Source organism: Cecembia lonarensis LW9 (assembly GCF_000298295.1).
GTDB classification, from domain to species: Bacteria; Bacteroidota; Bacteroidia; order Cytophagales; family Cyclobacteriaceae; genus Cecembia; species Cecembia lonarensis.
The window spans coordinates 57672-115342 of the sequence record NZ_AMGM01000005.1; the positions used below are offsets into that span (position 1 = coordinate 57672).

Below are 57671 nucleotides of genomic sequence, written 5' to 3' on the forward strand. Positions count from 1 at the left end.
TTTCAAATTATTCTTAAGATTGCCAATCTCCGGATACTTTCATTCATTTATGCGTCACTTTAAAGCCTTGCTGGCTTCCTCAGACCATCCTGATTCTTTTGGTTATGCCATGAGAAACAGACGGTTTAAAGTTTTTGAAGCCCTCATTCAGAAAAATTTTCCCAATGGAAAAGTAATCAAGGTATTGGATGTGGGTGGAACTGACTATTTTTGGAAAGATAGGGAATTGGTACAATCCGGGAAACTTCAAATTACGCTTCTCAACCTTCAGGAAGAAAAAAACCTGAGTAATGGCATTAAAAGCATTGCGGGAGATGCGACCGATCTTTCCATGTTTGAAGAAAATCACTTTGACCTGGTATTTTCCAACTCTGTTATTGAACACCTGTATACCTGGGAAAACCAACAAAAAATGGCCAGGGAATGCATGCGCATCTGTAACAAATATTTTATCCAGACACCCAATAAGCATTTCTTTGTGGAAGCGCACTATGCTATTCCATTTATCCAATATTTTCCAAAATCCCTAACCTACAGCATCCTGACAAAAACCCGACTTAGTAGACTCAGAAAATGGGACCCCAGAGACGCCAAACAGTACCTTGATGAAATCAGGCTGATCAATAAAGCTGAAATGCAACAACTGTTTCCAGATGCACAAATCTACAAGGAAAAAATGATGGGTATGACCAAGTCATTTACCGCGCATAACATGGGCTGATCTTTGATTTTTGTCCACGCCTGCCTGCTTTTGGAAGGAGTTAATAACCATTTTCCAGTTAAAAACTTTTGTCCACGCCCGCTTGCCCATGGCAGGAATTATTAGGATGACACGAATGTGACGGCAATGCAATAAGTATTTATCATTTCCCGTGAGTTAAATGATGTGGATAAAAAAATTACAACAAATGAAAGACTGCGCTAAATTCAACTTCTCCCGGAGTTGGGCGGACCGAGGATTTTATCACCATTTCCCCGAGTTGCCACTCGGGTTCAGCGTTACAACCCTGTGAGCACCGCAAACAATCCGTATTCTATCCGGTGAGCTTGCGAACCATCTGAGATTATCAGCCTAATCAGCGTCATCCCTGCCTGCTGACCGCAGGAAGGCAGGCGCGTTCTATTTTGTTGTGAGATTGCGAACAATCAGCGTTCTATTATATGATTTTTCAAAACCTTCGAGGTTTCAAAAACCTCAAAGGTTGGTACCCCCAGCGCCAGCTGCTTGGCGTTCTTCCTTCGTCTGACACTAATCATAACGATCAAATTGCAGCCGAAGACCTTTGGACCTTATGAATTTATTTTAATTTCTTGGTGTCCTTTGCGCACTTTGTGGTTTAAATAGCTTTTAGATTTCTCTCTCCGTTCGATATGACAAGGTGAAGCCTTTAACACTAGCTATCTTACTTAACTTTTTAAACGCCCCTCCTTAATGAAACCCTTAAAAGTCTTAACTCCTTCATGGTTCCAATCCGCCTTCCGAAATCCCACTTTTCCTTTAATCTTTTGCCTTGGTTCTTATTCCCGTACTGGTCCTCCTCCCATCACCTTATAGAATCGGGCATAAGCAGAAAGCAGGGATTGCTTGAGGTGTACCAACTCCAATTCTGCATCAAAAGCCTGTCTTTGTGACTCGAGAAATTCCAAATAAGAGGTGACCCCCTGAGTATACCTTGCCCCACTCAAAAACTGCGCACTTAAAGCAGATTGCTTCCTGTCCCTGGCTATTTCAATTTCCTCCTCCAAAGTCCTGATCTCGACCTTGACATCCTGAACCTCCCTCCAGGCATTCAATACGACATTTTCGTAATTAAACAAAGCCTGAAACTCCTTGCTTTGCTCCATATCCACCATCCTTCTGATCTGACCCCAGAAAAAGATAGGACCCATCAGTTGCCCTCCAATATTCCACAAAGGATTCTGCAAATTGAGTGTACTGAAGTCGTCAGAAATGATGCCCAAAGTGGCGTCCAAACTGATACTGGGAAGCATCCTGGCTTTGGCCGCCCCAACTTGGGAATTTTGTGCCATCAACTGGTATTCTGCAGCAATAACATCAGGGCGGTTCATCAGTAAATCCACCGCCTGATAGCGCTCTATATTCGCATGAGGTTTGATCTGTTCCAGGGAAAACTGCTTATTGAAGCGCATAGGACTCATTCCGATAAGGAAACTCAAGGCATTTTCAAGTTGAACCGATTTCCTTTGAAACTTAGGAACCGCACCCGCAGCAATCGCCCTTAAGATATTGGACTGTTCCACATCTGTTTGCTGGATGATGCCCTTTTCAAAGCGCTCAATGATAATCTGATGCATGCTGTCTCTTAAGGCCAGGTTGCTTTTTGCAATCTCCAATTCCTCCAAAGCCTGTACCCAGTTGAAATAAGTCGTAGCTACATCGGATACCAATGTGATCTGAAGGCTTTGCAGGCCAAACTCACTGCTTAACAATTGGTAGCGGGCCGCATCAGATAGGTTTCTCAACTTACCCCAAAAATCCAACTCCCAATTCAATCCTGAGCCCACAATATACAGTTCATTAACCTGCCCGATCTGGTTAAAAAGGAAATTTCCCCTTTCCGCAGAAGCCTGTGCACCCAATCTGGGCAAAAGCTCGGCGTTCTGAATTTTCAAAGCCATGCGGGCCTGTACAATCCGCTCCGCGGCCATCAAGACATTTCTGTTGTATTGTAAACCTGTTCTGATCAGGGTGTCCAGCAAAGGATCATTGAAATACTCCCACCAGATCAGGTTGGCATTGCCCGTCTTGGACAAATCCAAGGTATTGATCTCCTCCATGGCTGCATCCTCCCCAAACGCCGGTTTCTCAGCAATAGGAATATTAAAATCTACCCCTTGGTAAGGCTTACCGGCCTTACATGCTGCCAAAAGGCCCAATAGGCCTATAAACCATAAAGCTCTTTTCATCCTTCCAATGATTTATCTCCTTGAACCAAATCCCTTTTCTGCTCATATTTGAAAAGCTTGCCCACCAAAATAAACAGCAAAGGATACATAAAAACCCCTAAAAAGGTCGCAATTCCTATTCCCCCCAAAAGGGCCATTCCCATTACCTTTCTGGCTTCAGCTCCTGAGCCGGAAGCCAAAATCAAGGGCAGAATGCCCAAGACAAAGGAAAATACAGTCATCAGGATGGGCCTGAACCTAAGCTTGGCCGCATCCACGGCCGCATCATACAAAGAAAGGCCCTCATCAAATTTCATTTTGGCAAACTCCACAATCAAAATGGCATTCTTGGCCGCCATAGCAATCAACAGAATCAAGGAAATTTGGGCAAAAATATTCACCTCAAAACTCAGCGAGAAAATCCTGGCGAAAGACAAGAAAAGGAATGCTCCAAATATGGCAAATGGCGTTCCCAATAATATGCTGAAAGGCAAGGACCAACTTTCATACTGGGCAGCCAGGATAAGAAATACCAGAAAGAAGGAGAACGCAAAAATCACCCCTGCCGAACCGGAGGATTTCTTTTCCTGAAAACTCATGCCATTCCAGCTGTAATCCATGTTATCGGGCAAGACTTCTTTCGCCACCTCTTCCAAGGCATTCAAAGCCTGAATAGAACTGTATCCCTGAGCAGGAACCCCCGTCACTTCCGCAGAACGGAATAGATTGAAGCGGTTGGTATATTCCGGGCCACTCACTTCCTTCACTTCTAAAAAGGTACTGATGGGAACAGATTCTCCTTGGTTATTCTTCACAAAGAAAAGTTCCAAACCTTTTTCATTTTGCCGATATTCTGACTCTGCCTGAATATAAGCCCGGTAAATCCTACCAAACTTGGTGAAGTCATTGACATAAGCCCCACCCAAAAAGGCTCCAAAAGTCTGGTAAACCTCTTGAAGATTAACCCCTGTTTTTAATATTTTTTCTATATCCAAATCAATGTAACGCTGAGGCACAGAGGCTTGGTACTGGGTGGAAGCCCTGGCAATTTCAGGCCTTTCGTTAGCTGCCTGGATAAAGGCCATGGTATTTTGGAAAAGATACAACGGGTCTGCCCCTGTTTTATCCTGTATCATGATACTGAACCCCGCCCCGGAACCTAGACCCGGTATGGCTGGTGGCCCGAAGGCAAAAGCTACCGCATCTTTGATTTCGCGCCGCAACAGCACATTGATTTTGTCAACTACATCCTTTGCAGTAGTTCCTGGGCGTTCAGCCCAGTCAATCAAAGAAATAAAGACAAAGGCCGAATTGGTACTTAGGGCATCAGCTAATAAATTGTAGCCCACTGCTGTGGCATAATCCTCTACTTCCGGAATATCTTTCAATATCTCTTCTATTTTTCTTGCCACTTCATCCGAGCGCTGCAAACTTGCAGCACTAGATAGCTGAACGCCAAGAAAAATATAGCCTTGGTCCTCTTCAGGAATAAAACCACCAGGAAGTTTGGCTCCCAAAATACCCGCAGCAATAACTGTTAAAAGGACTAAAACCGCCCCCCTTTTTAGTTTACCTGAAACAACTTTGGTAAAGGAAGTATAGGATTCAGTGGCTTTATCAAAACTCCTGTCAAATCCATCAAAGAATCGCCCCAATATTCCTTTTCTTTCACCCTGCTGTTTTGGTTTCAGAATCAACGCACAAAGGGCAGGAGACAGGGTAAGTGCATTGATGCTGGAAATGATTACTGAAACCGCTATGGTAATTGCGAACTGTTGGTAAAGCTTCCCGGTAATCCCAGGTATTCCCACTACAGGAACAAAAACTGCAACCAAAACCAAACTCGTAGCAATCACAGGGGCGGTCACTTCCTTCATGGCTTCGGTAGTTGCTTTTTTAACCCCCATCCCCTGATCCATCTTTACCTGCACTGCCTCTACGACTACAATGGCATCATCTACTACAATTCCTATGGCCAAAACCAATCCCAGCAAGGACAAGACATTGATACTGAAGCCCAGTAAAGGAAATAGCATAAAAGCACCCACCAAAGAGATGGGAATGGCCAAAGTAGGGATAAGGGTAGCCCTCCAGTCCTGGATAAACAAAAAGACCACCAAAATCACCAGAACCAGGGCGATGATCAAGGTTTCCACAATTTCACTGATACCGGCAACGATGGGTTTGGTAGCATCCAAAGATACCACGTAATCAACCCCCTCGGGAAAGCCTTCTGCCAATAGGGCCAATTCCTTTTTGACATCCTCAGCCACCTGCACCGCGTTGGATCCGGGAGATTGATAAATGGAAATCAGAGCACCATCCTGCCCATTGGTACGGGTAAAGGCAGAGTAACTTTCAGTTCCCAGTTCTATTCTGGCAATGTCCTTTAATCTAACCTGGGATCCATCAGCATGCGTACGGACAATGATTTCCCTGAAGGCTTCCTCAGTCTGCAAGCGTTCTGGCAAACGTACCACATAGGTAAACTCGGTTCCCGGAGGGGCTGGCTCTGCTCCCAATTTTCCTCCCGGAACAATGGCATTCTGACTTCTAATGGCCTGGGTAATTTCTCCAATGGTAATCCCCATTTTGGCCAAAATATCGGGTTGTACCCATATCCTCATGGAATAATCAGAAGCCCCAATGATACTTACCCTTCCCACACCGGGAATTCTGGCCAACCTGTCCTGAATGTTGATGATGGCATAATTACCCAAAAACTGCTGGTCATAGCGACCATTCGGGGAAATCAAAGACAACAAAAGCAAAGTATTGGACATGGATTTTTGGGTGGTCACCCCCAACCTGGTCACTTCCTCAGGGAGCTTGGCCATGGCTGAGGAAACTCTGTTTTGGGTAAAAACGGTATTCATATCAGGATCTGTGCCGATATCAAAAGTCACCTGAACACTGACCGTGCCGTCGTTGGAATTGGTGGACTTCATGTAAATCATGTTCTCCACCCCGTTGATCTGTTGTTCCAGTGCAGAGGCCACTGACTGTTCCACCGATATGGCATTGGCACCTGTATACTTGGCGCTGACCCTTACGACAGGGGGCGTAATGTCCGGATATTGTTCAATCGGCAGTGTGCTGAGGGAAATCACCCCTATTACTACAGTGATGATGGCAATGACAATAGCAACTATAGGCCTCCTGACAAAAAACTGATACTCTTCTTTGATTGGATTCTCCATAATCAATTGGTTTGTACCATTTCTACATTGACCTTTTGCCCGGACCTAACCGCCATTAACCCTTCTAAGAGTACAATTTCCCCTTTAGCCAATCCTGATTCCACCACAAACTGGTCTCCATAAGTTTCCATAATCTGAATACTTCTCTGGCTTACCGTCCCTTCTTGGTCTACTACATACACATTGTAAAAACCCTGCAGTTCAAAAACAGCCCGTTGTGGCACCAATAAAGCATCGGGGATTAAGTTGACCACTGCCCTTACCTTGGCAAATTGGCCGGGTCTGATCAATTTTTCAGGATTAGGAAAAATGCTTTGAATCAATATGGCTCCAGTACTGGGGTCTACGTTTCGGTCCACAAAAGTCAGCTTACCCCTATGCGGAAAAACTTGCCCATCAGCAAGGTATAGTTCCAATGCATAATCCGTCTGGCTTACCCGCTTGGATTCATCCGCCATGATCTCTCTGGCAAAGGAGATATAATCCCTTTCTGTCAAAAAAAACTCCACCAAAACACTATCTATCTGAGAAATGGTATTCAATATCACTGTGTTGGGTGCTCTTCCCACATATTCTCCAACCTTCGCCCCTGATTTTCCTATGATACCGGAAATTGGTGCAAGAATCCTGGCATATCCCTGATTGATCCTGGCAAGATTGACATTGGCTTCTGCAGCCCTTACCCCCTCTTGGGCAGCGTCTCTTCTGGCAATGGCCGCATCCAAATCCCGCTTACTGATGGCATTGATCTCTGCTAAAGGGCTGATGCGACTAAGCTCATTTTCTGCATTGACCAGATTGATCCTTGCCTCTGAAAGTCTGCTTTCTTCCCTGCTAAGACCTTCCCTCAGTGGACTGTCATCAATGGTATAAAGCAACTGTCCTTTTTTAACCTCCAAGCCTTCATTGAAGTGAATGCCTTCCAGAAATCCATCTACCCTGGCCCGGATGGGAATATCCGCCCTGCCATAAACCTGTCCCACAAAGTCCTTAGAAATGGGGACTTCTTGGGTTTTTAACTCCACCGCTTTTAGGGATAGCGGGATATCTGAAACAGCCTCTTTTTTGGAACAAGCGAATAAACTCAAGCCCAAAAACAGTACTGCCACTGGAAAAGAATGCTTCATATAAAAGAAGGTTACTACAAGGAACAAAACAAATTCTAATATAAAAATAACAGAATTTATGTGAAACTTTTTATTGCAAAAAATATCATTATCAATATTTCATTTTACATTTTGGGCATTTTAAAAAATAGTTAAATTCTCCTCCCGGAGTTGGGCGGACCGAGGATTTGATCACCATTTCCCCGAGTTGCCACTCCTAACCTTCGGTATTGAACGCTCATCGCGTTCTGATTCGCATACAGAACTAACCTCCCAAACTTTCCAAGCTCCAACCCTTTTGCCTTGGCTCTGTATTATCCTCTTAATGAAATCCTTAAAAGCCTTAACTTCTTAATGTTTCAAAAATCTCCGATTTGTCCCGTCCTGAAATTACTTGATTCTTGTCTCTTGTCTCTTGTTTCTTGTTTCTAATCTCTCGCTTCTCGCTCCTGCTTGCATCAGTCAAGTCTAATCTCTCCTTTTTAATTCCGATTCACCTTCCCCAATCCACTCACATTCTCCGTCACCTGCTTGGGATTGCCGGTATAGCTGACCGAACCAATACCCGAAACATTCATCAGCAGTTCCTCTTCGGCATGCACTGCAATCTTGCCTATGCCCGAACTCGCCAATTCCACCCTTTGGGAAATCAACTTAGAGGCGTCAATATTGCCCACCCCCTCATTTTCCAAGCGGAATTCCCGGGCAAAACCCTTCAACTCCATATTGCCAACAAAATTCAACTCCGCTTCCACCGTCTCTGCTTCCAATTCCAATACAATATTGCCCACCCCTTTGCCGGAAATAAAGAGTTCATCCAAATCCAGCATAGAAGAAGTTTTGATCTGTCCTGCCCCTTCAAATGCCAATTCCTTCAGCTCCTTCAATTGCAGGAAAACTTCCATTTTTTCATTTTTACCCCAGGATTTTTGTCCCTCTTTCAGACTAATGCTTAACAAATCTCCCCGCTGCTCAACTTTCAGTTGTTCCACCCATTTCGAATCTCCTTCTACCCGCATCCATTCCGAATCTCCCTGGGAAAGATTGAGGTTGATGATACCGGAAACCTTAATTCTGGAAAAGGGCTGCAAAGTTTTTTCCTCTTCCACTTGCTCCCCACTGGAGCGGGAATCTTTGACTTCGCAGGAAAATAAAAAGCCTCCCAAAAAGGCTACCATCAAAAGGATAGGATATTTTTTCATAAGCTGTGGGTTTTTTAGGGTACAAAATCTTATTTTGTTCTAAATCGGACAATTATTTGTTAAAATATGATTTGAGATACCTAATATACTGAATTTTAGAGAAGAAGTGTTTTTTTGTTCAAGATTGATTTTGCCACAAAGGCAGGAAGGCACAAAGATTTTTAATTTAATTTTTCGACTTTTATAACGAGACAAAACAAAACTAACTTGGTCAAAAAGCCCAAACCCTATAGCGAGCCAAAGATTTCAGTTCCCCGCTTTTCGGAGGCAGAGGGCTTTTATACCACGCCGCAGCGGTCCTTTAATATGTCAAGGATCAAGGGCAAGAATACCCAACCGGAAAAACTGCTCCGAAAGGCACTTTGGCATGCGGGAGTCAGGTACAGAAGCAACAAACAAAAACTTCCCGGCAAGCCTGACATCAGCCTGATCAAATACAAGTTGGTGATTTTTGTGGACGGTTCCTTCTGGCATGGATATGATTGGGAAAACAGGAAGGAGACCATCAAATCCAACCGTGACTTTTGGATTCCCAAAATCGAAAGGAATATGCAGCGCGACCGCGAGATCAATCAATACTACCAGTCCGAAGGCTGGACTGTCCTAAGATTCTGGGATTTTGAGGTCAAAAAGGAATTGGGGAGTTGTGTGAAAAAGGTGATGGATAACATAAATTAAAGAAAGAGACCTACTGAATAACTCCAGTAGACCTCTTTATTCATCAGCAATGCGCATATTTTCCAACCTTCATATATTGATGAATTGTGGACCCTGTGACTTTTTCCTCCTCCCAATCCGTTTTGGGAACCCACACAACCATTTCTCGATCCCACCAAATTGTTGGAGGCCAACCACTATTAGGGCCAAGAAGGCTCATGATTTTATTGTCTTTGATTAAGAGTGTAATTACTACTTCTTCCATGATCTTAAAATTTAGAGTTAAACATTATTGAATCAATTTTTTATGGAAAACTGACAAACCAATTATGTAAATATCCTCTCCTCGAGCTTCACAAATCTCAAAGCATTGTTTTAAAAGGTATTCCCTTAAGTCGGCTTCTTGGTATATGTAACTCGGAAGCCTTGTTTCCAAATTGATATAATTTTCAAACCTTTCATCAGGATGAAAATTCAGGCTTTCATTCTCAAGCAAATGCCTGAAAAATGCCTCCTCATCACTAATGGATTTTATCTTTGTAATCATAAATCAAATTGCAGTATTTAAAGCGTTGCCTCCGCTTCTAGTGATGATAAATGAATTCATTCAAGGGATTGCCATGAAAATCCAGCCGTCCTAAGTACTGTGCTTTTTCATTGCAAAGGATTCCTCCGATAAAATCTGGTTCGGTTACCTGAAATGCCGTAGAGTAGGACTTAATGATCTTTGATGCAGTTACCATTAAATCATGTTCCTGGGGCATAAATAGCACTTGTTTGAAAACCAATTCTTGTCCGAAGGCATCGGAAACCATCAAGACTCCCCCTAAAGATCTTTGGATTTGTTCTAGCTGAGAGGAAGGTCCCAGTCCAACATATATTTCATGGCTGATGGGAAAAAACTTTGGGTAAAACTCCCTCACAATCGCCATTAGTTCAATAGCTGCAGTGACAGCAGCTTTGGGGGAGGCATACCATGTTTTCATTCCAAAACTGGTATAATCATACCTTAGAAATGAACCTTTCATCTGCTGAAAATTGAGGAAATAGGGATTTTCTTCATTTTCATCCACTTCATAGCTAATAGAAATCAAATACTCACCGTTAAATCCTAAAAGTTCTATATACTTATTATCCGGATCATTATCTGAGATGATCCAGTTTGCACAAATTGCTTGGGGAAAGAATGCTTTATACATAGACATTTTGTTTATTAGGTTAACAAAACCGACTATCTTAATATAATCAAAAAATTCAAATTGTTTACTATCGTAAACAAAAATATTTTATGGACATTAAAGAAAAGTTTGGCATCAGATTGAGAACCCTAAGAAAAGAAAAAGGCCTGTCCCAAGAGGAACTGGCCCTAAAATCCGGTCTGAACCGACCTTATATTTCTGCTATTGAAAAGGGAAAGCGAAATGTTTCTTTGGAGGTGATGGAGAAGTTGGCGGGGGCATTTGGTATACAAATTGGACAGCTTTTATAAGTTTATGTTTTAATATCTACATAACTCTTTTCAAATCATCTTCTGTTATGATTTGATTACTTTCTATAACCGATACTTTGGGAGACAAAGAAAAACTAAGTGACTTTAATTCATCAATAAACTGATCAAACTTCTCAGATGTTGCAACTATAACATCATCTAATCCAAATGTATCACCTTTTATTATTTTTTTTGAAACTTGATCAGCATCTGAATCTGATAAAGTTATAAGAAAACTTTTTGAAATTCTATGGACATTTTTCAAGGCCATTGCCTCTAAGTCAGCCTGTTTATATCTTTCTCTAAATGATGTTTTTGCACTTAAACAGATAGGGCCATTTTGTTCGGAATATAAAAGAATATCATAATTTATATTTGGAACAAATGCTACTTTCGCGCTCTTGAATATTGGCAAAATATTTTCTCTTATTAAAATAGTGCAAATAATGTATTCAAACATGCTCCCATTAATACCTCTTCTAGTTTGTTCGTTTGGAATTTTTGTTGTTCTTACTTTCAAATATTGATTCCAATATATTTTTACATAATCAGATGGTGATTTATACTTAATTTCCAAAAATGAAGGAAACAATTCTTCAAAAATTGTTGAAGCCTGTCCATCCTCGCCAATCACTATATTTAAATCCCTTAGAATCCCCATATTATTTCAATATTTTATTACAAATTTGTTCTGCAGTTGCTCTAATTGCTGGCACTGCCACAGAATTACCTAATTGTTTGTATTTTGAAGCATCTGCCACTGGAAAAACAAAATCATCAGGAAAACCTTGAAGCCTGGCCCATTCCCTTGGAGTCATTTTCCTAATTCCTTCCGTATTAACTTCTCCTCTTATATGCGTAATTGGGGTAAAATCTTCAAGTCTATAATCCCTGACCAAATTCCGTTCCCTACCCATACCTCCACAAACTACAGCATTTGCAATACCATCATCGGGAATAATCTCGTAACCGAAACCATTTCCCTTACTTTCATGTCTTTTTTTATGCTCTTTTAATGTTTTTAGGTACTGAGTAGATAAATAATATTTTACAGAAACAGATTCACGTTCCTTTACATCTTCAAATGCAATTACCTCCTCTAAAGGTTCTGGATATGAAAAATCTGTAATTCCGAGATCTTTTCTGAAACCCACAATAAATATTCTTTCACGATTTTGAGGTACACCGAAATCCTTGGCATTAATAACTTTAGGCTCTGGCACAAAATAGCCCAAATCTTCTCTCAACACATTAAGAATAGTTGCCAAAGTTCTACCTCTATCATGATTAACCAATCCTTTTACATTTTCTAAGAAAAAGGCTTTTGGTTTTTTCCTTCTAATAATCTCAGCAACATCAAAAAACAATGTGCCTCTGGTATCTTCAAACCCACCTCTTCTTCCTGCAATAGAAAAAGCCTGACAAGGGAACCCTGCACACAAGACGTCAAATCCGTCAGGAATAAATTGCTTTGTTTCCTCTTTTGTAATATCTCCAAAAGGCACCTCTCCAAAATTTGCAAAATAGGTTTTCTTGGCCTGTTCATCCCACTCACTTGAGAAGACGCATTTCCCCCCAAGAGATTGCATTGCCAATCTAAATCCTCCAATGCCAGCAAAAAGATCAATAAATTTAAAGCTGGGTTTACCTATTGGCTCGGCAAATGGAGCTTGATTTTGAAATAATGAATACTGAATTGCATCCTCAGAAACTTCTATAGAGCTAGAATCTTCACAGTCGCTAAACTCTTTATAAAACTTAATTGCCGCATTTTTAAAAAATGGCTTTTCTGAACTTTCGGATTGCATGTAATGCGTAATTGCTGCTCTGCCAAACTCCACAGATTCAGAATTTAATTGCTTCACTTTTTTACCAAAAACTTCATCAATTGAACTCAAGTTCTTCTCCTTCAATTCCATAGCAATTATTAATTATTTGATAGATATAAAATTAATACCACAACTTTTAAAGATTTGTAATTTACATCAAAATTCATGTTGACTATAACCTACAAAAACAAAAATCAAAAGTTATTTTCAGTTATTCAAACTTGAGACAGTAATTGTCTGAAAGATGTTTTGCAAATAAGGAGAATGAACAAACCAATAATCAATCTCCAATCGACAGTAAATAAGCCGTAAATCCTATCAGCATCGCCACTGCGTACACTGCTCCGATGGCCAGACCGGTCCTGCCCATATTGACTTTTTTGACTTCAATCTTCCCAATATCTTCCAGCCTGAACGACTTCAGATCAGATTTTCTCCCCCCAGCCTGAAAACCCCTTAAAATCCCATCCTCCACAATCACAAACTCCAAATCCGTGGCCCTGCCGCTTATTTTTTCATAGACCTTGATCACATCACCCCGTTTTAACTTTTCAACCTGTTCAGAAAGTGGGACATCAGCAGCCCTTGGTTCCACCCGATCCAGGTCTTTATAAGTTTTACATGAATTGCCCATGATCATAAGGAAGAGCAGAAATCCAATCAAACGGAAATTTTCCATAAAGTGCAGGGCTGAAGGTTAAAAATAAAAATATACTATTCCGGTCAATTTCGAATCAAGCTAAAGGAAAATATTGGATCAGCCACCAAGGCACGAAAATGAATTGTGGATAACTGAGCATCCAGAGGGAAAAAACATTGCGCTTCTTGCGGTTAAAAAATGGGGCCTGCAAAGACGTAACGAAATCTCCAATCCTCTATTGTTTACTATTGTTCCTTTCCCCGCTTAAGGCCTTGCTATCATCCCAATAAAACACTAAATTTCAGTCAGTTAAAACCCCATCCTATGAAAAGGTTACTGGCAATAGTCATGATGCTCGCGTTCAGCTGCTCTGAAAAAGAAGAGATGCCGAATTCCAAGCTATGGGGTGAATGGGAAGCTGCCTACTTTGCTGAGGATCTTGGCTTTGAATCTGTCAACAGGTATATTTTTCTCCCTGACGGGACCTATTTCTACGAATGGGGATACCGGCTTTTAGGGGAAACTGACATGACAGGTTACCATAACGTTTGGACTGGCAGTTACCTGACTGCTGGAGACCAACTTACCTTACAGACCCTCCGGGTTTTTACTCCCCCTAGCCATGTGACCCGCCCTCCCTTTGTGCCCAAAGACCAAATGGAAGAAAAACCGGTTTCCCCAGCTGAAACCAACAGGTTCCAATTCCAAATTAGTGCTAACCGCGCTACACTCACCGTCCGCTCCCCACAAATGGGTATGGAAGGAGCTATTTTTCTTAGGGTGGATTAAAAAAATCAGATACCCCTCATTTCTAAAAAACCGGAAAGTACTTTTGGGTATTCCTTTAAGAGAAACGGCAAAATGGTCAACCGCACCAATGCCGGATGGTGTGCTACCCCTCCAGTCGTGATGGCCGATTACGATGGCAAATGGAAACTGAAGGGGGAAGTATTGAAATTAGAGATGCGTTTTTGGGGAGGGACCATTTTTGAAGAATGGAAAGTCATCGGTTCAGACCCGCAGACCGTCACCATTGAGAGGCTGAAGTCTGAGGTTAAATTTGATGCCTAAACTTAGCTTTTTATCCAATCAAAAAATAGCCACAAAGACGCTAACCTACCTTTGGCAGACATGGGCACGAGGTCCATTGTTGATAACTGAGCGTTCTCTGCGGAAAAAACAAATGGTTCACGCTAGGACGCAAAGGCGCAAGGAATTCTCCAATCCTCTTTTGTTTTCTTTTGTTTTCTTTTGTCCCTATTGTGGTTCATTATAAACCCGTAGTTTGCCTTCACGAAATAGCAAATTTCAAGACACAGCTCCTTAAGGATACTTAGGAAATACCCTGGGAGAGAAAAGAAGCCAATAAAATAACCATGCCCAAGGCGGCCACACCTAAAGTTATTGCCAAAGCTCTCCTAGGATTAAATTTTTTTGACTTCAATCCTGGCAATGTCCTCCAGTTTAACTGAAGTCAAATCAGATTTGCTCCCCTTGGCTTGGAATCCTCTTAAAATCCCATCCTCTACGGTTACATACTCCAAATCTGTGACCCTGCCACTTGTTTTTCATGGATCTTAATGACATCCCCAAGCTTTAATTTTTGAACTTGCTCGGCAATAGAAGCGGAATTGGATCTGGGTTCTACACGCTCTAAACTCTTATACGTTTTACAGGAATTACCCATCATCAAAATGAAGAGCAGGACTCCAATCAGGCGGAAATTTTTCATGTGCTGGTAGGGTGAGTGATTTATATGAAAATACGCTTTTCCCGGCAATTTCAAATCAAGCTGAAAATAAATTCTATACGGGCCGAAAAGACCCTAACCTGCCTTTGGCAATCAGGCGACACTAATAAATATCTTGAAAAACCATAACGTATATTGCGGTTAAAAAATGGTTCATGCTAGGACGCAAATGCGCAAAGAATTCTTCAATCCTCTTTTGTTTTCTTTTGTATCTTTTGTGGTTCATTATAAATCCGTTTTGAGCCTTCCCGAATAAGCAAATTTCGAAAAGACTATTTGCACCTTGCGAAAACCATTGCGTTGTCTGCGGTTAAAAAGTGAGTAGTCACCACAATATCCCCATTCATCCAATTAATCCGTGGTTAAAACCAATTATCTAAGTCTTCAGGTTGTCAACCTGCTAACAGCGGATTTAATATCCACCGCATCACTTCTACCAATGAAAGATGGAGGGACCGTCACCCTGAGATTTTAAAATTTTTCATTTACAGATAATAAATTGACAAAAGGTTTCACGCAGCGGGCGCCGCGAAGTCGCCGCGATCGCCGCGAGAAATAGCTATTTGTCATTGGTACGTAAGAAGGGTCTCTGTTTTATGGGAGATTCCCCGTAATACTACGGGGACTCCGCAGGCTTGTCTGCAACAGGCAGGCTCCGTCTACCATTGACAGATAGGAGTAAGCGTCATCCTGATCCCAATGGCTTGGGAGAAGGGTCTCCTAAAGCAAAAGAGATCCTTCTCCGAATTGGGAAAGTGACCACAAAACAACTTACCCCATTTATCAGAGATAGTTTGGCGATACCAAGTCTTTTTTTAAAATCAGGCGGTTGATACAGGGGAAGCTATGTGTGCTATCTTCTCCTATGTGGTTAAAAAAAATCTGCCACAAATGTCCCTCTGCGGTAGAGAGGGATGAAGCTTCAATGATTGTCATTTCTTTTTCTGAACATTTTCCTAAATGTTGAATTCTCAGCATGACGGTACGGAATGTCATTGCCTTTCTGTAAATGCCAGATTCTAGAATCTTGAAATAGCAAATCTCAGCAAGCTTGTATTAAAAAAATTTATAGTTTTAATAAAACCAACTAAATCAGCTGCACGTTCAAATAACTATCATTAAGCTAAACCCTCTTTTACTATGAAAAAGGCTTTACTGTATTCCCTCCTGTTCCTCATTTTTTTCTCTTGTGTAGAATCAGAGGAAGTCATCATTCCAAAAGAACTCGCGGGAAAATGGGTGACGGAATTGAATCTTGAGGAAGATACCTGGGAAATATTCCTTGAGTTCAAAACCAACGGTAGTTATGAAGGTTTTACTGTTAGAAACATTCAAAATGACAGCCTGCAACCTGGAATTCTTGCTTTTTCCAAAGGGAGATTTTCCAAAAGAGAGGGCAACTTGATTTTGTCTTCGATCAGGACTTTTTATGCAGAAGATAAATCAAATCCTCCCAGCGAAATTGGCTTATTGAAAGAACAGGTGGAATGGCTGATCCCTGATGAAGTGGCTGAATTTTCCCTCCACGAAAATGACCAAATCCTGATACTCACATTTCTTGGATGTAATGATGTGCAGATTCCAAGAAATTCTGCAAACTGTGCCCCTCCTACTCCCGTGACCTATACAAGGGTGGTCGAATAACAGAACTATTGTGGATGACTGAACGTCCTTGGGGAAAATCTTGCGCTTCTTGCGGTTTAAAAAGCCCCCAAACCCACTTTATAAATCTTCACAAAATCCTCCTCCTCTTCCAAGTTTACAGGAGCCAAAAACCACAAATACCCCTCTCGATACAGCCACTGCCTATCACTTAACTCCTGGGGCAGTACAAACTCTTTCAAAAAATTTCCATCCAGGTCCAATACCATCAAGCGGGGCGGGTAGGCTTTCCGAACCCTGGCTTGAAATTCCGGCCAAGCTAAGTTTTCAAACTTATCACGGTCTGCTTCAGGCACACCGGGAAAAAAGGAAATCAGGATAAACTGCTCCGTAACTTTGATGTTTTCCATAAAGCCTGAATACGCATCAGGGTTGATCATCCTAGGATCCGCCTTATTGAAATCCATCCCTTCATTGAAAGTATAATCCGGAATCTCTAATGCCACCCTTCTGATCTGTTCATAAGGCAGTTTAAGCTCGTGGATATATAAAACAGGCTCCACCCCATGAACCCAGTAAATCCTCTCCTGATCTACGGCCAACTTAGGTGTCATATGGGAAAGGTCATGTGCTTTCCCATTGCGAAACACACTGTTTTCATCCAGAGGCATAAATTGCTCCACCTGTCTTTCCATTGTATCAAACCAAACCAAGGCCCGGTAATGTTCATAAAAGTCATTGGAATTATTGGGATAGGCTCCCCTTCCATGTCCTACGGAAAGAATTTTGTCACCAACCCAGAAAAATTCCATATCTGCGGCCATCCTTCCCGAAAAGGCCGGAAGTTGACTGACTTGATGCCTGCCTCCATGCCCTAGATTACCTTCTAAGTCATAGGAATAAACCCCCTGATTGGAAATAATGGTGAAGGTCTTCCCATCCTTTGAAAACTTCCCTGCACCCAAGGGAAATGAGCCATAACTATCGGGCCCGCCTTGTTTGCTGAATTCCTGCTCCACTTTGCCTTCATTGTTGGCCAATACAAAAAGGCTTTTCTGCATATTGAACAAAAGCAGTTTGCCGCTGCCAGGATGTACATCCATCAGGTTGAGCAAACCCAAATAATCCACCTGAATGGAATCTAGCTTTACCAAATTCAAATCTTCGACAGAAAACTCTTGTTTTCGGGCACTTTCCGAACAGGAAATGAAAAAAATGAACAGGGCTAAAAGACTACTACTGCTTCTCATATTCGGATAGTTTTTTCTAAACTAACTATTCCGTAATTAAAAAGCAAGTCAATTAAACTCCCCGTACTCCATATACTTAGCTGTTTTTTCTCTGGTTTCCACTCCAAAGTACTTTTCGACCACATACAAAGAAAGGTCAATCCCAGCCGCCACACCTGCTGCAGTCATGAATTTGCCATTGTCCACAAAGCGGGCGGTAGGGTCCGGAATCGCCGTTGGTTCCAAAGACAACACAGACTCAAAAACCTCGTGATGGGTGGTAAATTTCTGATGGGCCAAATGTCCCAACTTAGCCAAAATACGGGCTCCGCTACATACCGAAAAGACTGTTTTTGCCTTTTGGGCCATCATGGCTATCCAAGCCATCAGGTCCTTGTCCTGAATGACCGCCTTGCTCCCATCTCCGCCGGGAATTACCAGTATATCCACCGCATCCAACGCTTCTATGCTTATATCCGGCATCACTTTTAACCCATTCTTGGCACGGATTAATTGATGCTTTTTACCCACAGTAATCACTTCGAGGCTCTGGTAACCGGAGAGTTGGGCGGTAACTGAAAAGACCTCAAAGGGTCCTGCAAAATCCAGTACCTCCACTTCATCAAAGAGCAATATGGCAACCTTTAACTTAGGCATACAAGATGTGTTTAGGTAGAAAGAATGCCTTTGAGATCAGCCGGGGAATAGTAAATAGATTTCAGGGTTTTTCTATCACCTGATCGATACACCAGGTAAAGTGCATCCACTTGTTCATAAAAACAATCCACTCCCTGACTTTGGTAGTGGGTGACGGTGGCCCGGGCTTCCTCTTCGGTCTTACAGGCTTTGCTCATATTAGAACGCTGCACCTCATCAAAAAGGGCTTTGAATTTATCAGCCAGTCCAAACTCCAACACTGCCCCTGCCAAAACATACTGAATATCACAAAGTGCATCAGCTATTTCCACGATATCTCCATTTTGGATACCCTCTTCTAATTCCTTCAGCTCCTCTGCGATAAGGGAAACCCTTAATTCACATCTTTTACTATCCGGAACCTGCGGTTCGGGAAGGATGGGATGTTGAAAAGTTTTGTGGAATTCAGCCACTGAAGTAAGACTCTTGGGATCTTGCATGGTATGGAATTGATTTGGTTTAATTGATCCTACAAAGAAAAGGGTTTTCAGGAAATCTAAAATAAAAAGAAAAGCCATGAGTGGCGGAATATCTTTGAACCCGAATTATGCATTAGTGTTCGTAGTGAGCGCTCAAAACACAAAATAATCAAACATTTAGCGAATGAAGCATCCCGTAGGTACGATATGGTGAACGAGCTAAATGCAGTGAAACAATTGATTATGGCCGCGGCGGATGTGCTCGTAATAACTTGTGGGCCGTGGCGTAGAAATTCTAATGCATATTTCAGGTTGAAGAAGTAGGAATGGGCGTATAGGTTCCACCGTCAAATTCATGGCATTACTGAAACTTTATGGAAATTGAATAATCAGCATGAAAAAAGCCTGGAGAAATTCCCCAGGCCTTTTCAATTAAAAAACATCTAATTAATACTACAATTCAATGTTGACTACAGTAATTTCTCTGCTAGTTACACTTATATCTTCCTCTATTTTGACCACAGTAGGAATGCCTTCTGCATCCACAGCAACCACTACAAGGTCATAATCACCAGGTGCCAAGAATGCCAACATATAATTTCCATTATCCTCTGCCCCTGTATTGCTTAGCGAATTTGGAAACCTTACCGCTTCTGCTTCAGGGTCTGCACTTTCCTCTTCAGTATATGTACCAGCCTCATATGCATAAACTACATAATTGATTTCGGCTTCCCTATTAGTGATATTACCTCTTATTCCCCCTGCCTGATTGTTGACAATAACTTTAATCGTGGGCTTTAAGATGAAAATTCCAGAGGCGCCAGCCTCTACTACAGATCTTCTCAAATCAAAATCTGCTGTGATTTCAACAGTACCATTTAATGGAACTGTGAATTCACCTATAGCCTTATAGCCGGTTTGGGCACCACTTGGCACAAACAAAGGTTCAATCCTGCCATCTTCAAACTCAATAAAACAACCTGGATTTGATGGATTTCTTCCACGTTCAGGTGCATCTAACATAAATCGAAGCCCTGTATAATTGCCGGCACCTGCTGTAAAATCTCCCAGCAATTCCGTTCTGCCGTTTTGAAGTTCCAAAAGATTGATGGTCACAGGCCCTTCAAATTCCTCCGCAGTCTGCCAAGGGCCACCATCTTTTTGAAACTCTATTCCCGTAAAGGTGATGAATACACCAGAAACCCCCTCTTGATCAATGGGTGCATCGGTAATATTTAATTTGATCTGGCCTTCACCAGTAATAGCCTCATCATTGCTACAAGAAAATAGGCCAAAAGTCAACAGCGCAATAATTGCTACTGATAGTCCGAATAAGCTTTTCATTGTTTTCATAAATCTTAAAATTTGATTACGCTTCAAAGTAAACATGGATTTATGAAGAAAAAATGAAGCTTTCTATAGTATAGGCAAAAAAAACGGGGAGAGCTCCCCGTTTGAATTAACCCTTCGTGAGGGTTTCGTATCTCTTTGCTACTTCCGACCAGTTGACTACATTCCAAAATGCGGAAACATAATCAGGTCTTCTGTTTTGGTAATTGAGGTAATAGGCATGTTCCCATACATCTATCCCTAAAAGAGGAATACCTTGGAAGTCTGAAATATCCATTAATGGGTTGTCCTGATTGGGTGTGGAGCCTATTTTCAACAAATTGTTTGCATCCAATACCAGCCAGCCCCAGCCAGAACCGAATCGGCCTTTTGCTGCATCTTCAAACTGCTTTTGGAATTCTTCAAAACTTCCAAATGCACCGTTGATGGCTTCAGCCAGGTCGCCCCCAGGCTGCCCGCCTCCATTAGGAGTCATTGTTTTCCAGAATAGCTCATGGTTGTAATGACCTCCTCCATTATTCCTCATTTTGGTGGAATATTGAGAGATATTCATCATCACTTCTTCCAAAGGCCTGCTGACATCCACGCCTTCCTCTGCTGCTGCTTCCGCCAGATTTTTGGCATAAGCGGCCGCATGTTTGGTATAGTGGATTTCCATGGTCATGGCGTCGATATGAGGTTCCAATGCCTCATAGGCATAAGCCAAAGGCGTTTGCTCGAATCCGGTACTCAGGAGAATTTTCGCTTCCTCTCCGCCTTCACCTGAACTTCCCCCACCACAGGCGGCAAGAAAGGCAGAACCGATTACACTGCTCCCGATTCCCAATGCCAGGGTAGCTTTGGAGCTATGACCTAGGAATTTTCTTCTGGAAACATCAAAAGTTGTCTTTTTCATAAGGTTGTTGATTTCCGTTTTATGTTGGTTGATCCATCACAAGAACCACCAAGATAACCAATTCATACTGATTATAAAACCGAAATTCAGACAATAAGTCTGAATTCCTGACAAGATGGTTATGTTTGCAAAACGATAAAAACTTGGTTTGGTTTTTGAAAAGCAATAAAAGACCTAGATTCTTTTGAGTGAAAATGGAAATAACCTTTTATAAATATCAGGGAACCGGTAATGATTTTGTCATGATAGATGACAGAACTGAGGTATTCCCAGAAGGCAACCTAGCCCTGGTCCAAAGACTCTGTGACCGTAAATTTGGTATTGGCGCAGACGGGCTGATTTTGATCCGAAACAAAGAAGGATATGACTTTGAAATGGTATATTTCAATGCAGACGGTTCCCAAAGTATGTGCGGCAATGGTGCCCGTTGTGCTGTTGCATTTTCCAAATATTTGGGCATCATCTCAGATCAGACCCATTTCATGGCCATCGATGGCCCCCATGAAGCCAAAGTTTCAGACCAAGAAATTGAATTGGGCATGAGCCCAGTAACCAGCTTGGCCAATGCCGGTCAGGATTTCTTTGTCGATACAGGTTCTCCCCATCATGTACGCTTTGTGGAGGATGTGGACAGCTATGCAGTAGTGCAGGAAGGAGCCAGCATCCGGAATGCTGAAATGTATCAACCCAATGGAACCAATGTCAACTTTGTTACCCCTATCGCTGCAGATGAAATCCATGTCAGGACCTATGAGCGGGGCGTGGAAGATGAAACCCTTTCTTGCGGAACAGGTGTGACAGCCTGTGCATTGGTATATGGCTATCAAAATGAATTGCACGAGGTCAAAATAAAGACCCCCGGGGGCAACCTCAAAGTCCGTTTTTCCGAAAATGCAGCTGGAAGCTTTCAAAACATACGCTTAATCGGCCCGGCAGAACAGGTTTATCAAGGAAAAATCAACATAAACCATTGATAAGATGAGCATGTTGTTAGAATATTAACAGCCTAGACCCGTCTTATCGCACCATGAATTACAAAAATTGACAAAAAGGGCGTAATTTTAAGGCCCATTATTGAATCGAAGATATGTTAGAATTTATCGCCAAAGGACTGGCAAAAGTTTTTGGAACAAAATCAGATAGAGATATAAAGGAGTTGGCACCTAAAGTACCACTCATGAATGAGGCCTTCAACAAGCTGAAAGGGCTCAGTGATGACGAACTCCGGGCCAAAACTGAGGCCATCAAGGCCATCATCAACGCCGACCTCAAATCATTCGACGATAAAATCGTTGAGTTACGTGAACAGATAGAAGCTTTGGCACCGGATAAGGTCCATGAAAAGGATGCCCTTTTCAATGAAATAGAAAAAATCGAGGATTCCAGAGATGAAGCACTGGAAGTTGTTCTGGATAAGGTGATGGTGGATGCCTTCGCCATAGTCAAAGAAACAGCCAGGAGGTTTAAGGAAAACGGAAAACTGGTAGTCCAAGCAAACCTTTGGGACAAAGAACTGGCCGCACAAAAACCCAATGTGGAAATCCAGGGAGATCAGGCCATTTGGCACAACCGTTGGATGGCAGCAGGCAATGAAGTGGTTTGGGATATGGTGCACTATGATGTGCAGCTGATCGGGGGTATGGTACTGCACAAAGGAAAAATTGCTGAGATGGCAACAGGTGAGGGTAAAACCTTGGTTTCTACATTGCCTGCTTTCTTGAATGCCCTTTCTGGAAGAGGGGTACACCTGGTTACAGTCAATGATTATTTGGCCAAAAGGGACTCCGAATGGAATGCGCCACTTTTTGAATTCCATGGATTGAAAGTGGACTGTATAGATAAATATCCGCCCAACTCTGACCAAAGAAGAAAAGCTTACGGTGCTGATATTGTTTATGGTACCAACAACGAATTTGGCTTTGATTACCTCAGGGACAATATGGCCAGAGATGCCAATGACCTGGTACAGGGCAAGCACCACTTCGCTATGATTGATGAGGTGGATTCCGTATTGATTGATGATGCCAGAACACCGTTGATCATTTCAGGTCCTGTACCTAGAGGCGATCAGCACGAATTCATGGATATGAAGCCGAGGGTATCCACCCTGGTCGATGAACAAAGAAAATTGATCCAAGGCTATTTGGCTAATGCCAAGAAGTTGATTTCAGAAGGCAATGAAAAAGAGGGAGGTTTGGCTTTATTCCGGGCATACAGAGGGATGCCTAAATACAAACCTTTGATCAAATACCTTTCTGAACCAGGCATTCGAGTAGTGCTACAAAAAACAGAGAATTATTACCTGCAAGACAACAAAAGGAACATGCATGAGGCGGACGAGCCTTTGTTGTTTACCATTGAAGAGAAAACCAATGCAGTTGAATTGACTGACAATGGTATTGAAGTGATCACCTCAAAAAATGAGGACCCTTCATTCTTCATCCTTCCTGATATCGGTATGGCAATCGCTGAAATGGAAAAGGACCCAGATTTGGATGATAAGGAAAAATTGATCCGTAAGGAGGAAATCATCAAGGATTACGGCATAAAAGCCCAACGTATCCATACGGTCAATCAGTTGCTCAAGGCGTACTGCATGTTTGAAAAAGACACCGAATACATCATTGTAGATGGCAAGGTAAAGATTGTGGATGAGCAGACAGGCCGTGTGATGGAAGGCAGAAGGTATTCCGATGGCTTACACCAGGCCATTGAGGCAAAAGAAAATGTAAAGGTGGAAGATGCCACCCAAACTTATGCCACCATTACCCTACAGAACTATTTCAGGATGTACCATAAACTGGCCGGTATGACCGGAACAGCAGAGACGGAAGCGGGAGAGTTTTGGCAGATATATAAATTAGACGTAGTTGTAATTCCAACTAACAAGCCCATAATCAGGGACGACAGAGAAGATAAAGTTTATAAAACCGTCAGGGAAAAATTCAATGCAGTAGCTGATGAAATTGTTGAATTGACCAATGCCGGAAGACCGGTACTTGTCGGTACAACATCCGTGGAGATTTCCGAGGTGCTCAGCAGAATGCTTACCATCAGGAAAATCAAACACCAGGTATTGAATGCCAAGCAGCATGCCAAGGAAGCAGATGTGGTAGCCGAAGCGGGTAAACCAGGAACGGTAACCATTGCGACCAACATGGCAGGTCGGGGTACGGACATCAAGTTGACACCTGAATCCAGATCAGCTGGTGGTTTGGCCATTATTGGTACCGAACGCCACGAATCCAGAAGGGTAGACAGGCAGCTGAGGGGCCGGTCCGGACGACAGGGTGATGTGGGCTCTTCTCAGTTTTTTGTATCCTTGGAAGATAATCTGATGCGCTTGTTTGGTTCTGACAGAATCGCCAAACTGATGGACAGGATGGGACTGGAAGAGGGTGAAGTGATCCAACATTCCATGATTACCAAATCCATAGAAAGGGCACAAAGGAAAGTAGAAGAAAACAACTTTGGGGTTAGAAAGCGACTGTTGGAATATGATGATGTCATGAACTCCCAAAGGGAAGTAGTCTATAAAAGACGGAAAAATGCCCTGAAAGGTGAACGTCTTGAACTGGATATCCTCAATGTGTTGTACGATGTCTGTGAAGGACTTGTAGAAATGGGTAAATCCACAGAAGATTTGGACAACTTGAGGATGAATATTTATAGTTCACTGGGTATAGACCATCAGTTTTCAGCTGATGACCTTAAAACCAAAGAGTCCTTTACATTGACGCAAGAGCTATTTGATACGGCCTATAAAAGTTATATCAGCAAAAACGAGCGCATTTTAACCAAAGCATTACCGGTATTAAAAGATGTATATGCTCAACGTGGTGCTACAGTCAAAGAAATTATGGTGCCGATTACGGATGGCATCAAGCAAATCGGTGTGGTGATCAATTTGGAGTCTACCGTTAAGAATGAGGGAAGGGATTTGATCCGAGCCATTGAAAAAAATGTCACCCTGGCCATCATTGACCAGAATTGGAAGGAACACCTAAGAGATATGGACGACTTGAAACAGTCCGTTCAGAACGCAGTATACGAGCAAAAAGATCCTTTGTTGATTTATAAGTTTGAAGCCTTTGAGATGTTCAAGCGTTTTGTGGGAAGACTGAATGAAGACATCATTTCATTCCTTTCCAAAGCAGAACTTCCAACTCAGGATCCCAGTCAGGTAAGGGCGGCACAGGCGCCCCGAAGGGATGAGCAAAATATAAAGGCTTCTAAGGAAGAAGTCAGCAGCTCTTTGAATCCTGGTGCGGGCAGACAGGCCGCAGCAGCTGTCGCCAACAGGACAGCAGCCCCTCAGGTGGTTGCCCCAAGGAAATCAGAAAAAACCTATGGCAGGAACGACAGGGTATCGGTACAATATGCAGATGGCAAATTGGTCAAAGATGTAAAATACAAGAGTGTGGAACAGGATGTGGAAGAAGGCAAGTGTATCATTATCGACCATGCATAAAATGAAGCAATCACTTCTCGCTTATATCATTTTCGCTCTTTTCCTGAGCTCATGTGCCCCTCTTAAAAAAAGAGATAAAAGTGCAGAAGCTTTAGCCAATTACCGGGAAGACATCAGCGGTACTTTGATTACTTTCCCAGAGCTATCGGAAATGGCCATTAGCAATGAAACCACATCCACAATATCCGGTGAAATGGCTGTAGACAAGGACTTGGCTACTTCCTTGAAAACATTCCGGGAAAGAAATCAATCCGATAGAAATTGGAGTGGCTTTACTGTTTTGGTTTATAGTGGCGTGGATAGGGAGGCTGCTTTCAAAACAAGAGATGACCTGTATACCAATTTTGAAGGTATGAAGGTGGAAATGCAATACCAACAACCACGCTATTTGGTAAAGGTGGGCAGATTCATCAATCGTATTGAAGCCCAAGCTTATTTTTACCAGTTAAAAAATGAATTCCCTGCGGCACGGATCGTTCCGGAAAGGTTCCAAAGGGAAGGTTACGTCAATCCAGACCCCATTCAGGATGCTGAAAGATAAAATCAAAGAATTAGCCCAAGCATATAAATCAGAAACCATAGCAGTCAGAAGGCATTTGCATGCCCACCCTGAGCTTTCTTTTCATGAGTACGAGACTGTCGCTTTTGTGGAAGAAAAGCTTAAGAGCTTTGGGGTAGCTAAGGTTGAAAAAAAGGCAAATACGGGGTTGGTGGCCCTGATCGAAGGCAAAAACCCCGGCCAGAAAACAGTGGCACTAAGGGGGGACATGGACGCCCTTCCCATCATAGAACAAAACGAAGTTTCCTATAAATCAACCAAACCCGGCGTGATGCATGCCTGTGGCCATGATGTGCACACGGCCTCTCTTTTGGGTGCTGCCAAAATCCTGCAGGGCGTAAAAGATGAATTTGAAGGAACTATCAAATTGATTTTTCAGCCAGGAGAGGAACTCATTCCCGGAGGTGCTTCTTTGATGATCAAAGACAAAGTCCTGGAAAACCCCAAGCCTTCCGGTATAATCGGTCAACATGTTATGCCACTGATACCTGTCGGAAAGGTAGGCTTTAGGAAAGGCATGTATATGGCCAGTGCTGATGAGCTTTATATCACTGTCAAAGGAAAAGGAGGGCATGGAGCTATGCCGGAAACTTTGATAGATCCCGTTTTGATTGCCTCCCACATGATCGTGGCTTTACAGCAGGTAATCAGCAGGAATGCTTCCCCAAAAATCCCATCCGTCCTTTCTTTTGGACGGGTAGAAGCTTTAGGGACAACCAACATCATTCCTAATGAAGTCAAGATTCAGGGAACCTTCAGGACACTGAACGAGGTATGGCGAGCCAAAGCCCATCGTCACATGGTCCAAATCGCTAAAGGTATCGCCGAGGGTATGGGAGGAGAAGTGGATTTTGAAGTAAGAAAAGGATATCCTTTCTTAAAAAATGCGGAGGACTTGACCGCAAGGGCACAACATGCTGCGGTAGATTACCTTGGACATGAAAATGTGGTGGACCTGGATATATGGATGGCAGCCGAGGATTTTTCTTATTATACCCAGGAAATTGATGGTTGTTTTTACCGACTCGGAACGAGAAATGAAGCCAAAGGAATCGTATCAGGCGTACATACCCCGACATTTGATATAGATGAAGACGCCTTGGAAATCGGTGCCGGTTTGATGGCATATATTGCCCTAAATGAATTGAAATCGAAATGAAATATGCCTGTATCTAGCTGGTGAAATAATTAGTGATATTAGTAGATATTGGATACTAGCTGCGCGATATTAGGGAAAGGACCATTTTCAACCCTATTTCTATAATGTTTCAATTTATTTCTACTGTATTTCAAGCTTATATCAATCAAAATATGAAAACTACCAAACAATTAACTTTAGCCATTCTCTTGGTATTTAGCATCAATACCAGCTCATTTGCCTGGGGAGCCATCGGGCATTATGTTATCGGTAAACTTGCAGAATGGCAGATGAAGCCACAGACCATAGAAAGGGTAGAGGCCATCTTACAGCAACAAAGTATTTCGGGCGTAGGCGTTTGGATGGACAACATCCGTTCTGATAAAAAATACGACTACACGTACACATGGCATTGGGTAACCACGGCAGATGGGGAATATGATCCCAGCATCCAAGAGCCAACAGGAGATGCCTATTCCGCTTTTCTTCAAATAAAGGAAACCCTGAAAAAAGGCGGTCTAAGTCCTGAAGAGGAAAGAGACCAATTGCGAATGTTAATTCATATTGTAGGGGACTTGCACCAACCTTTCCATGTAGGCAAACCTGGTGATCGGGGAGGAAATGATGTGAAAGTGAGTTTTTTCAATAAGGAAACCAATATTCATGCGGTTTGGGATACTGATTTAATTGAAGGGAAAAAGATGAGTTACACAGAAATCGCCACAGAGCTTCAAAAAAGGATCAATCCTGCTCTTATTCAGCAATATACCTCCAAAACCCCAGCAGACTGGTTAAGGGAAGCGGCAGCAATCAGGCCAGCCATGTACGATATCCCTGAAAATAATAGAATAGGTTACGAATACATTTATAAGCATTACCACCATGTGGAAGAGCGGTTGACCGCTGCAGGAATCCGCCTCGCACAGGTATTGGAAGAAATCTACGGATAAGGAGTCCGGTAATCTATCATTCGTAGTCTTGGACATTTGCCAAATTAAGGCCGATACACTTTATTATCGGCTTTTTATTTGTATACTCCTGTAAAACCAAAATATTTTTCTGTAAGTAAGGGAAAGCGAAGAATATTTGAAATCTTATAATTATCTTATAGGTAATTATGGGTCAATATGCACTTATCACCGGAGCGCGGCAAGGCCTTGGGAAAGGTTTTGCGATAGAACTTTCCAAAATGAAAAGCGCAATTAACCGGAAGGCATTTTTGGCAAATCCTACTTAAAATGGTTAGATTTAATGAATTATCACATTAAATCAGACATATGTCATGGACCAATTACCACAGCCATTACAAATATTGTGACGGGGTAGACGAAATCGACTCCCATGTACAAAAGGCCTTGGAATTAGGTATAAAAAGCTTTGGTTTTACTTCCCACTCCCCGGTTCATTTTGAAAACAAATGGTCCATGGACAGTAAAGATTTGCCTACTTACCTAAAAGAGGTCGACCATGCCAAGACCAAATATGCTGGACAAATTGAAATCTATAAAAGTTTGGAAATTGATTATTTTCCAGAAAAAACGGGTATTATTAAGGCATTTCGAAAAGATCTAAAACTAGATTACACACTGGGATCTATCCATTTTATTGATGCCTTTGAGGATGGTAAACCTTGGGAGATAGACGGCCCGCAGTTGGTTTTTGAAAAAGGGCTTCAGGAGATTTATGGCAATGACATCCAAAAAGTCCTAAGAAGGTATTTTGAAATTACTGTACACATGTTGGAGCATGATTGTCCCAATATCCTAGGCCATATGGACAAAATCAAAATGCAAAACCACAACAAATTCTTCTTTGATGAGGAGGCCACATGGTATAAGGATTACTTGTCACAAACATTGGAAGTTGCAGCCCAGGCTGGAACAATTGTCGAGGTAAATACCCGAGGACTCTACAAGAAAAGGGCTTCCGAAACTTACCCTGGAAAGTTTGGATTACAACGCCTAAAGGAATTGAAAGTCCCTATTTGTCTCAATTCCGATAGCCACCATCCAAAAGAAATAATAGGAGAATATGAAAATACTGTACTACTCCTGAAGGAGCTGGGCTTTAGGGAACTGATGGTGTTAAAGGATAATGTTTGGATAGCCAGGCCTTTTGATCAAAGTGGCATTAATTGGTAAATTGAATTTTCTAAAACTGGTGAAAAAGCATGATTGAAATCCCTGAATCTAAAATACTGAGCTTCCAAGCCAATGAGGTACTCAAAGGGAAAAAAGTAATCAAAGTTTTCCCGCCTACCCATACTCATAAATTAGCATGGTTTGAAGGGGATCCCATATTGTGGAGGGAAAATTGAGAAGGAGGCATATATGGGCGGGGCCGTTTATTTTTGCCCGGATTGTCAAAAATTGTGAGGACTTACTGCTTTTTGTCTAAAAAAATCACAAAATTCAGATAGTTAGTGTTTTACAGTGTTTTTTGTAACTTTATTTACGAAAAATTAATGTTTGTACCACCTTGATAACCCTTTGACTATGGAATCTTCCCCTCAAGTTTATTTACAATCTAACCGTTTACTGTTTTTAGGAATCCTGTTGTTTTTTCTAGGCCTGGTTATAGGCCTTTTTGTTCCTATCCTTGAAAACCCAAGAATGGGATTATCCTCTCACCTGGAAGGTATCATGAATGGAATTTTCCTTTTGGTTTTGGGTATCATTTGGCCAAAAATAAAATTATCTCAAAAAATGCTTAATCTGACTTTTTGGTTAACCATATATGGCTCTTTTGCCAATTTTTTGGTTGTGCTTATAGCAGCTGCAACCGGATCAGGAAGAATGATGCCTTTGGCAGGAGGGAAAGAAGGCCCTGCGTTGGTTGAAGGCTTGGTGACATTCATGCTGATTAGCCTATCTTTGGCCATGTTGACGGTATGTATTTTTGTGCTTTCCGGACTTTATGGACATTTAAACCGAAAATCAATGGTTTGATAGGTGATTCCTTCCTGAAATGTGGAAAACTTACTGTTTTTTTTTTCATCCCACGGGCATTTTATGGAAATTGCTAAAAGAATATTCTAATTTCCTCCTATGCTAGGATTGATTAAAACTTACCTGAATGTTGAGGTTCACAATTTCAAAAAGCTGAATGGTTACGACAATGCCAACTACCTGATCGATACCAAGGAGGGGAAGTTGATTTTTAAAACCTACCCGTATTCAGAAAAGACTTTTGATCTGCTTCAAGCAGAAACTGATATTCTGCACAGCTTACAACATCAATTCAAGAGTAGAATTCCGAATCCTGTACCTTTTGAAGATGGCTTGTATGTGAAATTGATGGAATGGGATGGACAAAAGCTCATTGGAAGGTTGCTGACTTTTCTGGAAGGGGAGTTTTTTGGAAACCTAAATCCTGAAGCAGCCGAGTATCAGGGATTAGGTAGATTTTTAGCTGAATTGGATCTTGAATTGGGCAAAAAAAGCAGTTATATCCTCGAATCCAGAAAGTGGGAATGGGACCTACAATATTTGGAATTGATCCAAAAATACCTGGATGACATTCCCTCTGCCAAAGAGCGAAATACGGTAAAGTACTTTTTACAGCAATATGAAGAAGTGGTAAGACCACTGCTGCCCCATTTACGGAAATCCATCATTTATAATGATGCCAATGAGTGGAATTTGTTGCTAAATCAAGACAATCAGGTTGCACTGATTGACTTTGGTGATTTGGCCTTTAGCCCTTTAATCAATGAGTTGGCAGTGGCCATGACCTATGCTGCCTATGATAAAGAAGCATATTTACCGCCTTGTATAGCCCTATTACAGGGATATCATGAGGTCCTGCCTTTGGAAGACAAAGAATTGGGCCTGCTTTATTACCTTATTGCTGCCCGCTTATGTATCAGCGTTTGTAATGCTGCCCATGCACGCAAAACCGACCCGGAAAACAGTTATGCGTCAATTAGCGAAAACAAGGCCTGGAAAATGCTGTATGCTTGGTTGAAATTTAATCCCAAATTAGTAGAGAATAGCTTTAGGGAAGCTGTAGGTTTTCCTACAAAACCTATCACCACCTTGGAAGAAAGCCTTCACGACCGACAAAAATACCTCAGCAAGATCTTGTCTGTCAGCTATTCCCAACCCATTCACATGGAAAGGGCTGCTTTCCAGTACATGTATGATGCCTATGGCCACACCTTTTTGGATGCCTATAACAATATTCCCCATGTGGGCCATTCCCATCCCAAAGTGGTGGAGGCAGGGCAAAGGCAAATGGGCAAACTGAATACCAATACCCGCTATCTCTATGATCTTTTGCCACAATATGCAGAGAAACTGTTGGCTAAATTCCCAACTTCCTTAAACCGGGTATTTTTTGTGAATTCAGGTAGTGCGGCTTCTGACCTGGCCATCCGCATGGCCAAGTGGCATACGAAAAGAGAAGGTATTGCGGTGGTAGAACATGGTTACCATGGCAATACACAAATTTCCATTGATATTTCCGATTATAAATTCAGCAACCCCAAGGGACAGGGACAAAAGGATTACATTCTGAAAGTTCCCATACCGGATACTTACCGTGGGAAACATGCAGGATCAGAAATTCCCGGAAAGGAATATGCCAAAGAAGCCCAGGCCTTAATGGACCACTTTCATTGGCCGCTTGCAGCATTTATCGCAGAGCCCATCGTGGGCTGCGGAGGGCAGGTACCTTTGGCGGAAGGGTATCTTCATGAACTCTATCCGGCAGTTCGGGCACAAGGAGGCCTTTGTATTTCTGATGAAGTGCAGACAGGTTTTGGAAGGGTAGGAGAGCATTTTTGGGGTTTTGAGCAGCATGGGGTGGTACCGGACATGGTAATCTTGGGTAAGCCTATGGGCAATGGCCATCCCATGGGTGCGGTGGTATGTACGCAGGAAGTTGCTGAATCTTTTGAAAAGGGTGTGGAATTTTTCAGTTCATTTGGGGGGAACCCTGTCTCCTGCGCCATTGGTTTAGCAGTTTTAGATGTTATGGAGGAGGAAGGTTTGCAGGAAAATGCCAAGCTGGTAGGCAATTATTACAAATCCCTTTTTGAGCAATTGAAGCAGCAATATGCCAGCTTGGGAGATGTCAGAGGATCTGGCTTGTTTTTGGGTGTAGATTTGGTGAAACCTGGAACAAAGGAAGAGGATGAACAGCTGGCCAAATGGATAAAAAACCAACTCAGGGAGAGATTTATCCTTATCAGTACAGATGGTCCTAAGGACAGTGTGTTGAAAACCAAACCCCCTTTGATGTTCACCAGGGAAAATGCTTTGCAAGTGGTAGAGGAGATGGAGTCAATTTTAAAAAATAATAGGTCCTGATTTTAAAAATAAAAAAGTACCAAATGCATTAGAAGAAAGCCCTTTAGTAAGACCCTTTCTTGACTACTTGGAAGCAAAAAAAAGGAAGACAAATTCCTGTTAAATTGAAGGCCTGAGGTTTTTATTTACATCAGGTATTGGGAAGATTAACCTCTTAAATAAAGTAGACTACTTTGTATATCTCTCTTTGGGGATTATTTTGCATAAAATAAAAGTCATATCACCTTGTCCGGTTTTTTTGATACCAAAATTGATTACCTCCGCGGTGTAGGTCCCCAAAAAGCAGCCCTGATCAACAAGGAGCTGAATATTTTTACCTATGGGGAACTGATTCAGCATTATCCCTTCCGCTATGAAGACAGGACCAAGTTTTATAAAATCCGGGAAATCACCGAAGACCTGGAAAATGTACAAGTGATTGCTAAAATCCGATCTATAGAAACCATTGGGGAAGGCAGAAGGAAAAGGCTGGTGGCCCATATTTTCGACGATACCGGAGAGATGGAACTCACTTGGTTCAAAGGGTTACAATGGGTAGTCAAAAAATTGGTGATAGGCGTGCCTTTTGTTTTTTATGGCAAACCCAATCGCTATGGTCGGAAATTCAGTATTGCGCACCCGGAGATGGAACCCCTTTCTCAGGTGCAGGAGGAGAAAAGTTTTTTCCAACCGGTCTATTCCACCACTGAAAAGTTAAGGGCAAGGTTTTTGGACTCTAAAGGAATTTCCAAAATCATGGAGGGCCTGATCCAGGCTTGTTATCCACAAATCCAGGAAACCTTACCTATAGACATTTTGCATCGCTTCAATCTGATTCCTAAGCGTGATGCGCTCAGGCAGATCCATTTTCCGGAAAATCCTGAACTCCTCAAAAGGGCCAGGTTCAGGTTGAAATTTGAGGAGTTTTTCTTTGTGCAGCTCAGGCTGCTGAAACTCAAGCTTACCCGCACGGAAAAGTCCCATGGGCAGGTGTTGAATCAGACAGAACTTTTGACCAAGTTTTACAAGGAGCATTTACCATTTCAGCTTACAGAGGCCCAAAAGCGGGTAGTCCGGGAAGCCTATGGGGATATGAAGTCTGGCAAACAGATGAACAGGCTGATCCAGGGAGATGTGGGAAGCGGAAAGACCATGGTAGCTTTTATCTGTATTTTGATTGCTATAAGTTCGGGTGCCCAGGCTTGCCTCATGGCACCTACTGAAATTCTTGCCAATCAACACTATGAAGGATTGAAGGAATATGCAGACCTGATGGGACTCAACATCGCTTTGTTGACAGGATCTACCAAGAAATCCACCCGGAAAGTGATCCATGAAATGCTGCTTTCAGGGGATTTGCATATCATTATCGGTACCCATGCCCTTCTGGAAGATGTGGTACAGTTTAGGAATCTGGGTCTGGCTATTGTAGATGAGCAGCATCGCTTCGGCGTCGCCCAACGCGCCAAACTCTGGGCAAAAAATGAAAATTTTTATCCACATGTCCTGGTGATGACCGCTACCCCAATTCCGAGGACTTTGGCCATGACCCTTTATGGGGATTTGGACATATCAGTGATTGATGAGTTGCCTGCGGGACGTAAGCCTATCCAAACTGTTCACCGCTATGATAAGGACAGGCTGAAAGTGTTTGGCTTTATGCGCAAACAGATTTTGGAAGGGAGGCAGGTCTATGTGGTATATCCCTTGATCCAAGAGTCGGAAACTTTGGATTTGAAGAATCTCATGGACGGCTATGAAAGCATTTGTCGTGCTTTCCCTGAGTTTCCAGTGAGTATTGTACACGGGGATATGAAACCATCGGACAAGGACTTTGAAATGCAGCGCTTTGTCAAGGGGGAAACCAAAATCATGGTAGCCACGACTGTGATTGAAGTAGGGGTGAATGTGCCCAATGCCTCAGTGATGATCGTGGAAAATGCGGAAAGATTTGGATTGTCCCAGTTGCATCAATTGCGGGGAAGGGTTGGCCGGGGTGCAGATCAGTCCTATTGCATTTTGATGACCAAGTACGAATTGTCCAAAGACAGCAGGGTCAGGTTGGATACCATGGTAAGGACCAACAATGGCTTTGAAATAGCAGATGTGGATCTGAAATTAAGGGGTCCCGGAGATTTGATGGGTACCCAGCAGAGTGGCATTGCCGACCTGATGATTGCCGATTTGAGTAAGGATGCTCCCATTCTCACTTTGGCAAGAGATGCAGCAGAACAATTGCTGCAGGAGGATCCTGAACTTGTCCGGCCAGAACATGCCATGGTGCTACGACAGATCAAGGCACAGAAAAAACATGAAATCAATTGGAGCAGGATATCATAAATTTCACGAGAAATATCTCATCAAACCCCTTCTATCCAAGTAGCAATTATTGAAACATGAATTTTTTATCAAATAAAGACCAATTCAATTAAATTTTGCAAAAACATTATCCTGAAAAATATTTTATATAAGTATAGCAAAAAGATAGGTAGTTTATTCTTAGATTTGACATTATATCTAATAAATTAAACCATGGGACAAAGGAGGTGTTTATACCTTTTTATAATCATTGGAATGTCCCAAGTATTCCCATCCTGTAGTCCTGTTTATTTTCCCCAACCTCAGCCTATTGATGCTGAAAATGAATATAAATTTCCTGTTTCATTAAGAGGTTCTTACACATTTAATCATGGGTTTGGTATTGTAAGCAAGCATTCATATGTTGAATTTGAAATCCACCCGTTTAATTTTGATACCACAGATTCAATCCTCTTCGAGCAAATTACTGAAACTTCTTTTCAAAGTCCTGAGAGATATTTAAAGGTAAGAGAAGGGAGCTTGTTGGTCCATAGAATTTCTTCAAAAAGTTTTGAATTTGATCAGGATAATCTTTTGAGGAAAGTAAGTAAAAATGTGTATGTGCTGAATAGAAGAGATAGTATTCTTTGGGAGGTTAATCCCCTAGTCAAGAAATCTCCAAGAGAATTAGAAGTTTTGTTTTTAAGCGATGACAATATTCACTACAGTTATGGCAGTTACTTGAATGGAAAGTTTTACATAAATGTAGCCTTTACCAAAGAAGAGCTCCTGCAAAGGATAAATGAAGGATTGTTTGATTCTTTTCAATCGTATTATCGTACCAAAAAGCGATATACCCCGTACTGGAAATTAGTTGAAGACAAGGGCATAAATATGGAAGATTCAGATGAAATGGAATAGTTGGACAGTTGCCTTGATGCTACTCTTGTGTTCTTGTAGGGGTATTTCGCCAAATTTTCAGGATAAGGACTTGTTATCGGAGGAGCCTCAACCTGTCCACAGAAAAAACTTATATACTTTTCCAAAGGATTGGCAGGGATTATGGGTATACAAACCTTTTGAAGGCGATCAAGGAGACATTGAAATTGATAGCGTTTGGATTGATAAGAATACCTACACTATTATAAACAATATCACTAGTTCATATACTATTGAAGAACTTAAGGAAAATCAAATTTGGGAAATCAAAAAAGGAACCTTAGCTGTTGTTTCTGAAGGAATTGATACTTTATTTTTTGACAATACGGAATCACAAAACTATTCATTTGATGAATTGGGAAATCTGACTGTTTGGCAAAGGAAAATCGATCAAATGTCTCTCAAGGAGGATTTATTTTTGAGAAAGGTCAACAGAAATACCTATGCGCTAAATTACAAATGTCCGGATTGTAATGGTTGGAAAGTAATTTTATTGCAGCCCTCAAACTTTAAATAGATAGATAAATAATGACCCACTTTTTAGAATTATTCAATGATCAAATCAATACCCGATTTCCTGTTTCCGCAGATTCCAATATGGCCTCAACAATACGGATATCTCTCAGTCCTTCTTCTCCGGGAACAAGCAGGGGCTGTTTATTCATAATAGCCAGCGCATCCATATCCATTTGGTTGGCCTGCTGCCAAGGAACTTCATAAGGGAAATTGATTTCTCCTAGCGGACTTTTCCCTTTGTTTCCTGCATAAGCCTGAAAAGGAGCCATTTCAATCATCCCTTCTTCACAGGAAATGTTCAAATAGTTGATGTTCTCGTAAAAACTTGTTTTGATATGGCCAATGACACCATCCGGGAACTCCAAAACGGCTTCGACCACTTCGCCCAATCCATCTTTGTAAATTTCAGGCCGCTCAGCATATACTTTGGCGGATACCACAGCAATTGGCTCCATATTGGCACCTAATCGGGCGCCTTGAATCGAATAGACTCCCATATCATAAATCACCCCTCCTCCCATTTCTCTTTTTTGTTTCCAGTGGTCTGTACGGTTTTCCCTATAGCCAGCAGCGCAGTCCACGCCAAGCACTTTACCCAGCTTTTCATTTTTTACAATATCCTGAAAAGCCTGTGTATTGGGTTCATGTTGGCAGCGATAACCGATCGAAAGTGTTACGTTGTTGGCATTGCAGGCATCAATCATGGCTTGACATTCTTCCACAGTAACGGCCATAGGCTTTTCGCACCATACGTGTTTACCTGCATTCGCAGCTCTGATGGTATATTCCATGTGCATGGAGGGGGGTAATACTACATAGACAACATCGATATCCGGATTATCTTTGATGGTATCGAAGTTCTCATAGTTATAAATATTTTTGTCTGGAATGTTGTATTTCTTTTTCCATGCCTCGGCCTTTGCCGGAGTACCGGTTACAATCCCAGCCAGATAACAATGCTTGGTTTGTTCCAAAGCCGGTGCCAAAAGGTCCGTACTATAATAACCCAAACCTACCAAAGCCACCCCCAACTTTTCTTTTTCTGTTTTTTTGTTGCATGCTATCAGGGCAAAAGGTGACAATATGCTGAGCCCCGTACCCAAAGTAAGGGTTTTTAACGTATCTCTTCTATTGATTTTTTTCATGGAATAAGGGGGTTAAATGCCGCTATTGGTTTGATAATTATGGTATCAATTTAAGCTTTTTTGTTTACGCCTTCAAAAAAAATAGTTAAATTGGATGAATACCCCTAAATGCACCTTTTACCAATCCATCTACATGAAAAAATTATTGCTCCTGGTTATATGTTCCATTCCATTAATTTCTTTTTCCCAAAACCACACCCAACCCTATCTTAATTTAGAAGAAGCAAAGCGGATAGCTAATGCATGCGAAGAAAGAGCAGTCCAGGACAACTGGAATGTAGTTATTGCTATTTTGGATGGAGGAGGTCATTTGATCTATTTAAGAAAGATGGATGGAACCCAAATCGGGAGTGTAGAAGTAGCACAGGCCAAGGCCAAATCAGCAGTATATTTCAAGCGATCCACTAAAATTTTTGAAGACCTTGTCAATGCCGGAAATTCAAGACTTCTTTCTTTACCCAATGCGGTCCCGATTGAGGGAGGAATTCCCATTTTCAAAGATGGGGTTTGTATTGGTGCTATTGGCATTTCAGGTGTAACCTCAGAACAAGACGGCATCATTGCAGAAGCCGGCTTGAAGGCCTTATAAGCTACATGTACCAAATAAGCGAGAAAAATTCAAGGCAAATGCTATATAAATTGTCCTACAACCAAATAACAATCAATAAAACAATTCCCTTTTTAATTTATGAGTAAAGAAAAATTAACCATCGAGCAAGTTTTAAGCTTAGATTTACCGAACATCATTCTTTTTGCAGCACCGATCATGATAGGACTGGTTGCCCTAGAATGGTTTCTGTCATACAGACAAAAAAAGGACTACTACGATAGCAAGGACACCCTTGCTGCCACCTTTATAGGATTGGTCAATGTAGCCATGAGTGCTGCCATCAAGGTAGTTACCTTTGGCATCATTTTGTACTTCTACAATTTGGTTCCTTGGTCTATTCCGCATACCTGGTGGGCTTATGTCCTCTGCTTTGTATGGATTGATTTTTGGAGATATTGGGCACATAGGATTGCCCATGAAAACCGTTTTTGGTGGGCCACCCATGTAACCCATCACAATTCAGAAAAATACAACTGGTCGGTATCTTTCCGCTTGAGTTGGACACAGCACATCAAAATTATATTCTTTATCCCGGTGGCGCTTGCAGGTTTCCATCCGGTTGTGTTTTTCATCTGTCACCAAATTGCCGTGCTCTACCAATTTTGGATTCACACAGAATATATCAATAAGTTGCCTGCTGTCATTGAATACTTCTTCACTACACCTTCACATCATAGGGTACATCATGCGAGCAACGAGAAATACCTGGATAAAAACTATGGTTCAACTTTTATCATCTGGGACAGAATGTTTGGCACCTTTATGCCAGAGGAAGAGCGTCCAGACTATGGGCTGACCAAACAAATTAAGTCTTATAACCCCATTACCTTGAATTTTCATGAATGGGCAGATATTGTCCGGGATGTAAAAAATTCCAAATCTTTGAAAGAAGCCTATGCCATGGTATTTACAAGACCCAGTGAGCTAGAAAGTGTAAAGGCACAGTTTAGAGAAAAGGAAAAGGTAAAAGTTTAAAGCTTAAAATAGATATGAGAAAAGCCTTGCTCCTGTGCTATTTGGGTTTTCTGTTTTTTTCGTGTGAAAGAAAAGAAGTAAACCAAGAACCTGTCGGTGTAGAAGGGTATGTAGAGGTTTTGGGCGGCAAAATTTGGTATGAGGTGTTTGGTTCTGGACCAAATCCGGCAGTACTCTTACTTCATGGGGGACCTGGGGGTACCAGTTTGGGTTTTGAGCCTTTGAAGGAAATGGGTTATGATGGTCCCCTTATTTTTTGGGACCAATTGGGCTCTGGGAGATCCGATGCCCTACTTGACACCACCTTGATGACCATAGAGAATTATGTAGATCAAGTAGAAAGATTGAGAAAACACCTGAACCTACAGGACTTTGTACTCTATGGGCATTCCTGGGGAACCATGCTGGGTATGGATTATTATCTCAGTTACCCCGATGAAGTGAGGGCCATCATTTTCAGCAGCCCTTTGTTCAGTACAGACCTTTGGATCGCGGATGCAGATACGCTGATTGCTACGCTTCCAGATTCAGTGCAACAAGTGATCCGCCACCACGAAGCTGAAGGCAGTTATGACCACCCCGATTATCAGGAGGCGACGCAATTGTATTACAGTCTTTATGTCACCCGTAAGGAAAGGCCCAAAGTGGACAGGAGCCATCTTAACTTGGTTTCGGGAGCCAATGTTTATCTCTATATGTGGGGGCCAAGTGAGTTTACTTCTACAGGAACCTTAAGGAATTTTGACCGGCTGGAATATTTACCTACGATAAACGTTCCTGTGCTGATGATGACCGGTGAATTCGATGAAGCCAGGCCCAGCACGGTAAAATATTATGCCAGTTTAGTTCCTAACGCCAATTTTGAGGTCATTTCTGACGCGGCACACAGCACACTGAATGACAACAAGGAGGCTACTTTGAAAGTGGTCAGGAAGTTTTTAGAGAAAATAAAGAATTAAAAATTTTTGAATTAAGCTAAAGGAAAAGTTGAGTATATCTTGGAATTTCCATTTTGCTTTTAATTGATAATTCCCTAGCGTAATTTATATAAAATAGGCTAATCAATTAGCGCAATTAACAAAAATTGGGGTGGAGACCACCCCAAAAAAATTCTATAAGGGTTAAACTTTATTTTTTTTCATTGCCATAGAACCTGTCGTGAAACCTATAGCGGGTATCATTCGGGGCTTTTATGACTTTAGATACAGTATCTATGCGCATCACGGGGGGCATATCATCATCTCGGTTGACTTTTGGCCAGTCCGGCAGTCCTTCTCCATTAGGGTTGCCTGTTTTGATGAAATTGGCAAAGAATTTAAACATAGTCTGGGAAGTTTTATAATCATCAGCTGTCCATGCAAATTCTTTGATCCGGTCCAAATTACCCATCGCATATTCTATTTCTGCTGCATGAGGTGCACCAAGATCTTTGGGTCTGGGAGGGGCATCACTTGCCCTTCTGGAGGTACCTCCTGCCAATCCTGCTTCTAGGGTTTCATCCACCAATGGGGGTCTTAATTTGGCATACAGGTAGCGATATACCGGATGATCTGAATTTTGGCGATGTAAGTCAAACCATTTCCATGTACTGTAAGAAATAAACCGGTCACCTGCTAGGTCCATGGCAGAATAGGCCACCTGTTCTGCCGTTTCATGAGGGTATAAATTCAAGACCTCTTCATAATCATCGGGATAAGCTTCTTTTACCTTTTTGATAAAGTTTGCTTTGGTAAATTCCAAACCTTGCATAAAAGCTGCAGCAGGGTTTTCCTGTGTATTCCAGCCCAATAATAAGGGTACCTTAGCCTGTTCACCTGCATTGAAAATTTCAGTTAAGCTTTTGGGCAATAAATAACCATCCAGTACGACAGGAAAACCAAACCTGCCCATCTCATTATACATTTCATAAATGTCTCGGGTGGGAAGTTTTCTGGCCTCTGCTATGTTCTTAATACCAAATTTTTCTAAAAATTCTACCCCTGCTTTTTCGGCATCTTCCAAACTTACCGGCGAAAGCGCAGTCACACCGGCACCACTCTCCCCTATGGCTCCAGCAATAAAATCTTTTGACAAGGGGGAAGCCATCTGATAGCTCACAGAAATGGAACCTGCAGACTCTCCTGCGATGGTTACTTTACTAGGATCTCCACCAAATGCGGCGATATTGTCATGTACCCATTGTAAACCCAATGCTTGATCCAAAAGACCATAATTTCCTGAAGCTTTGTATCCTGCTTCGGCACTGAGCTCGGGATGTGCTAAGAAACCAAAAACATTCAATCTGTAATTGACGGTAACCACCACGATACCCTCTTTGGCCATATTCTCTCCATCATACCTTGGCTCGGAAGCATCTCCAGCAACAAACCCTCCACCGAAGAAATACACCAATACCGGAAGTTCTTGGGTATTTCGGGAGGCAGGTGTCCATACATTCAGGTACAAACAATCTTCATTGACGCCATTGCTACGGGAGTTCATATCACCCCAAATCAGCTTTTGAACCGGCCTTGGTCCAAATGTTTTGGTTTCTCTTACGCCTGACCAATTATCAATGGGTTGGGGTGCCCTCCAACGCAAATCTCCCACTGGTGGCTTGGCAAAGGGAATACCAAAATACTTTTGAATACCGGTCCTGGTATCATAATTGCCTTCAATCGTTCCATTTTTGATAGATACCTGAACAGGAAAACCATCCTGATCCTGAGCGTAAAGGAGACTAATGGATAACATAAACAAACTGATGAAAAGGAAGGATTTTGACATAAATTCTCCGGATTATGCATTATTGTGTATTAATCACATAATGATACGACGTTTTATTAACTTTTCATGATTTTATCCAAAATTTTTATCCCTACCATCAGATAAATTGGGTATCAAAAAAGGCTGCCTCATGCATGAGACAGCCTACCTGATATCATCGGAAATTATCGGTCATTGCCTTTCAGGTGCCAAACCAATTTGTTCCGGGGATCTCCATAAGGAAGAAAGGAGCAATTCCCGCATAAACAAAAACTCTTTAGGGATCTTGTCATAAGCTTGTTCAAAGAGCTCAGAATGTCCCAAAAGCTCTTTTTTCCAAGGCTCGCGTTCGATCACCATAATACTGTCAAAATCGGACTTATCGAAATCTTCCAATCCATTCCAATCCATGTCTTTGTAACGGGGTCTCCATCCGATGGGGCATTCAACAGCGGAGATACGTCCTTTACAGCGCCCAATGATCCATTTAAGCACCCTCATGTTCTCGCCGAAACCAGGCCAAATGAATTTGCCATCTTTATCTTTTCTAAACCAATTGACCCCGAAAATTCTTGGTGCATTTTGCAGGTCACGTCCAAACTGTAGCCAATGGTTGAAATAGTCTCCCATATGGTAACCTAGGAAAGGCAACATGGCAAATGGGTCTCTTCTAACTTTGCCTATCTCCCCAAAAGCAGCTGCAGTCATTTCTGAACCCATGGTAGCTGCCATATAGACTCCAAAATTCCAATTGAAAGCCTGATACACCAAAGGTACTGCTGTACTCCTTCTTCCTCCGAAAATAAAAGCCGTAATGGGAACACCTGCTGGGTTTTCCCATTCAGAATCAATCACAGGGTTTTGAAAGGCGGGAGCGGTAAATCTGGAATTAGGATGTGCAGCAGGTTTTCCGGAATTTTTATCATAAGGTTTACCGTGCCAATCGGTCAAACCATCCGGCACTTCTTTCGTCATATCTTCCCACCATACATCCCCGTCTTTGGTAATGGCAACATTGGTAAAAATGGTATTGGCCTTGATGCTTTCCATGGCACTTGGATTGGTCTTGTAATTTGTACCAGGCGCTACACCAAAATATCCTGCCTCAGGATTAATCGCATGCAGACGGCCATCCTCTCCTTTATGGATCCAAGCAATATCATCACCTACGGTAGTGATTTTCCATCCTTCCAGTTGATCCGGGGGAATCATCATGGCAAAATTGGTTTTTCCACAAGCACTGGGAAAAGCAGCAGCCACATAACTTTTCTCTTGTTGGGGTGACTCTACACCCATAATCAGCATGTGTTCGGCCAGCCAACCTTCTTCTCTGCCCATTGATGAGGCAATTCTTAGCGCGAAACATTTTTTACCCAATAAAGCATTGCCACCATAGCCACTACCATAAGAAATAATCAGCTTCTCTTCTGGAAAATGGGAGATGTATTTTACACTTGGGTTGCAAGGCCATTTGACATCTTCCTGACCGGCTTCTAATGGTGCGCCTAGGGTATGGATACATTTTACAAAATTATCATCGATATGGGGCATGACTTGTTCACCCATGCGGGTCATGATACGCATATTAATCACTACATATTCACTGTCTGTCACCTGGACTCCATATCGGGAAAGTGGCGATCCTAAGGGTCCCATGCAAAATGGGATCACGTACATGGTCCTTCCCTTCATACTCCCCTTGGTTAGGTCATCTAAAATGGTCCTCATCTCATTTGGCGCCATCCAATTGTTGGTAGGTCCTGCATCTTCTTTTCGCCTGCTGCATATAAAAGTCCTGTCTTCTACCCTTGCTACATCACTTGGATCGGAAAAACAGGCAAAGCTATTTGGTCTTTTTTCTGGGTTGAGCCTGATGAAAGTGCCTTTTTCCACCAACATTTCGCATAGGTTGTCATATTCACCCTGCGAACCATCGCACCAATGGATTTTTTCAGGTGCAAAATGCTTGCCCATACTTTCCACCCAAGTTTTCAGTTCTGTTTTGATTGAAGCAATCATGGTTTTTGGTTTTGGTTAAAAATTATTAAGAAAAGATCTCATTTGATCAATTTTAATAAGATACCGAATTTAGCTGAAATGAAAGAAATCTAGACTGATAAAAACTATTCAAATTTATGATAAAAATCATAAAAGGGCTTCCTCCTGATTATTCTTGCCAATTGGTTATAACAAACCCGAATTTATCAGATAAAAATACATGTTAATTCATTTTAAATTGCTGGATTATTGGCTTTTTACCTTAGTCGTTTTAATCTTAAAAAATGTTTTTCTTTTCAGATGTTAGACTTTCAAACAAGAAAATTATATATGAATATCCGTTTTTATACCAGTATAGAATATTTTGTAAAATAGTCTCGGGAAGCCTGCCGGGCGCAGACGGGCTCGATCACCAGATTTTTTTTATTTTTTTAGGGGAGAGTGGAGAAATGCGGATTTGCTGCATTTTTCCACTCTCCCCTATCCATTAATTAAGTATCCAGTCACCGAAGGCCGAGGTAAAAATATTATATTAGGCTACAGATGTCATTTTGGATCTATAAAATTATATTTTATTAAAATAAAAACAGACAAATTTATAATTTTTATTTAAATGTTTATTTTTTATTTGGAATAAAATAAACATAACTAAAAACACAAAATTATAAGATATTACTTTTTTTGTAAACGTTTTACCTAATAAAATTTTGCCTTATTCAGTTTTTTCAATTATTTTAGAAAAAGGTTTCAGAAAGTAGATTATTCTGTGATCTAAAGTCAAAATCATTTAAACCCATTAAACCTATGGAAAAACAACTATGGAATTTAAAATTCCTGTTATTTGTTCTGCTGTGTTTTACAACCCTCACATCGGTCCAAGCCCAACAGTCGCAAATAACAGGAAAAGTTACTGACGCAGATACTGGAGAAGGGATTCCAGGAGTCAGTGTTTTGGTAAAAGGAACCACAAGAGGTTCTATTACTGATATTGATGGCTTTTTTTCCATCATGGCCTCACCGGATGAATCTTTGATGGTTTCTTTTATTGGTTACACTACAATCGAAGAAATAGTTGGTAACCGTTCTACCGTAAATATTCTACTATCTCAATCCGAACAGGCACTCACAGAAGTAATTGTGGTAGGTTATGGTACGCAAGAGAGAAAGGAAATTACCAGTGCCGTTACCAGTGTAAAAGCCGAGGATTTCAACCAAGGAACTGTAAATGATCCTCGACAATTACTACAGGGTAAAGTAGCCGGTTTGAATATTGCCAGACCTGGAGGTAATCCTAATGCAGGATTTGCCATGCGTCTGAGAGGTATATCTACAGTTGGTGAAAATGCGGAACCTCTGATTGTTATCGATGGAGTAATTGGCGGTGATCTGGCAACTGTTGATCCTAATGATATTGAATCAATGGATGTATTAAAAGATGGATCTGCAGCAGCCATTTATGGTACCAGGGGTTCTGCAGGTGTAATTTTGGTGACCACAAAAACCGGAAGAACTGGAAGGGTAGTGGTTGATTTTAATACCAGTATGGCTGTGGAGAATGTGGCAAGAACCATACCTGTAATGTCTGCGGAAGAATACCGACAAGTTCCTAATATGGTAGATCTTGGAGGAAATACCAACTGGTTGGATGAGGTGACCAGAACAGCTTTTACCCATGTGCATAACCTTTCTTTGGGCGGAGGAACTGAATCCACCACTTATAGGGCTTCGGTTAACTCTCGTAATGCCCAAGGGGTTGGGATCAATTCAGGCTTTAATCAATTGAACGCCAGGTTAAATTTGACTCAAAGAGCGCTAAAAAACAAAGCGGTTTTTACTGCCAATATCGCAGCTACGACCATAGATAGGGAATTTGGAAACGAAAACTCATTTAGGTATGCTATTGTAAGTAATCCCACAGTTCCTGTTAGAAGCGCATTGCCTCAAGATGTACAGTTTGGGGGTTACACTGAAAGAGATATTTTTGATTGGTTCAACCCAGTATCTATAGCTGAGCAAAATATTGCTGACGGAAGAGACAGTAGAATTTTGGCAAGCTTGAGAGGAGAATACAACTTTACTTCCAATTTTTCCGCTGCAGTATTCTATGCTACTCAGCGAGAGAAAGATTGGAGAGGTTCATATTCACCAAAAACAGCAAAGTTTGGAGGAGGTTTTGGAAGAAATGGATTAGCTAGGATTCAAAATGATGAAAGGTTAAATGAATTATTTGAAGCTACACTAAACTATAATACTGATTTGGGCCGAGTGAATATGGCACTACTGGGAGGATATTCTTTTCAGGAATTCTTCAACCAAGGAAATTTCATGGAAGCTGGTGATTTTCTTACAGATGCCTTTACCTATAATAATATGGGTGCGGCACTGGATTTTGCCAATGGTTTGGCATCAGTTGGTAGCTATGCAGATAAAAATAGACTTGTTGCTTTCTTTGGTAGAGCGAATTTCAACTTTGAGGATACCTATCTATTGTCTATAAGCGCTAGATACGAAGGTTCTTCCCGCTTTGGTGTTGATAATAAATGGGGACTTTTCCCAGCCATAAGTGCTGGTGTCAATATTGCAAATTTGGTCGATATTACAGGAGTGAGTGCAATGAAATTTAGAGCCAGTTACGGTAGAACAGGAACACAGCCGAACCAATCTTATCTTTCACTGTTAAGGTTTGGCCGTCAAGGTAATTTCTTTTTCAATGGACAGTTTGTTCCGTCATTTGGTCCCATTTCCAATCCTAACCCTGGATTGTCTTGGGAAACAAAGGATGAATACAATGTAGGTTTAGATTTTGTTATTTTCAATAACAAACTGGACGGTGCCATTGACTATTATACCAGGGTGACTACTGGAATGTTGTTACCGATCAATGTGCCAGTTCCACCAAATTTGTTTCCTCAAACCATCCTAAATATTGGTGAAATACAAAATTCAGGTCTTGAGGTGATGTTGAATTACAGAGCTATCCAAAAGTCAAATTTCAGATGGACAACAGGTATTAATTTCTCTACGCTTAGCACCAATCTCAGAAGTCTTTCTGCTGGAGACCTGAGTTTTGGTGAAGTGAACTATCGATCTAATTTTGGCTCTCCGGGCCAAAACCTTACGCAATTAATTAGAATTCAGGAAGGAGGACCATTGGGTCAAATATGGGGTCCAATTTTTGATGGCGTCAATGAAGATGGAAGCCCAAGAATGAAGGATTTGAATGGCAGTGGTGATTATTGTAATTGTAATGAGGACAGGGCCCAATTAGGTACTGCCTATCCTACATTCAATTTTGGATTTAACAATACATTTAATTACAAGCAATGGGATTTAAATTTCTTCTTTAGAGGATCAATAGGCCATTATCTTATCAATAGTTACAGAGGATTCTATGAAAACCTAGAGGGAACAACAGTACAGAACTATAATATAGTTAATACTAAGTATTATGACCCTAGGATTACCAAAGCTGAGTACAACAGCAGCCATGTGGAAAAGGCGGATTTTGTTGTTTTGGACAATGCTACCTTAGGTTATAACTTCTTCATAGGTCCTGGTAGAAATGTAACGAGATTAAGGGCATTTCTTTCAGTACAAAATCCATTCATGTTTACTGGATATACTGGAGTTGATCCTGAAGTAAGATATGTAGACTCTGAGACTCAAGACCCCTTGGCACCAGGAATTGAAAGAAGAGCAACTTACTTCACGACTACGATAACTACACTTGGTGTTAATGTAAGTTTCTAAGTAAAATAATAGACATCATGAAAAAAATATTAAATATAAAATACGTCTTGATAGGCTTGGGGTTAAGCTGTTTTACGGTTATATCCTGTGTTGATCTGGAAGAAGAGGTTTTCAGCCAGGTAACTGCTGATAACTTTTTCCAAACTGATGAGGAATTTATATCAGCTCTAGGAGCTGCCTATAGCTCTCTCGGTGGCCTAGGTAATCATTCTGGCTTATGGTCTATAAATGAATTGGCATCCGATGAAATTGTAATTTCCACTAAAGGAGGTGACTGGTTTGATGGAGGTGTATTGTTACAATTGCATCAACATGAATTCCTACCTGACAATCCATTCTTTCAAAACAGCTGGAATTTCCTATTCGGTGGAATCAATACCTGTAACCGATTGATTTTCTCCTTTGAACAATTGGACAATCCCAACTCTGCAGCCTTTATTGGAGAATTAAGAGCACTAAGGGCTTTATTCTATTATTGGGCTTTGGATGCTTTTGGGAATGTTCCGTTGGTAACAGATTTTACATCTACTGAATCCCCTGGAACAACACCTAGACAAGAAGTGTACAATTTTGTTCTTTCTGAATTGAATGAAGTAATTCCATTGTTGCCTACAGCTAAAGATGGTACTACTTATGGGAGAATGACACGTTGGGCGGCTTTGACGATTAGAATGAAATTGTATTTGAATGCTGAGGTTTATGTGGGAACTCCGCAGTGGGCCCTGGCAGCTGCTGATGCTGAAGAGATTATCAACTCCGGCCCTTATAGCTTAATGCCTTCTTATCGTGACAACTTTGTGATCAATAATGCTGGTTCTACAGAGAACATCTTTGTCTATCCCTATGATAAAGTTTTCGCTGGTGGATTCAACTGGGTGATGATGACCTTGCATATTGCTAGCCAATCTACATTTAACCTTACCCAACAGCCATGGAATGGCTATCAGACAGTAGAGGAATTCTATAATTCTTATGTTGACCCTGAAATCAACCCTGGTGTTCAGGGTCCAGTTTGGAAAGGTTTAGCTTTAGAGCAGTCTGAAGGTACCATTGATGGCAGGTTAAGCAATTTCTTGGTAGGCCCCCAGTTCAGGGCTGATGGTACACGATTGGAAGACCCTGGAGTAGAGCCTTTTGATGCTACAGGAAGAAACGGTGATCCTGATGGTCCTCCTATTACCTTTATGCCTTATTTAAATGAAATCTGGCCTCAAGGTTTGAGACAAGCAGGGGCTAGAATTGCCAAATACGAATTTGAAATGGGAGGCACCAATAACATGAGCAATGACTTCGTTATATTCAGATTGTCTGATGTTATTCTTTCTCTTGCCGAGGCAAGATTTAGATTGGGCAATACTGCAGAAGCCCTTGCCCTTGTGAATCAAATTCGTGATAGAGCAGGCAATCTAGATCCATTCACCACCTTGACAGAAGAGAATCTGCTTGCTGAAAGAGGAAGGGAAATGTATGTAGAAATGACCAGAAGACAGGATCTTATTCGTTTTAAGAAGTATGGCGATGCTTGGTGGCCTTTCCAGGGAATGAACAGACCTAAGAGGGTTCATCAACCCGGAAGCCATCTCGAACTATTTCCTATTCCTGAGCCTCAATTATTGGCCAATCCAAGATTGACTCAGAATCCAGGATATAATTAATATAGGGTTTGAATATTTACAGGCAGGTTCCAGAATTTCCGGGACCTGCTTTTTATTTTGTTCTTATCTAAAAATTTGCTTGATTCATCCATAAATTCCAATATTTACCAAAGTCTATAAACCTATTTCTTTATTATCAAATTACCTGGTATCCTATGAATAAACAGAAGATAAATCAATGGCTAGGTATACTCTTCATTATTGTATCCTGTAATACGATCGAGAAAGGCCCTTCTGAAAGTGATCAGATTTTTTTTGATTTTTACTTAGGTATGAAGCAAAAAGATTTTTTTGACCATTGCACAGAATTGAACAAGCAAGAAATTATCACTCAGGGTCCAGGAGGCACCACAAGTGTAGAGCATAGGATTAAAGATAAGTTTTCCAGTGAGGTAAGTGTGCGATTTTTCCCAACATTTATTGATTACAAAATTTTTGAAATGCCAGTCACGTATTCATTCATAGCCTGGGCTCCATGGAACAGGCAATTTTGGGCAGAGAATCTTCTGGAGGAAGTATTGGAGGACTACAAAAAAGTTTATGGAGATGATTTCAAGTTACTAAATCACCCTACCCAAGGAAAAGTGTATTATAAAATTGACGGAATACGTAGAATTAATCTTTTTGTTAAAGATGAGCAATTTGTACAAGCTGTTTTTACGGACCTTAAGGTAGAGAAAAGGCTAAAGGAGGAGTTTGAACAAAACAATAAGCCCGAATACAATCCAAACTAAAAAACCACCGTATGAATGTTTGATGGATTTCCAATGATAATGAGATACCTATTGTTATTTTTATTTTTGGCTGCTTGTTCGCGCCAAAATCATGAAGGTTCTCACCAGCCACTTTTTCAAGCGGTTCCAAGTGAAGTTTCAGGGATAACATTCTCCAATCAATTGATAGAGAATGAAGATTTTAACATCATAGAATACCTCTATTTTTACAATGGTGGCGGAGTGGCAGTAGGGGATATCAATAATGATGGACTTTTGGATATATATTTTTCTTCCAATCAACATGGCAACAAACTCTATCTCAATAAAGGGAATATGCAGTTTGAGGATATCACCCAAAATGCTGGAGTAGCTTCCTTTGGTCCTTGGAAAACAGGTGTAAGCATGGTGGATATCAATGGAGATGGTTTGTTGGATATCTATGTTTGTAGGGTCAGTGGATATAAGGGGTTGGAAGGTAAAAATGAACTTTATATCAACAATGGCGACCTTACCTTTACTGAAAGTGCTGCGTTATATGGATTAGATTTTCAAGGCTTCAGTACCCATGCTGCTTTTTTTGATTACGATGGGGATGGTGACCTTGATTTGTATCTATTGAATCATGCCGTCCACACAGAAAGAAGCTATGGGCGAGCCTCATTAAGACATATAGATGATGGATTGGCAGGGGATAAACTTTACAGAAATAATCTCAACAAAGGTGAAAAAAGATTCACGCCTGTAACCAATGAAGCCGGTATTTTTTCAAGTCAGGTGGGTTATGGCCTTGGGGTAGGTATAGCCGATGTAAACAATGATGGCTGGCCGGATATATACATTTCGAATGATTTCAATGAGAATGATTACTTATACATCAACCAAGGAGATGGCACTTTTTTGGAGTCAATTCAAAGTGCCCTGGCTTATTCAAGCCGCTTTTCAATGGGGAATGACCTTGCAGATATCAATAATGATGGTTGGATTGATATCATGACTTTGGACATGTTGCCCGAAGATGAGAAGACCCAAAAAATGTCCTTTGGAGAGGATCCCTATGAAATATATAAATTGAAGCTCAATTTCGGTTATGAAAGACAAGCCAGCCGAAATATGCTTCAATTGAATCAAGGTGACGGTACTTTTTCCGAAATTGCCCAATTGACTGGAGTACATGCTACAGACTGGAGTTGGGCGGTTTTAATGGCAGATTTTGACAATGATGGTCATAAAGACATCTTTGTTTCCAATGGAATAGTTAGAAGACCAAATGATATTGATTATATCAATTTCATTACCGAGTCAAAATCTTTGGATCAAATCAAAAATCTGGAATTGGCGCAAAAAATGCCTGAAGGGGCCGTCCCTAACTATTTTTTCAAAAATAAAGGAGCGTATCTTTTTGAAAACATGACAGACCAATGGATCGGCTTGGATAAAACCTTTTCCAATGGCGCCGTCTATGCTGATTTGGACAATGATGGAGATTTGGATTTGATCATCAACCATATTAATGAAAAGGCTGGAGTTTTTAAGAACCAAACCATTGAAAGAGAGGGTAGTGAAGGGAATAGTTTTTTGAATCTTCAATTCAAAGGTAAAGGCCTCAATTCATTTGGTCTTGGTGCAAAGGTTATAGCGTATTTTAATGGGCAGCAGGTCAAGCAGGAAAATTTCACCAGTCGTGGATTTCAGTCAAGTGTTGCCCCACAGGTTCATTTAGGACTTGGCAATGCCAATAGATTAGACTCACTGATAGTTATTTGGCCGGACCAGTCTTTTCAGAAATTCATTGACTTGGCTACTAATCAAAGCATTGTTGTAGATCAGGCAAAAGCAAGCGGTAGATTTAAATACCCAAGTATTTCCAGTCCTATTTCATGGGAAAACATGGAGGCATCAATTTCTGGAATTGACTTTATACACGAAGAAGATGAATATAATGATTTCAACTTGGAGCCACTTATACCACATAAGTTATCCAGAGAAGGCCCTGCAGCGATGGTGCTGGATTTCAATGGCGATGGTCTTGAAGATCTTTTTTTTGGAGGCGCTCATGGACAAGCAGCAGTAGTATATCTTCAACAAACAAATGGAAGCTTTAAATCAATTAGGGTAGAAGCCTTTGCAGAGGATGCTGAACTGGAAGATGTCACTGCTCTTTGGGAGGATATTGATCTAGATGGTTTACCAGATCTAATTGTGGGACGGGGTGGAAATATAGCAAAGCCTTCCTCCCTAACTTCCGATTCCAAATTCTACAAGAATTTAGGAAATGGGAAACTTGCTCCAGGGATAAGTTTGCCAATTGATCCTTTGGTACAGGTTTCTGCTTTGGTTCTAATGGATAGGATGCAAAATGATGAAAGGTTACTCTTTGTCGGCGGTAGAAATCTGGCAGGGAGCTATGGTGAAATACCCAGAAGTTACATTTTGCATTATCTAGGAAATGGTCAATTTAAGGATGTAACCACTGTAGTGGCGCCTGAACTTCAATTTTGTGGAAAAGTAAAAGTAGCTGCCTTAGCTGATTTGAATAAAGATGGGAATCAAGAACTTATTGTTACAGGAGAATGGATGCCCATCAAAGTTTTTGGATTTCAAGAGGGCTCCTTGGTAGATAAAACAGAAGTTTTTGGCTTGGCAAATACCTCCGGATGGTGGAACACGCTCTTGGTTGAAGACTTGAACGGAAATGGCTATCCTGATCTGATATTAGGCAATCTGGGAGAAAACACCAGAATTAAAGCAGGAGAATCCCAACCATTTAAAATGTGGGTAAAGGATTTAGATGACAATGGGAATGCCGAACAGATATTGTCATATGCTGTGCGTAATCAGTATTTTCCATTGGCCAACAGGGATGAACTTGCTAAAAAATTACCCTCTTTGAAAAAGCGGTTTATCCGAAATGCTGATTTTGCCGGGAAAGCACTCCCTGAAATCTTTATGGGCTATGATTTGAATCAAGGGCAATGGTTTGAGGCCAAGAGTTTTACTTCCAAAGTTTTTATGAATAATCAAGGGAGTTTCGACAAGGGAATTGATTTACCGAAAGAAGCCCAATTTGCTCCCATTCAAGCCTTGCATCTTGAGGACCTGGATAATGATGGGATGCTTGATTTGATGATAGGGGGTAACTTAATAGAATCTGCACCTTATTTTGGAGCTTATTTGGGAAGTTGGGGACATATTTTTAAAGGCGATGGCAAGGGAAATTTTCTTCCTTTCAAGATGGGCTCTTTAGGAATACAAGGCCAAATCCAAAGTATTTTTACACTTCAGGTAAAGGATGAAAAATGGCATTTTTTCGTAAAAAATGATGATGCTGTCCAAGTTATAAAGTTTCAGATTGCTCCCTGATTTCTCTTCCAAGAAAAGGCCTTAAGGTCAATTTTGGTATTTTTCCCCAATATATGATCAGCTATTCCTTCCCCCAGTCCTGCCGAATGCTTAAAGCCATGACCACTACAGGCAGATGCGATCAACACCTCGGGAAAATCTGGCAACTCATCTATCACAAAATATGAGTCTGGGGTAACAGTATAGATACATACTTTTGATTGAAGCACCTGTTTATCCAAAAGGTTGAATCGCCCTGCAATCTTTTCCTCTATAAAAGCCATTTGCTCTTCCTCAGTAACCTCTCTGGATAAAGTATCAGGATGATTTCTTTCCACAAAGGATTCTGAAGCCATTTTGACCATTTTCCCATCCAGGGAAGGAAAACCATAAATAAAATCCTCTGCACCAGGACCAAAACCCCACATGTACACCGGAGTTTTTCCCAGCTTAAATCCATCATCCTTTACAGGAAGCCAATGCAAAATCTGCCGGCAAATTTTAAAATGGGACTTCTCCTGTGGGGGTAAAAAATCTTTGACCCAAGCTCCTGCACTGATGACAGCCCGACCTGCTTCAAATTCCCCTTGATTGGTTTTGATCAACACGCCTCCGCTGGGAAGTGGAGCAATTCCCAAAACCTTGGTATGGGTCTTAATGATGGCACCATTCTGTTCGGCCAATTGGAGTTGGGTGTTAATGGCCAGTTCAGGCCTAAGAAATCCGGCGCTGGGCTCATAATAAACCATTCCACTTTCTTCCAAATTGAATTCAGGATGCTTTTTTCTAAGGGCCTTGGCATCAAAAACCTCGTGGGGAATTCCTGCCTCTTGGGCAAAATGGACCGTTCTTTTGAAAAAACCTTCTGACCCATGCTTGGACCAACTTTTTCCCCCTGAATCAAAGAGCAAGCCTCCTGTGGAAGTCATGATTTCCTTCCCGCTTATCATTTCAATTTCCTTCCAAATTTCATGAGAGCGCATGACAATAGGAACAAAATCCATACCTTCTCCTACTGCCAAACGGGTAATCCGGGTTTCCCCATGGGAGGAACCCATGGTATGGGGTGGTGAGAACTGGTCAATGCCCAGCACTTTTATACTAGATTTACTGAAATGCCATAAGGTAGATGCCCCAATGGCTCCCAATCCTATCACAGCAATATCGAAAGCATTTCTATTCATCCTTCAACCCTCTTAGACAGACAAATTAATTCTTTATCCTAGCTTTACCTATCTGGACAGCAAAGTAAGTTTCTTCATAGACCAGGCATGATCTGCTTTAGTCTCAGCTTCTATTTTTAGAAATGATGATTTACCAGTCGGTTTCCATGCCACCGTATTGAGCCCAGGAACCCCTTTAGCTAGGGCTACTTTGGTCCAGGATTTCCCATCATCAGAAACTGAAACAGAAAAATGCTCTGGAAATTCATCCTTTCCGGAATCAAAATGAACTTCAGTTAATAGTTGTGGATTTGGGAGTTGTACCATAAACCACATCCCAGGCTCTTGGACAGTTTCTGTTTTCCATCCCTTGTAGGAGAAAGCGTAGCCTGGGTCCTTTACCGACCCTACACCCTGCCATGCCGTGCTGCTTGCTGTTACTTTCCAATTGTCCTGAAAAGTCAAGGCCTTAGGAATTTCTCCCACCAGTTCATCAAAGGTGTACACAGCATTTCTCAATTCCGTCTCTTTTCTGATTTTTCCCACATAGTCCGGTCTAATGAAAGTTCCGGTGTTCCCAAAATCATTCCGGATGTAGGAGAGTACAGAGGCAATATACGCATCATCATTGCCATTCATGGGAATCATAATACCTTCATACTCTTGCGCATCTAAAGTGCCTTGCAAGCCGTGCAGCATGACCTTGACCAAATATTCTGGATGTCCGAGAATTCTTGGGGAACCCGAAAAGGCAGGGGCGATCAAACGGCCTTCTCCGGCAGGAGATCCCAAACCTTTTGGACCATGACAGGTGGAACAATAGCTGTCAAAAATGGATTTTCCCGCCACGTAAAGTACCAGCTCTTTTTCTTCAAATCTTTTGGAAGATGCTGCTTTGGCTTCTTCCAGCTTTTCTAACAATTGACTGCCAATTACCTGAATACCTTGGGATGGGTTTTTCTTCATGGTATCCATGATCAGTTTTTCAACCTGCTCTATTTTCAACACATGGGCACTGAGCAATGCCTGTATGGCCACTTCGGGGTTGCTGTCAGCAACAGCTGTGGAATAAATTTTTGCTAGCCCATTTTCTCCGTATTTAAAAAGGGTTTCAGCAGCCCGCAAACCTTGAATTCTTATCTTAGGATTGGGGTCTTGGGTAAATTTTTTAACCAGATCAGACTTCAGTTCCCCAAGCCCTTCAAGTGTCCATAAGGCGTGTATTCTGGCCAATTCATTGGAAGAACTGCTGGCCATTTTAATTAAATCCGGTACGATGGTTTTGTCCTGATTGAGTATGATTGTCTGCTGTGCCATATCCCTCCACCAGCCATTGGGGTGTTCCAAGTGCTTTATCAGTTCCTGAGCTGACTCCTCATACATTCTAGGTTTTGTGGTATTTCTAGGCATCCCCTCATAGGATAGCCTCCAAATTCTACCATTTCCTACGATGTCATCCAATTGGTATTGTTGGATTTTGGTTCTGAGATAGCTTCCTTCCTGTGTCCAATTTCCCTGTTGAATGATTCCTCTATACATATCCACAATATATAGTGTGCCATCCGGTGCAGTAGCCATATCCACAGGCCTGAACAAGGGATCGGTAGATTGAATAAATTCAGAGCCTTCGCTGATATATTTATTTTGAAGGTAGGACAAGCCATCCACTTTTTCAGTTACTACCCTTCTTACCATTCTACCAACAGGCTCTCCGTAGATATAATCACCAATCAAGTCTTTGGGTAAGCGGTCTCCTCTGAACACATCATTCCCTGCAGCTCCTGTGACATTAGAGAGGGAACCATCAGGTTTTGCCTCTTGCATGCCGGGTTGAAAATCAGCCAATTGCACTAAGCTATAGGGAACCCGAAAACCCTCTTTCAGTGCGTCTTTGACCTGAAAATTGCCATAAACGATGGGAAACTGGAAACCTTGAGGTACACCACCCGCACCATCTTGGAAAAACACTGTGCCATAATTGTCTTGGGTGACACCCCATTGACCCCAGGGATTTCCACTTTCTTCCTGAATGACACCTGAGGGGGTCCAGCGAATCCGCTTGTTGTTATAAGTACTGTACATCCAATTGTCCAAGGCCCAAGTGAGGAAACTGGTTTGGTGCTCCACATTTCCGGATCTTCCAAGACCTGAAGCAAACAGCTCCTTCTTATCTGCCTTTCCATCACCATTGGTGTCTGTATACCGATAGACATGGTCTTCATTGGATTCCATGGATAAAATACTGTTTGGCCCAAATGGGACCACATACCGGGGAAATACCAAGTTGTCTAAGAATACCGTACCTGTTTCATAGATGCCGTCACCATCCAAATCTTCCCACCGGGAAATCCTTGAAGTGGGCAGTAACTCCCCTGTAGCATCCAAATCCTGCATATAAGTCCGGAGTTCAAGCACATACATTCGCCCATTTCCGTCAAACCTAATCGCAGCAGGTTCCCTAATTTGTGGTTCGGAGAGTATAGGCGTTATGGTATATCCTGGTTTAAGTACAAAAGATTTTCTTTGCTCATTGGCTGAAACAGGAACAATGGGAGCCTTAGGACTTAAATCGATGCCCTTCCAAATATTTGATTCCAGATCAGCACCCTCTGGAATGCTGATAGATGGATAAGGTGCTTCAAGGCGTTTGGGATCCATCGATTCTGCAGGGGATATGTCAAAAGGAGACCGCTCAGGTGACTGGCAGGCAGATAAAATGCACAGTGAAAACCCAAAGAAGATTGCTGCTTTTAAAGAGCTCATAATGATGGAAATTATTTTAATCCAAGGAAGTTATTATTGAAATCATAGAGAGAAGCCTCGACATGTAGGTAGCACCTATTATGAATAATGACCAACAGAACCTGTTGATTATTAAAACTAATTAAGCTGATGTCTCAAATGTTAAAAATATTGGTTTTTTCGATATTTTATATTTTTTTTAAAAAGTATTTATAATTATATCAAAATTTTAAATAAGAAAATCGTCGCTATGTCTTCAAAAATACAATACCTTGTTCTGGCTTTCATAGGTTATATTTTTTTGACTGCATGTAATCCACAACCTGCAGCAGATCGGTCAAAACCGGTCATTATGGCCTATTATGTAGCAGAAAGGGATTATCAGCCAGAGAAAATTCCAGTTGAAAAACTCAGTCATATCATTTATTCCTTTACTGTAGTAATTGATGGTGAGATGAAATTTAGAAATCCTGATGAGGCAGGCCCGAAGTTGGAGGCATTGGTCAGGCAGAAGTCAAGAAATCCAAATTTGAAGGTAATGATTGCCTGTGGAGGCTGGGGTGCAGACGGATTTTCAGATATGGCCCTTACGGAAGAGGGTAGGGCAAAATTCATCGAAAGTGCCAGGAGTTTTATAGCGCAATATGAAT

Annotated in this window: 46 protein-coding genes (1 of these 46 only partly in view); 26 read left to right on the forward strand and 20 right to left on the reverse strand. The window is 41.5% G+C overall.

Features of this window, described 5'->3' with window-relative positions; all coding sequences use genetic code 11:
* The first annotated feature begins 49 nt into the window (after positions 1-49).
* Complete coding sequence (locus B879_RS02695) at positions 50-721, forward strand: class I SAM-dependent methyltransferase (RefSeq protein WP_009183606.1); 672 nt, start codon at positions 50-52, stop codon at positions 719-721.
* 797 nt (positions 722-1518) lie between these two features.
* Here B879_RS02695 and B879_RS02700 read toward each other — a convergent pair.
* The 4 genes from B879_RS02700 to B879_RS02715 form a co-directional block, all read right to left on the reverse strand.
* On the reverse strand, positions 1519-2928 hold the full coding sequence (locus tag B879_RS02700; RefSeq protein WP_009183608.1) for an efflux transporter outer membrane subunit: 1410 nt from the start codon (positions 2926-2928) through the stop codon (positions 1519-1521).
* Entirely contained in the window at positions 2925-6107 is a 3183-nt protein-coding gene (locus B879_RS02705; protein ID WP_009183609.1) for an efflux RND transporter permease subunit, read from the reverse strand. Before B879_RS02705 ends, B879_RS02700 begins: the two co-directional genes overlap by 4 nt.
* A gap of 2 nt (positions 6108-6109) precedes the next feature.
* Positions 6110-7234: an efflux RND transporter periplasmic adaptor subunit gene (locus B879_RS02710; protein ID WP_009183610.1), complete on the reverse strand. Its 1125-nt coding sequence runs from the start codon at positions 7232-7234 to the stop codon at positions 6110-6112.
* A 461-nt stretch (positions 7235-7695) separates the two neighbouring features.
* Positions 7696-8415, reverse strand: a complete 720-nt coding sequence (locus B879_RS02715) for a head GIN domain-containing protein (protein WP_009183611.1) — start codon at positions 8413-8415, stop codon at positions 7696-7698.
* 207 nt (positions 8416-8622) lie between these two features.
* Between B879_RS02715 and B879_RS02720 the strand changes: the two genes are divergently transcribed.
* Positions 8623-9093 carry a very short patch repair endonuclease gene (locus B879_RS02720; RefSeq protein ID WP_009183612.1) on the forward strand — a complete coding sequence of 157 codons (471 nt, stop codon included), beginning with the start codon at positions 8623-8625 and terminating at the stop codon, positions 9091-9093.
* A 43-nt stretch (positions 9094-9136) separates the two neighbouring features.
* Here B879_RS02720 and B879_RS02725 read toward each other — a convergent pair whose 3' ends face one another.
* Positions 9137-9337: a hypothetical protein gene (locus B879_RS02725; RefSeq protein ID WP_009183613.1), complete on the reverse strand. Its 201-nt coding sequence runs from the start codon at positions 9335-9337 to the stop codon at positions 9137-9139.
* A 319-nt stretch (positions 9338-9656) separates the two neighbouring features.
* Complete coding sequence (locus B879_RS02735; protein WP_009183615.1) at positions 9657-10271, reverse strand: hypothetical protein; 615 nt, start codon at positions 10269-10271, stop codon at positions 9657-9659.
* Positions 10272-10360: 89 nt separating this feature from the next.
* Between B879_RS02735 and B879_RS02740 the strand changes: the two genes are divergently transcribed.
* Complete coding sequence (locus B879_RS02740) at positions 10361-10561, forward strand: helix-turn-helix domain-containing protein (RefSeq protein WP_009183616.1); 201 nt, start codon at positions 10361-10363, stop codon at positions 10559-10561.
* Between the two features lie 16 nt (positions 10562-10577).
* Here B879_RS02740 and B879_RS02745 read toward each other — a convergent pair whose 3' ends face one another.
* From B879_RS02745 to B879_RS02755, 3 genes are all read right to left on the reverse strand, one after another.
* Entirely contained in the window at positions 10578-11222 is a 645-nt protein-coding gene (locus tag B879_RS02745; protein WP_009183617.1) for a PDDEXK family nuclease, read from the reverse strand.
* Position 11223: 1 nt separating this feature from the next.
* On the reverse strand, positions 11224-12480 hold the full coding sequence (locus B879_RS02750) for a DNA cytosine methyltransferase (protein WP_009183618.1): 1257 nt from the start codon (positions 12478-12480) through the stop codon (positions 11224-11226).
* A 190-nt stretch (positions 12481-12670) separates the two neighbouring features.
* On the reverse strand, positions 12671-13069 hold the full coding sequence (locus tag B879_RS02755; RefSeq protein ID WP_009183619.1) for a hypothetical protein: 399 nt from the start codon (positions 13067-13069) through the stop codon (positions 12671-12673).
* A gap of 285 nt (positions 13070-13354) precedes the next feature.
* Here B879_RS02755 and B879_RS02760 point away from each other — a divergent pair, with 285 nt between their 5' ends.
* Positions 13355-13819 (forward strand): hypothetical protein, encoded by a 465-nt coding sequence (locus B879_RS02760; RefSeq protein WP_009183620.1) that lies wholly within the window; start codon positions 13355-13357, stop codon positions 13817-13819.
* Between the two features lie 72 nt (positions 13820-13891).
* Positions 13892-14101 carry a hypothetical protein gene (locus tag B879_RS02765; RefSeq protein WP_009183621.1) on the forward strand — a complete coding sequence of 70 codons (210 nt, stop codon included), beginning with the start codon at positions 13892-13894 and terminating at the stop codon, positions 14099-14101.
* A 460-nt stretch (positions 14102-14561) separates the two neighbouring features.
* On the opposite strand, the gene B879_RS02770 is transcribed toward B879_RS02765, so the two are convergent.
* Entirely contained in the window at positions 14562-14762 is a 201-nt protein-coding gene (locus tag B879_RS02770; protein WP_009183622.1) for a hypothetical protein, read from the reverse strand.
* 1158 nt (positions 14763-15920) lie between these two features.
* Between B879_RS02770 and B879_RS02780 the strand changes: the two genes are divergently transcribed.
* On the forward strand, positions 15921-16424 hold the full coding sequence (locus B879_RS02780) for a hypothetical protein (RefSeq protein WP_009183623.1): 504 nt from the start codon (positions 15921-15923) through the stop codon (positions 16422-16424).
* Positions 16425-16480: 56 nt separating this feature from the next.
* Here B879_RS02780 and B879_RS02785 read toward each other — a convergent pair whose 3' ends face one another.
* From B879_RS02785 to B879_RS02805, 5 genes are all read right to left on the reverse strand, one after another.
* Positions 16481-17632, reverse strand: a complete 1152-nt coding sequence (locus tag B879_RS02785) for a hypothetical protein (RefSeq protein ID WP_009183624.1) — start codon at positions 17630-17632, stop codon at positions 16481-16483.
* Between the two features lie 48 nt (positions 17633-17680).
* Positions 17681-18268 (reverse strand): DJ-1/PfpI family protein, encoded by a 588-nt coding sequence (locus B879_RS02790; RefSeq protein WP_009183625.1) that lies wholly within the window; start codon positions 18266-18268, stop codon positions 17681-17683.
* An 11-nt stretch (positions 18269-18279) separates the two neighbouring features.
* Entirely contained in the window at positions 18280-18747 is a 468-nt protein-coding gene (locus tag B879_RS02795) for a pyrophosphohydrolase domain-containing protein (protein WP_009183626.1), read from the reverse strand.
* 432 nt (positions 18748-19179) lie between these two features.
* On the reverse strand, positions 19180-20079 hold the full coding sequence (locus B879_RS02800; RefSeq protein WP_202949575.1) for a DUF4382 domain-containing protein: 900 nt from the start codon (positions 20077-20079) through the stop codon (positions 19180-19182).
* A gap of 106 nt (positions 20080-20185) precedes the next feature.
* Positions 20186-20971, reverse strand: coding sequence for a superoxide dismutase (locus tag B879_RS02805; RefSeq protein ID WP_009183628.1), 786 nt, complete (start codon positions 20969-20971; stop codon positions 20186-20188).
* Positions 20972-21165: 194 nt separating this feature from the next.
* On the opposite strand from B879_RS02805, the gene dapF reads away from it, so the two are divergent.
* The 12 genes from dapF to B879_RS02860 all read left to right on the forward strand — a co-directional run bounded on the left by dapF (position 21166) and on the right by B879_RS02860 (position 36184).
* Entirely contained in the window at positions 21166-21945 is a 780-nt protein-coding gene (gene dapF / locus B879_RS02810) for a diaminopimelate epimerase (RefSeq protein WP_009183629.1), read from the forward strand.
* Positions 21946-22058: 113 nt separating this feature from the next.
* Positions 22059-25442, forward strand: coding sequence for a preprotein translocase subunit SecA (gene secA, locus B879_RS02815; RefSeq protein WP_009183630.1), 3384 nt, complete (start codon positions 22059-22061; stop codon positions 25440-25442).
* A 1-nt stretch (position 25443) separates the two neighbouring features.
* Complete coding sequence (locus B879_RS02820) at positions 25444-25983, forward strand: hypothetical protein (protein ID WP_009183631.1); 540 nt, start codon at positions 25444-25446, stop codon at positions 25981-25983.
* Positions 25970-27160, forward strand: a complete 1191-nt coding sequence (locus tag B879_RS02825; RefSeq protein ID WP_009183632.1) for a M20 metallopeptidase family protein — start codon at positions 25970-25972, stop codon at positions 27158-27160. The genes B879_RS02820 and B879_RS02825 overlap by 14 nt, the downstream gene beginning before the upstream one ends.
* 152 nt (positions 27161-27312) lie before the next feature.
* The gene (locus tag B879_RS02830; protein ID WP_040400161.1) at positions 27313-28089 is read left to right on the forward strand and encodes a S1/P1 nuclease; all 777 of its coding nucleotides are present in this window, start codon (positions 27313-27315) and stop codon (positions 28087-28089) included.
* Positions 28090-28416: 327 nt separating this feature from the next.
* On the forward strand, positions 28417-29280 hold the full coding sequence (locus B879_RS02835; RefSeq protein ID WP_009183634.1) for a histidinol-phosphatase: 864 nt from the start codon (positions 28417-28419) through the stop codon (positions 29278-29280).
* A 29-nt stretch (positions 29281-29309) separates the two neighbouring features.
* Positions 29310-29456: a hypothetical protein gene (locus tag B879_RS22820; protein WP_009183635.1), complete on the forward strand. Its 147-nt coding sequence runs from the start codon at positions 29310-29312 to the stop codon at positions 29454-29456.
* A 178-nt stretch (positions 29457-29634) separates the two neighbouring features.
* Positions 29635-30087, forward strand: coding sequence for a styrene oxide isomerase (locus B879_RS02840; protein ID WP_051012652.1), 453 nt, complete (start codon positions 29635-29637; stop codon positions 30085-30087).
* A 99-nt stretch (positions 30088-30186) separates the two neighbouring features.
* Entirely contained in the window at positions 30187-32451 is a 2265-nt protein-coding gene (locus B879_RS02845) for an aminotransferase class III-fold pyridoxal phosphate-dependent enzyme (RefSeq protein WP_009183637.1), read from the forward strand.
* A 225-nt stretch (positions 32452-32676) separates the two neighbouring features.
* Entirely contained in the window at positions 32677-34770 is a 2094-nt protein-coding gene (gene recG, locus B879_RS02850; protein ID WP_009183638.1) for an ATP-dependent DNA helicase RecG, read from the forward strand.
* A gap of 234 nt (positions 34771-35004) precedes the next feature.
* A complete protein-coding gene (locus B879_RS02855) occupies positions 35005-35649 on the forward strand; it encodes a hypothetical protein (protein WP_157231501.1) in 645 nt (214 codons plus the stop codon).
* Positions 35636-36184 (forward strand): hypothetical protein, encoded by a 549-nt coding sequence (locus B879_RS02860; protein ID WP_009183640.1) that lies wholly within the window; start codon positions 35636-35638, stop codon positions 36182-36184. The genes B879_RS02855 and B879_RS02860 overlap by 14 nt, the downstream gene beginning before the upstream one ends.
* A 40-nt stretch (positions 36185-36224) precedes the next feature.
* On the opposite strand, the gene B879_RS02865 is transcribed toward B879_RS02860, so the two are convergent.
* Complete coding sequence (locus B879_RS02865) at positions 36225-37328, reverse strand: Gfo/Idh/MocA family protein (RefSeq protein WP_009183641.1); 1104 nt, start codon at positions 37326-37328, stop codon at positions 36225-36227.
* Between the two features lie 133 nt (positions 37329-37461).
* On the opposite strand from B879_RS02865, the gene B879_RS02870 reads away from it, so the two are divergent.
* The 3 genes from B879_RS02870 (at position 37462) to B879_RS02880 (ending at position 39872) form a co-directional block, all read left to right on the forward strand.
* Entirely contained in the window at positions 37462-37917 is a 456-nt protein-coding gene (locus tag B879_RS02870) for a GlcG/HbpS family heme-binding protein (protein ID WP_238542074.1), read from the forward strand.
* 99 nt (positions 37918-38016) lie between these two features.
* The gene (locus tag B879_RS02875) at positions 38017-38913 is read left to right on the forward strand and encodes a sterol desaturase family protein (RefSeq protein ID WP_009183643.1); all 897 of its coding nucleotides are present in this window, start codon (positions 38017-38019) and stop codon (positions 38911-38913) included.
* A 14-nt stretch (positions 38914-38927) separates the two neighbouring features.
* On the forward strand, positions 38928-39872 hold the full coding sequence (locus B879_RS02880) for a proline iminopeptidase-family hydrolase (RefSeq protein ID WP_009183644.1): 945 nt from the start codon (positions 38928-38930) through the stop codon (positions 39870-39872).
* Between the two features lie 169 nt (positions 39873-40041).
* Here the strand turns inward: B879_RS02880 and B879_RS02885 are convergent, their stop codons facing one another.
* The gene (locus tag B879_RS02885) at positions 40042-41679 is read right to left on the reverse strand and encodes a carboxylesterase/lipase family protein (RefSeq protein ID WP_009183645.1); all 1638 of its coding nucleotides are present in this window, start codon (positions 41677-41679) and stop codon (positions 40042-40044) included.
* 171 nt (positions 41680-41850) lie between these two features.
* Positions 41851-43677, reverse strand: coding sequence for a phosphoenolpyruvate carboxykinase (GTP) (locus B879_RS02890; protein WP_009183646.1), 1827 nt, complete (start codon positions 43675-43677; stop codon positions 41851-41853).
* A gap of 783 nt (positions 43678-44460) precedes the next feature.
* On the opposite strand from B879_RS02890, the gene B879_RS02895 reads away from it, so the two are divergent.
* From B879_RS02895 to B879_RS02910, 4 genes are all read left to right on the forward strand, one after another.
* Entirely contained in the window at positions 44461-47406 is a 2946-nt protein-coding gene (locus B879_RS02895) for a SusC/RagA family TonB-linked outer membrane protein (RefSeq protein WP_009183647.1), read from the forward strand.
* 17 nt (positions 47407-47423) lie between these two features.
* Positions 47424-49061 (forward strand): RagB/SusD family nutrient uptake outer membrane protein, encoded by a 1638-nt coding sequence (locus B879_RS02900; RefSeq protein WP_009183648.1) that lies wholly within the window; start codon positions 47424-47426, stop codon positions 49059-49061.
* Between the two features lie 155 nt (positions 49062-49216).
* Positions 49217-49795: a hypothetical protein gene (locus B879_RS02905; protein ID WP_009183649.1), complete on the forward strand. Its 579-nt coding sequence runs from the start codon at positions 49217-49219 to the stop codon at positions 49793-49795.
* Between the two features lie 15 nt (positions 49796-49810).
* The gene (locus B879_RS02910) at positions 49811-53137 is read left to right on the forward strand and encodes a VCBS repeat-containing protein (protein ID WP_009183650.1); all 3327 of its coding nucleotides are present in this window, start codon (positions 49811-49813) and stop codon (positions 53135-53137) included.
* On the opposite strand, the gene solA is transcribed toward B879_RS02910, so the two are convergent.
* Together solA and B879_RS02920 are read right to left on the reverse strand one after the other, a co-directional pair.
* Positions 53122-54300, reverse strand: coding sequence for an N-methyl-L-tryptophan oxidase (solA, locus tag B879_RS02915; protein WP_009183651.1), 1179 nt, complete (start codon positions 54298-54300; stop codon positions 53122-53124). The two genes, B879_RS02910 and solA, sit on opposite strands and share 16 nt — an antisense overlap.
* Positions 54301-54348: 48 nt before the next feature.
* Positions 54349-57042, reverse strand: coding sequence for a DUF7133 domain-containing protein (locus B879_RS02920; protein WP_009183652.1), 2694 nt, complete (start codon positions 57040-57042; stop codon positions 54349-54351).
* Between the two features lie 229 nt (positions 57043-57271).
* Here B879_RS02920 and B879_RS02925 point away from each other — a divergent pair, with 229 nt between their 5' ends.
* Positions 57272-57671: the start of a glycoside hydrolase family 18 protein gene (locus B879_RS02925; RefSeq protein ID WP_009183653.1), read on the forward strand. It continues 794 nt past the right edge of the window; the window shows 400 of its 1194 coding nt (coding positions 1-400); it begins with the start codon at positions 57272-57274; the stop codon falls past the right edge of the window.

Coding starts and splice junctions, on each gene's coding strand:
- B879_RS02910 (WP_009183650.1), top strand. CDS start 49,811: ATGTTTGATGGATTTCCAATGATAATGAGATACCTATTGTTATTTTTA.
- B879_RS02710 (WP_009183610.1), bottom strand. CDS start 7,234: ATGAAGCATTCTTTTCCAGTGGCAGTACTGTTTTTGGGCTTGAGTTTA.
- B879_RS02885 (WP_009183645.1), bottom strand. CDS start 41,679: ATGTCAAAATCCTTCCTTTTCATCAGTTTGTTTATGTTATCCATTAGT.
- B879_RS22820 (WP_009183635.1), top strand. CDS start 29,310: ATGATTGAAATCCCTGAATCTAAAATACTGAGCTTCCAAGCCAATGAG.
- B879_RS02920 (WP_009183652.1), bottom strand. CDS start 57,042: ATGAGCTCTTTAAAAGCAGCAATCTTCTTTGGGTTTTCACTGTGCATT.
- B879_RS02890 (WP_009183646.1), bottom strand. CDS start 43,677: ATGATTGCTTCAATCAAAACAGAACTGAAAACTTGGGTGGAAAGTATG.
- B879_RS02880 (WP_009183644.1), top strand. CDS start 38,928: ATGAGAAAAGCCTTGCTCCTGTGCTATTTGGGTTTTCTGTTTTTTTCG.
- B879_RS02765 (WP_009183621.1), top strand. CDS start 13,892: ATGGTCAACCGCACCAATGCCGGATGGTGTGCTACCCCTCCAGTCGTG.
- dapF (WP_009183629.1), top strand. CDS start 21,166: ATGGAAATAACCTTTTATAAATATCAGGGAACCGGTAATGATTTTGTC.
- B879_RS02725 (WP_009183613.1), bottom strand. CDS start 9,337: ATGGAAGAAGTAGTAATTACACTCTTAATCAAAGACAATAAAATCATG.
- B879_RS02860 (WP_009183640.1), top strand. CDS start 35,636: ATGAAATGGAATAGTTGGACAGTTGCCTTGATGCTACTCTTGTGTTCT.
- B879_RS02705 (WP_009183609.1), bottom strand. CDS start 6,107: ATGGAGAATCCAATCAAAGAAGAGTATCAGTTTTTTGTCAGGAGGCCT.
- B879_RS02870 (WP_238542074.1), top strand. CDS start 37,462: ATGAAAAAATTATTGCTCCTGGTTATATGTTCCATTCCATTAATTTCT.
- B879_RS02905 (WP_009183649.1), top strand. CDS start 49,217: ATGAATAAACAGAAGATAAATCAATGGCTAGGTATACTCTTCATTATT.
- B879_RS02785 (WP_009183624.1), bottom strand. CDS start 17,632: ATGAGAAGCAGTAGTAGTCTTTTAGCCCTGTTCATTTTTTTCATTTCC.
- B879_RS02845 (WP_009183637.1), top strand. CDS start 30,187: ATGCTAGGATTGATTAAAACTTACCTGAATGTTGAGGTTCACAATTTC.
- B879_RS02745 (WP_009183617.1), bottom strand. CDS start 11,222: ATGGGGATTCTAAGGGATTTAAATATAGTGATTGGCGAGGATGGACAG.
- B879_RS02760 (WP_009183620.1), top strand. CDS start 13,355: ATGAAAAGGTTACTGGCAATAGTCATGATGCTCGCGTTCAGCTGCTCT.
- B879_RS02805 (WP_009183628.1), bottom strand. CDS start 20,971: ATGAAAAAGACAACTTTTGATGTTTCCAGAAGAAAATTCCTAGGTCAT.
- B879_RS02855 (WP_157231501.1), top strand. CDS start 35,005: ATGTCCCAAGTATTCCCATCCTGTAGTCCTGTTTATTTTCCCCAACCT.
- B879_RS02700 (WP_009183608.1), bottom strand. CDS start 2,928: ATGAAAAGAGCTTTATGGTTTATAGGCCTATTGGGCCTTTTGGCAGCA.
- B879_RS02895 (WP_009183647.1), top strand. CDS start 44,461: ATGGAAAAACAACTATGGAATTTAAAATTCCTGTTATTTGTTCTGCTG.
- B879_RS02695 (WP_009183606.1), top strand. CDS start 50: ATGCGTCACTTTAAAGCCTTGCTGGCTTCCTCAGACCATCCTGATTCT.
- B879_RS02835 (WP_009183634.1), top strand. CDS start 28,417: ATGTCATGGACCAATTACCACAGCCATTACAAATATTGTGACGGGGTA.
- B879_RS02820 (WP_009183631.1), top strand. CDS start 25,444: ATGAAGCAATCACTTCTCGCTTATATCATTTTCGCTCTTTTCCTGAGC.
- B879_RS02740 (WP_009183616.1), top strand. CDS start 10,361: ATGGACATTAAAGAAAAGTTTGGCATCAGATTGAGAACCCTAAGAAAA.
- B879_RS02750 (WP_009183618.1), bottom strand. CDS start 12,480: ATGGAATTGAAGGAGAAGAACTTGAGTTCAATTGATGAAGTTTTTGGT.
- B879_RS02770 (WP_009183622.1), bottom strand. CDS start 14,762: ATGAAAAATTTCCGCCTGATTGGAGTCCTGCTCTTCATTTTGATGATG.
- B879_RS02780 (WP_009183623.1), top strand. CDS start 15,921: ATGAAAAAGGCTTTACTGTATTCCCTCCTGTTCCTCATTTTTTTCTCT.
- B879_RS02840 (WP_051012652.1), top strand. CDS start 29,635: ATGGAATCTTCCCCTCAAGTTTATTTACAATCTAACCGTTTACTGTTT.
- B879_RS02900 (WP_009183648.1), top strand. CDS start 47,424: ATGAAAAAAATATTAAATATAAAATACGTCTTGATAGGCTTGGGGTTA.
- B879_RS02790 (WP_009183625.1), bottom strand. CDS start 18,268: ATGCCTAAGTTAAAGGTTGCCATATTGCTCTTTGATGAAGTGGAGGTA.
- B879_RS02755 (WP_009183619.1), bottom strand. CDS start 13,069: ATGGAAAATTTCCGTTTGATTGGATTTCTGCTCTTCCTTATGATCATG.
- B879_RS02800 (WP_202949575.1), bottom strand. CDS start 20,079: ATGAAAACAATGAAAAGCTTATTCGGACTATCAGTAGCAATTATTGCG.
- secA (WP_009183630.1), top strand. CDS start 22,059: ATGTTAGAATTTATCGCCAAAGGACTGGCAAAAGTTTTTGGAACAAAA.
- B879_RS02830 (WP_040400161.1), top strand. CDS start 27,313: ATGAAAACTACCAAACAATTAACTTTAGCCATTCTCTTGGTATTTAGC.
- solA (WP_009183651.1), bottom strand. CDS start 54,300: ATGAATAGAAATGCTTTCGATATTGCTGTGATAGGATTGGGAGCCATT.
- B879_RS02795 (WP_009183626.1), bottom strand. CDS start 18,747: ATGCAAGATCCCAAGAGTCTTACTTCAGTGGCTGAATTCCACAAAACT.
- B879_RS02875 (WP_009183643.1), top strand. CDS start 38,017: ATGAGTAAAGAAAAATTAACCATCGAGCAAGTTTTAAGCTTAGATTTA.
- B879_RS02825 (WP_009183632.1), top strand. CDS start 25,970: ATGCTGAAAGATAAAATCAAAGAATTAGCCCAAGCATATAAATCAGAA.
- B879_RS02735 (WP_009183615.1), bottom strand. CDS start 10,271: ATGTATAAAGCATTCTTTCCCCAAGCAATTTGTGCAAACTGGATCATC.
- B879_RS02715 (WP_009183611.1), bottom strand. CDS start 8,415: ATGAAAAAATATCCTATCCTTTTGATGGTAGCCTTTTTGGGAGGCTTT.
- B879_RS02865 (WP_009183641.1), bottom strand. CDS start 37,328: ATGAAAAAAATCAATAGAAGAGATACGTTAAAAACCCTTACTTTGGGT.